Annotated in this window: 46 protein-coding genes, 1 tRNA gene, 1 other RNA gene and 2 pseudogenes (1 of these 50 running past the window's edge); 39 read left to right on the forward strand and 11 right to left on the reverse strand. The window is 38.4% G+C overall.

Features of this window, described 5'->3' with window-relative positions:
• Positions 1-376: 376 nt before the first annotated feature.
• A complete protein-coding gene (locus AB1444_06480) occupies positions 377-1,006 on the forward strand; it encodes a TetR/AcrR family transcriptional regulator (GenBank protein ID MEW6526299.1) in 630 nt (209 codons plus the stop codon).
• A gap of 188 nt (positions 1,007-1,194) precedes the next feature.
• Here the strand turns inward: AB1444_06480 and AB1444_06485 are convergent, their stop codons facing one another.
• Positions 1,195-1,848, reverse strand: coding sequence for a hypothetical protein (locus tag AB1444_06485; protein MEW6526300.1), 654 nt, complete (start codon positions 1,846-1,848; stop codon positions 1,195-1,197).
• A 145-nt stretch (positions 1,849-1,993) separates the two neighbouring features.
• Here AB1444_06485 and AB1444_06490 point away from each other — a divergent pair, with 145 nt between their 5' ends.
• The 5 genes from AB1444_06490 to AB1444_06510 are packed head-to-tail and all read left to right on the forward strand — an operon-like array spanning position 1,994 to position 7,915.
• Entirely contained in the window at positions 1,994-2,857 is an 864-nt protein-coding gene (locus AB1444_06490) for an RnfABCDGE type electron transport complex subunit B (GenBank protein MEW6526301.1), read from the forward strand.
• Complete coding sequence (gene fliG / locus AB1444_06495) at positions 2,844-3,860, forward strand: flagellar motor switch protein FliG (protein MEW6526302.1); 1,017 nt, start codon at positions 2,844-2,846, stop codon at positions 3,858-3,860. The genes AB1444_06490 and fliG overlap by 14 nt, the downstream gene beginning before the upstream one ends.
• Entirely contained in the window at positions 3,853-4,683 is an 831-nt protein-coding gene (gene rsmA, locus AB1444_06500; GenBank protein MEW6526303.1) for a 16S rRNA (adenine(1518)-N(6)/adenine(1519)-N(6))-dimethyltransferase RsmA, read from the forward strand. The genes fliG and rsmA overlap by 8 nt, the downstream gene beginning before the upstream one ends.
• Positions 4,673-7,129, forward strand: a complete 2,457-nt coding sequence (locus AB1444_06505) for a TIGR03960 family B12-binding radical SAM protein (GenBank protein MEW6526304.1) — start codon at positions 4,673-4,675, stop codon at positions 7,127-7,129. The genes rsmA and AB1444_06505 overlap by 11 nt, the downstream gene beginning before the upstream one ends.
• 21 nt (positions 7,130-7,150) lie before the next feature.
• On the forward strand, positions 7,151-7,915 hold the full coding sequence (locus tag AB1444_06510) for an SDR family oxidoreductase (GenBank protein ID MEW6526305.1): 765 nt from the start codon (positions 7,151-7,153) through the stop codon (positions 7,913-7,915).
• Here AB1444_06510 and AB1444_06515 read toward each other — a convergent pair whose 3' ends face one another.
• The 3 genes and pseudogenes from AB1444_06515 to AB1444_06525 all read right to left on the reverse strand — a co-directional run bounded on the left by AB1444_06515 (position 7,916) and on the right by AB1444_06525 (position 11,323).
• Positions 7,916-9,577, reverse strand: coding sequence for a DUF4080 domain-containing protein (locus AB1444_06515; GenBank protein MEW6526306.1), 1,662 nt, complete (start codon positions 9,575-9,577; stop codon positions 7,916-7,918). It lies immediately after the preceding gene.
• 57 nt (positions 9,578-9,634) lie between these two features.
• Positions 9,635-10,954, reverse strand: a complete 1,320-nt coding sequence (locus AB1444_06520; GenBank protein ID MEW6526307.1) for an inositol-3-phosphate synthase — start codon at positions 10,952-10,954, stop codon at positions 9,635-9,637.
• Between the two features lie 246 nt (positions 10,955-11,200).
• Positions 11,201-11,323 (reverse strand): annotated as a pseudogene (locus tag AB1444_06525) (hypothetical protein).
• 153 nt (positions 11,324-11,476) lie between these two features.
• Here AB1444_06525 and AB1444_06530 point away from each other — a divergent pair.
• The 6 genes from AB1444_06530 (at position 11,477) to dnaJ (ending at position 17,611) form a co-directional block, all read left to right on the forward strand.
• The gene (locus tag AB1444_06530) at positions 11,477-11,620 is read left to right on the forward strand and encodes a hypothetical protein (GenBank protein ID MEW6526308.1); all 144 of its coding nucleotides are present in this window, start codon (positions 11,477-11,479) and stop codon (positions 11,618-11,620) included.
• Positions 11,621-11,632: 12 nt separating this feature from the next.
• Complete coding sequence (locus AB1444_06535; GenBank protein ID MEW6526309.1) at positions 11,633-12,442, forward strand: hypothetical protein; 810 nt, start codon at positions 11,633-11,635, stop codon at positions 12,440-12,442.
• Between the two features lie 171 nt (positions 12,443-12,613).
• Positions 12,614-13,657, forward strand: a complete 1,044-nt coding sequence (gene hrcA / locus AB1444_06540; protein ID MEW6526310.1) for a heat-inducible transcriptional repressor HrcA — start codon at positions 12,614-12,616, stop codon at positions 13,655-13,657.
• Between the two features lie 43 nt (positions 13,658-13,700).
• The gene (gene grpE / locus AB1444_06545; GenBank protein MEW6526311.1) at positions 13,701-14,441 is read left to right on the forward strand and encodes a nucleotide exchange factor GrpE; all 741 of its coding nucleotides are present in this window, start codon (positions 13,701-13,703) and stop codon (positions 14,439-14,441) included.
• Positions 14,442-14,496: 55 nt separating this feature from the next.
• The gene (dnaK, locus tag AB1444_06550; GenBank protein ID MEW6526312.1) at positions 14,497-16,419 is read left to right on the forward strand and encodes a molecular chaperone DnaK; all 1,923 of its coding nucleotides are present in this window, start codon (positions 14,497-14,499) and stop codon (positions 16,417-16,419) included.
• Positions 16,420-16,498: 79 nt separating this feature from the next.
• The gene (dnaJ, locus tag AB1444_06555) at positions 16,499-17,611 is read left to right on the forward strand and encodes a molecular chaperone DnaJ (protein ID MEW6526313.1); all 1,113 of its coding nucleotides are present in this window, start codon (positions 16,499-16,501) and stop codon (positions 17,609-17,611) included.
• 16 nt (positions 17,612-17,627) lie between these two features.
• Here the strand turns inward: dnaJ and AB1444_06560 are convergent, their stop codons facing one another.
• Both AB1444_06560 and ssrS read right to left on the reverse strand, forming a co-directional pair.
• The gene (locus AB1444_06560; protein ID MEW6526314.1) at positions 17,628-18,668 is read right to left on the reverse strand and encodes a hypothetical protein; all 1,041 of its coding nucleotides are present in this window, start codon (positions 18,666-18,668) and stop codon (positions 17,628-17,630) included.
• An 18-nt stretch (positions 18,669-18,686) separates the two neighbouring features.
• A non-coding RNA gene (ssrS, locus tag AB1444_06565) (6S RNA) lies at positions 18,687-18,870 on the reverse strand.
• A gap of 253 nt (positions 18,871-19,123) precedes the next feature.
• Here ssrS and AB1444_06570 point away from each other — a divergent pair.
• The 18 genes and pseudogenes from AB1444_06570 (at position 19,124) to ybeY (ending at position 39,754) form a co-directional block, all read left to right on the forward strand.
• Entirely contained in the window at positions 19,124-21,988 is a 2,865-nt protein-coding gene (locus AB1444_06570) for a BamA/TamA family outer membrane protein (protein MEW6526315.1), read from the forward strand.
• An 18-nt stretch (positions 21,989-22,006) separates the two neighbouring features.
• Positions 22,007-22,591, forward strand: coding sequence for an imidazoleglycerol-phosphate dehydratase HisB (gene hisB, locus AB1444_06575; protein MEW6526316.1), 585 nt, complete (start codon positions 22,007-22,009; stop codon positions 22,589-22,591).
• The gene (hisH, locus tag AB1444_06580; protein MEW6526317.1) at positions 22,588-23,196 is read left to right on the forward strand and encodes an imidazole glycerol phosphate synthase subunit HisH; all 609 of its coding nucleotides are present in this window, start codon (positions 22,588-22,590) and stop codon (positions 23,194-23,196) included. Before hisB ends, hisH begins: the two co-directional genes overlap by 4 nt.
• Positions 23,187-23,906 (forward strand): 1-(5-phosphoribosyl)-5-[(5-phosphoribosylamino)methylideneamino]imidazole-4-carboxamide isomerase, encoded by a 720-nt coding sequence (gene hisA, locus AB1444_06585; GenBank protein ID MEW6526318.1) that lies wholly within the window; start codon positions 23,187-23,189, stop codon positions 23,904-23,906. Before hisH ends, hisA begins: the two co-directional genes overlap by 10 nt.
• A gap of 12 nt (positions 23,907-23,918) precedes the next feature.
• Positions 23,919-24,992 carry a diguanylate cyclase DgcA gene (dgcA, locus tag AB1444_06590; GenBank protein ID MEW6526319.1) on the forward strand — a complete coding sequence of 358 codons (1,074 nt, stop codon included), beginning with the start codon at positions 23,919-23,921 and terminating at the stop codon, positions 24,990-24,992.
• A gap of 233 nt (positions 24,993-25,225) precedes the next feature.
• Positions 25,226-25,768 (forward strand): hypothetical protein, encoded by a 543-nt coding sequence (locus AB1444_06595; protein MEW6526320.1) that lies wholly within the window; start codon positions 25,226-25,228, stop codon positions 25,766-25,768.
• A 492-nt stretch (positions 25,769-26,260) separates the two neighbouring features.
• A tRNA-Ile gene (locus AB1444_06600) sits at positions 26,261-26,334 on the forward strand.
• Between the two features lie 64 nt (positions 26,335-26,398).
• Positions 26,399-26,713, forward strand: a complete 315-nt coding sequence (gene rplU / locus AB1444_06605) for a 50S ribosomal protein L21 (protein ID MEW6526321.1) — start codon at positions 26,399-26,401, stop codon at positions 26,711-26,713.
• Complete coding sequence (locus AB1444_06610) at positions 26,713-27,066, forward strand: ribosomal-processing cysteine protease Prp (protein ID MEW6526322.1); 354 nt, start codon at positions 26,713-26,715, stop codon at positions 27,064-27,066. The genes rplU and AB1444_06610 overlap by 1 nt, the downstream gene beginning before the upstream one ends.
• A gap of 43 nt (positions 27,067-27,109) precedes the next feature.
• On the forward strand, positions 27,110-27,370 hold the full coding sequence (gene rpmA, locus AB1444_06615; GenBank protein MEW6526323.1) for a 50S ribosomal protein L27: 261 nt from the start codon (positions 27,110-27,112) through the stop codon (positions 27,368-27,370).
• A gap of 236 nt (positions 27,371-27,606) precedes the next feature.
• The gene (gene obgE, locus AB1444_06620) at positions 27,607-28,590 is read left to right on the forward strand and encodes a GTPase ObgE (protein MEW6526324.1); all 984 of its coding nucleotides are present in this window, start codon (positions 27,607-27,609) and stop codon (positions 28,588-28,590) included.
• Between the two features lie 4 nt (positions 28,591-28,594).
• Positions 28,595-29,701 (forward strand): glutamate 5-kinase, encoded by a 1,107-nt coding sequence (gene proB / locus AB1444_06625; protein ID MEW6526325.1) that lies wholly within the window; start codon positions 28,595-28,597, stop codon positions 29,699-29,701.
• A gap of 267 nt (positions 29,702-29,968) precedes the next feature.
• Positions 29,969-32,545 (forward strand): annotated as a pseudogene (gene secA, locus AB1444_06630) (preprotein translocase subunit SecA).
• 244 nt (positions 32,546-32,789) lie between these two features.
• Entirely contained in the window at positions 32,790-34,136 is a 1,347-nt protein-coding gene (gene glmM, locus AB1444_06635; protein MEW6526326.1) for a phosphoglucosamine mutase, read from the forward strand.
• 185 nt (positions 34,137-34,321) lie between these two features.
• Entirely contained in the window at positions 34,322-36,097 is a 1,776-nt protein-coding gene (aspS, locus tag AB1444_06640; GenBank protein ID MEW6526327.1) for an aspartate--tRNA ligase, read from the forward strand.
• Positions 36,097-37,056: a PhoH family protein gene (locus tag AB1444_06645; GenBank protein ID MEW6526328.1), complete on the forward strand. Its 960-nt coding sequence runs from the start codon at positions 36,097-36,099 to the stop codon at positions 37,054-37,056. Before aspS ends, AB1444_06645 begins: the two co-directional genes overlap by 1 nt.
• Before the next feature lie 18 nt (positions 37,057-37,074).
• Positions 37,075-39,327, forward strand: coding sequence for an HDIG domain-containing metalloprotein (locus tag AB1444_06650; GenBank protein ID MEW6526329.1), 2,253 nt, complete (start codon positions 37,075-37,077; stop codon positions 39,325-39,327).
• Positions 39,311-39,754, forward strand: a complete 444-nt coding sequence (ybeY, locus tag AB1444_06655; protein MEW6526330.1) for an rRNA maturation RNase YbeY — start codon at positions 39,311-39,313, stop codon at positions 39,752-39,754. Before AB1444_06650 ends, ybeY begins: the two co-directional genes overlap by 17 nt.
• Positions 39,755-39,893: 139 nt before the next feature.
• Here ybeY and AB1444_06660 read toward each other — a convergent pair whose 3' ends face one another.
• The gene (locus tag AB1444_06660) at positions 39,894-41,636 is read right to left on the reverse strand and encodes a phospho-sugar mutase (protein MEW6526331.1); all 1,743 of its coding nucleotides are present in this window, start codon (positions 41,634-41,636) and stop codon (positions 39,894-39,896) included.
• Between the two features lie 245 nt (positions 41,637-41,881).
• Here AB1444_06660 and AB1444_06665 point away from each other — a divergent pair, with 245 nt between their 5' ends.
• The 5 genes from AB1444_06665 (at position 41,882) to AB1444_06685 (ending at position 48,337) form a co-directional block, all read left to right on the forward strand.
• Positions 41,882-42,352, forward strand: coding sequence for a hypothetical protein (locus AB1444_06665; protein ID MEW6526332.1), 471 nt, complete (start codon positions 41,882-41,884; stop codon positions 42,350-42,352).
• 98 nt (positions 42,353-42,450) lie between these two features.
• Entirely contained in the window at positions 42,451-43,866 is a 1,416-nt protein-coding gene (gene tilS / locus AB1444_06670) for a tRNA lysidine(34) synthetase TilS (protein MEW6526333.1), read from the forward strand.
• Between the two features lie 154 nt (positions 43,867-44,020).
• On the forward strand, positions 44,021-45,943 hold the full coding sequence (gene ftsH / locus AB1444_06675) for an ATP-dependent zinc metalloprotease FtsH (GenBank protein MEW6526334.1): 1,923 nt from the start codon (positions 44,021-44,023) through the stop codon (positions 45,941-45,943).
• Between the two features lie 16 nt (positions 45,944-45,959).
• The gene (locus tag AB1444_06680; GenBank protein MEW6526335.1) at positions 45,960-47,621 is read left to right on the forward strand and encodes a hypothetical protein; all 1,662 of its coding nucleotides are present in this window, start codon (positions 45,960-45,962) and stop codon (positions 47,619-47,621) included.
• 14 nt (positions 47,622-47,635) lie between these two features.
• The gene (locus AB1444_06685; protein MEW6526336.1) at positions 47,636-48,337 is read left to right on the forward strand and encodes an SEC-C domain-containing protein; all 702 of its coding nucleotides are present in this window, start codon (positions 47,636-47,638) and stop codon (positions 48,335-48,337) included.
• 5 nt (positions 48,338-48,342) lie between these two features.
• Here AB1444_06685 and recG read toward each other — a convergent pair whose 3' ends face one another.
• Together recG and AB1444_06695 are read right to left on the reverse strand one after the other, a co-directional pair.
• Positions 48,343-50,427 carry an ATP-dependent DNA helicase RecG gene (recG, locus tag AB1444_06690; GenBank protein MEW6526337.1) on the reverse strand — a complete coding sequence of 695 codons (2,085 nt, stop codon included), beginning with the start codon at positions 50,425-50,427 and terminating at the stop codon, positions 48,343-48,345.
• 2 nt (positions 50,428-50,429) lie between these two features.
• Positions 50,430-50,744 (reverse strand): hypothetical protein, encoded by a 315-nt coding sequence (locus tag AB1444_06695; protein ID MEW6526338.1) that lies wholly within the window; start codon positions 50,742-50,744, stop codon positions 50,430-50,432.
• Positions 50,745-51,496: 752 nt separating this feature from the next.
• On the opposite strand from AB1444_06695, the gene AB1444_06700 reads away from it, so the two are divergent.
• From AB1444_06700 to AB1444_06715, 4 genes are all read left to right on the forward strand, one after another.
• Positions 51,497-53,044 (forward strand): hypothetical protein, encoded by a 1,548-nt coding sequence (locus tag AB1444_06700; GenBank protein ID MEW6526339.1) that lies wholly within the window; start codon positions 51,497-51,499, stop codon positions 53,042-53,044.
• Positions 53,041-53,511 carry a hypothetical protein gene (locus tag AB1444_06705; GenBank protein MEW6526340.1) on the forward strand — a complete coding sequence of 157 codons (471 nt, stop codon included), beginning with the start codon at positions 53,041-53,043 and terminating at the stop codon, positions 53,509-53,511. The genes AB1444_06700 and AB1444_06705 overlap by 4 nt, the downstream gene beginning before the upstream one ends.
• A 128-nt stretch (positions 53,512-53,639) precedes the next feature.
• Positions 53,640-54,113: a hypothetical protein gene (locus AB1444_06710; GenBank protein ID MEW6526341.1), complete on the forward strand. Its 474-nt coding sequence runs from the start codon at positions 53,640-53,642 to the stop codon at positions 54,111-54,113.
• Positions 54,114-54,152: 39 nt separating this feature from the next.
• Positions 54,153-55,457: a radical SAM protein gene (locus tag AB1444_06715; protein MEW6526342.1), complete on the forward strand. Its 1,305-nt coding sequence runs from the start codon at positions 54,153-54,155 to the stop codon at positions 55,455-55,457.
• 305 nt (positions 55,458-55,762) lie between these two features.
• Here the strand turns inward: AB1444_06715 and AB1444_06720 are convergent, their stop codons facing one another.
• Positions 55,763-56,422, reverse strand: coding sequence for a SurA N-terminal domain-containing protein (locus AB1444_06720; protein MEW6526343.1), 660 nt, complete (start codon positions 56,420-56,422; stop codon positions 55,763-55,765).
• Positions 56,423-56,525: 103 nt separating this feature from the next.
• A protein-coding gene (gene mfd / locus AB1444_06725; protein MEW6526344.1) for a transcription-repair coupling factor crosses the window boundary here: on the reverse strand, positions 56,526-57,671 show its 3' portion. The gene runs 2,247 nt beyond the window's last position; 1,146 of the gene's 3,393 nt are visible here — the last part of the coding sequence; its start codon lies beyond the right edge, outside the window — the gene reads right to left on this strand; it ends in the stop codon at positions 56,526-56,528.

The following is a 57,671-nucleotide window of genomic DNA, read 5'->3' on the forward strand; positions in this document are numbered from 1 at the left end:
CCTATTCATTGGGCAAAGAAAACCTTTTAGTGCAAAAGATACTTGAAGAAATGGTTAAGAAGGGTGTGGTTGAGTATTTTGATGATGCTCGTGGAAGATTTTATAAAAAAATATAATTTTTTCAATAATTATTTCTCAATGTGGAAATTTGAACAAAATACAATATAGTGTACACTCCCGCCACCGAAGGCGGCGGGGGTGTATATTATTTTCAGTATAAAATTTTTTAAAGAATTATTACTGGATTTTTTTTTAAATTCATGAAAAAAACTTTACAAATTAAAAAAAAATAGCCATAATTGTATAAACGCTAATTTTACAGTGTTGTGTATTATTTTGTGCCAGGATTGAATACATAGAGTACGAGGGAAACTACATGCCACGATTAAAACCGGAAGCACGTGCGGAAAAAGAGGAGCAAAGAAAAACGCAGATAATAAAAGCGGCGTATGAGGTTATTTCTGCAAAAGGGTATAATAACTTCACCCTGGATGATATTGCAAAAAATGCAGGCTTATCAAAAGGTGGTGTGCTGCACTATTTTAAATCCAAAGAAGATATACTCATCTATTTGCTGGAACAAATTTATATTATCATTAAAAAAAATATTAACAAGCGAGCAGCAAAATACCGCACGCCTGAGCGCCGTATGCGAGCTATAGTTATAGCATTTATTGTTACGGCAAAACGTCATCCTGCATTTTACACGGTGCTGGTTGATTTCTGGGCACAGATTCCTATAAATGAACGAGTGAAACATATAAATACTGATATCTACAAGCAGTTGTGTGATGAGATAGTTAAGGTTATTGAAGATGGTATAGGTCAGGGGGTTTTCAAATCAGTTGATGCCAGGTTAGCTTCGCATGCCATTGTGGCAATGGTGATGAATGTTGCTATACAGTGGACATTTAATCACGAGCTTTACAACATAGATCACCTGGCAAAAACCTGCATGAAAATGATAATGTCATATTTAGAAGCCAAACCCAAAGCGGGACAATAAACAATGCGCTTGTGTCAGGGGGTGTCCCAAAAGACACCTCTTTGCAATGACTTTTGCCTTCCTGTCATTGCGAGGAACGAAGTGACGAAGCAATCTTATCTTGTGCGGCATTGAGATTGCTTCACTTCGTTCGCAATGACATTGCGCTCACGCCATTGCATGCCCTACCGTTTCTTTTGAGACGGCCCCTACATTAAAGGTACAATAATACGGGCAATTGTTTTTGTTTTAAAATCAGTATATAACGTAAAATTAGTATACGGTATCCCAACGCTTTTTAACAAAACCACTACCATGGAAAGACCTAACCCCATACCCTCAGCAGTTGGGTCAGGATTTTCTAAAAAGAAATCTGCAATGCTATCATAGTGAGAGGAGCGTTCAATTCTTTCCCGCATACGTTCCAGTTCTTTTCTGGTTACTGGCAAATTATTTATTACTTCAATTGTGAGTCGTGTTGGTTGTGGTTTTATATATATCCTGGTGGATAATCCATATTGCTTTGCCTTTATGCCGTAAATAAGCAGCGATTCTTCGTTAAGAATATTTCTAACTTTAGTTACAACTTCCATGATGTCATCAGGGTTTTTAATTTCACCTTCTTCAATAAGAATATATTTGGCGTTGGCTTTTACCGCATTTGCTATCAGTTCCTTGATGGATGAATAAACAGGCGTGTAAAGGTCTGATTTGTTATGCTTTTCCAGTATTTTACTCAATGCATACTGTATATTTTTTTCTGTTTCATCTAAGATGGAATAGCTGACAAAAACCACTTCCTGGTTTTTATTGATTGCCGATAGTATCTCGTGTAAAATGTCCTGTGATGTTGTTGGCGCCATAGAGTAAATGGTTATTATTTCATTGATTTTACATATACTATCGGTATAATGCTATTATTGCAAGAATTTTTTAATTGCAACAGTATTGACTTTTTATATAGTGTACTACACAATGCTACTTTAAAATGAAATTCTGAGGTTAACTATGCTGGATATACTTTTTCCTTCGGTGCCATCTATCATTAGTATAACGATACTCAGCCTGGCATGTGGTATATTGCTGTCCCTTGCCAAGGTTTTACTAAAAGTGGAAAAGGATCCCCGCATTGAGAAGGTAATGGAAGCTCTTCCCGGTGCAAATTGTGGTGCATGCGGGTTTCCCGGTTGTGCCGGGTATGCAACCAATATTGTTGAACATGGTGCAGCCATTAATATGTGTCCTGTTGGTGGCCCGGAAAGTGTGAAGAAAATTTCAGAAATTATGGGAATAGAAGCCCAGGTTGGTGTTAAACGAATTGCCCGTGTTCACTGTCAGGGTGGCGTGAATGAAACCAAGATACGGTTCATGTATCAAGGCCCTCATAGTTGTACGGCTGCTCAGCTTGTTATGGGTGGCTTCAAGGTTTGTGAATATGGATGTTTAGGCCTTGGTGATTGCGTACGGGCATGTCCATTTGATGCTATTCATCTGGACGATAGGGGGCTGCCTTTTGTTGATGCTGAAAAATGCACAGGTTGTGGCAACTGTGTTGAAGCCTGTCCACGCAATATAATAAGCCTGCTGGATAACTCAGTGGACGTCTATGTGATGTGCCGCAATAAGCAGAAAGCACCGGTTATGAAGTTAGGTTGCAGTGTGGGTTGTACTGCATGCCGGCGATGTGAAAAAGTGTGCCGTGAGGAAGTATTTAAAGACAATCCTGAAGTTGATACAGCAATCAAGGTGGAAAACTTTTTAGCTACTATTGATTATGAATTATGTATTAATTGTGGAAGATGTGCTGAAGTTTGTCCGCAGAATGTTATTGACTTTAAAAAAGTTATGGTAATCAAACGTGAAACCAATTGACCAGATGAACGGTGCCGAAAAGGCAGCAGCGCTTTTAGTGGCACTGGGCCCTGAAGTTGCTTCAGAGATAATGAAATTTCTTGATGAAGAAAGTGTTAATAAATTAGCTGCAGAGATAGCAAAGATAGATGTACTGTCACCTGAAGAAAAAGAAGAACTTATAGGACAATTTTTGCTGGAACTTAAGAAAGCGCGTGGAGTGGCCTTTGGTGGTCACAATGTTGCCAAAGAAATACTGTATGCAGCTTTTGGAGAGGACAAAGCAAAGGACATTTTAAAACGACTAACCCATAAGGATTTAGAAAAAGGATTTGGATTTTTAAATGATATAGATGCCGAGCTAATTGTCACATTTTTGCAAAATGAGCATCCTCAGACTATTGCTGTAACATTGGCTTACATTCCTGCAGCCAAGGCAGCTGAGGTTGTTAAATTGCTTCCCAGGGATTTAGCAAAAGAAGTAACGCTGCGCATGGCAAAAATGGAACGCACTTCGCCTGATGCAGTGCTTGAAATTTCACGGGTGCTACGCAAAAAATATGATGAGTACCGCTATCAGGGGCAATCCAGTTCAAAAGCGGGAGGCCTCAATGCGCTTATTGATATCATGGCGCACTTAAGTGGCGATCAGGAAAAACAGCTTATTGATTATTTTGAAAGCACCATGCCGCAGATTGCTGATGAGATAAGGAGTCGTATCTTCACCTTTGAAAATGTTCTTACCCTCACCAATACTGAAATGCGCATATTGATTGATGTAATTAACAATGACTATATGATTGCAAAGGCGCTGAAAGGTGCTGGCGATGAAATTCGTTTCAAGTTTTTCCGCAATATGAGCAAAAACCGCGCAACCGATATCATGCAGGAAATGGAAGCCATGGGCCCCGTGCGCCTGTCCGAGATACAGGAAGCACGAGACAATATTGTCAGAGTAATGCGTCAATTGCATGACAATGGTGTCATTAGCCTCAGGAAAGAAAAAGAGAAGTATATTGAATAAAAAAGAAATCCTTGCATACCTTAAAGAAGCGGGTCTATCGCCCAACAAGGCTTATGGCCAGCATTTTTTAATTTCAGAAAAATATATTGAGGCCATAGTTACTGCAATAAGCCCGCAGCCTGACGACTGTATACTGGAAATAGGACCAGGGCCTGGAATTCTCACAGTACCGTTAAGCAGGCTTGCAAAAAAGCTTGTTTGTGTTGAGATAGACGCAGGATTTGCCCGAATACTGAAAGAACAATTTGCAGCAATGACACAGGTCACTATCGTACATGATGATTTTTTAAAAGTACCCCCTGTTGAAGGGTGCACGCGTATTGTTGGCAATCTTCCCTACAATGTGTCCTCGCAGATTATTTTCAGAGTGGCAAAACACTATAAAGCTTCACAATGTTTTTTTCTGATTCAGAAGGAGTTGGCGGGGCGACTGATTGCTTTGCCAGGAAGCGCTATGTATTCAGCATTCACGGTGGGTGTGCAGCTTTACTTTGATGTGCACAAACTTTTTGATATACCACCACATGCATTTTTTCCGGCGCCAAAGGTGCATTCAACATTTGTGCAGCTGATACGAAAAAAAGATTTACCCCTACAGGACAACGAAAAAGAAATATTTGAACAGCTTGTTGCAACAGCCTTCTGGGCACGCCGCAAGATGTTAAAAACAGCGTTGAAGCGTTCGCCGTATGGAACGTATGATGAATTATTGATTGGCAGGGCATTTGAGGCATTAGGTTTTAATCCCGGAGTGCGTGGTGAAGAGCTTTCATTACAGGATTTTATTGCACTGGCACAGTACTGTGCACACCATGAAAAATAAAGGTATCAGCATGGCAATTGACAAAGAAAAGATATTTGGTCTTGTGGCGCACGTTTCAAAACCTGCACGTTATGTGGGTGGCGAATGGAATGCTGTTGTAAAACCTGATGCAATAGTCAGGGTTGGGCTGTGTTTCCCCGACCTGTATGAGGTGGGAATGTCCAATAACGGCATTCAGATTTTGTACAGTGTGGTGAATGCACTAAAAGATGCTGCGTGTGAGCGCGTGTTTGCCGTGGAGCGCGATTTTGAAAAGGTTTTAAAAGAATCAAGGACGCCACTATACACCCTTGAGACATTTACACCGCTCCATATGCTTGATATGGTAGGCTTCAATGCAGCCTGCGAACTTTTATACACCAACATTTTGCAGGTTCTTGATTTAGGCAACATTCCATTTTTTGCAAAAGATAGGGGCGATAGTTACCCGTTAATAGTCATTGGTGGGGAGGCAGCCAGCAATCCAGCACCACTATTGCCATTTGCTGATGCAATCTTTGCTGGCGATGGTGAAGAAGCCATAGTGGAGATTGTAAACATCCTTATAGAAAAAAAGACAAAAGGTTTACCAAGAAATGAGGTGCTTGCACGATTAGCAAATATAGATGGAGTGTTATGCAGCCGTGATGTTGAGTTTAGCTATGAAGGTAATATGTTGACAGCAATCAAAGCGCCAGAGGTGTATAAAAGAGTTGCACACCATTTTCATAGATATGAAGCTACACGGCCAGTGGTACCATCTATACGCAGTGTGCAGGACAGGGTTTCCATTCAGTTAGACAGAGGCTGCAAAAACCTGTGCAAGTTTTGTCATGCAGGCTACTGGGAGCTTCCCTATAGAAAAGTAAATGCTACGGCACTTGCTGACACTATACTTGACACCGTGCAGCACACAGGGTTTGGCGATGTATCACTGCATTCGCTCAGTGTTGGGGATTATTCTGATATAGTGGAGCTTTTAAACCAAATTGTTCCACCACTGATAGAGCAGGGTGTTAGTATATCGCTTCCTTCGCTAAGAGTGGATTTGCAAACGCTTGATATTATTGAATCAATATCTGATTTAAAAAAAACATCGCTGACCTTTGCCATTGAGTCAGCTTCCGATATTCTGCGCTATAAGGCGTATAAGCGCCTTACCGTTGAAGAAATCATGAATATTATTACCGTGCTGTCCCAACGTGGGTGGCAGCGTATAAAACTATACTTTATGATTGGCCTGCCAGGGTGTGAAGAGGTAGATGAAGCAGCTGATATTGTTGCGTTCATGAAACAGGTATGTTCTATTAATAGAAAAATTCAGTACAATGTTACTATCTCACCGTTTGTACCAAAACCACACACGCCATTTCAGTATGAAAAGCAGTATGATGAAACCTATTGCCTTGAGGTAATACGCACGGTTAAACGCAGCGTGTCAAAATCGGTAACAATAAAAAATCATGATGTTTATGCTTCATTAATTGAAGGTGTATTTGCACGTGGCGATAGTTTACTGTCAAATGCCCTTGTTGCAGCATACCATAATGGAGCCCGTTTAGATTTATGGGGTGAGCATTTTGATTTTACTATCTGGGATAACGCATTGCAGACTACTATTGGTAACTGGCGCCGTTATTTAGAAAAAAGACAGTTACAGGAACTATCGCCCTGGCATATTATCAAAACACGCTACGATGCCCTGATATACAAAAAGATGCATTCAAGCTGGGATGGGAAAACATTCCCTGCTGGTTTTAAAAAATTAAAGCTTAATAAAGATGAATTTAAAAAAGCCGCTCAGTCATTTGAAAAACGGTATAAAGCTGTTGCTACTCTACGTGTGAAATATGCTAAAAAGGGGAAAGCCCGGTTTTTAGGTCACATAGATTGCATGGAAATTTTCAAGCGTGCATTGCGAATGGCTCAGGTTCCGGTAGCCTATACGCAAGGGTATAATAAACATGAGCGTCTGGTCACCGGGCAAGCGCTGCCGCTTGGTTATGAAAGCCTGTGTGAGTTTGTTGATGTTGAACTCTATGAGCAGTGCAGCAATACAGTAGTACGTAATCTGGGAAAATTATTTCCTGACGGTTTTGAAATTATATCGGCAAATCATCATACTGAAACAACGCTTCCCCTGCAATCCATTGCATATTCCAGGTATTGTATAACATTTTTTGATAATAGGCTGTATGATATATTTGCCAACAAATTAAAGAACAAAACAGATATAGTTAAGAAGACGAAAAAAGGATTGAAGAATTTACCATTTGATGATGCTATTGTACAGTTTTGGATACATGATGAAAGCATTGAGTTACTCATACCATCAGGTGAAGGATCAATACGACCTGACAGTCTTATTGCTGACTGGTGCCAGGTTGAACATCCACACTCATCGGCAACTATTATTAAAACTGCTGTGTATTATAGGGATAATGGAGCTTTAGTTGAGTTTATATAACTTTCAAAAAGGAGGCTTTGTATGGGTTTACTTTCATATAATTTAGATGGCAAGGTTGCTATTGTAACCGGTGGCACTCGTGGTATTGGGCTTGCTATTGCCCAGGAGTTATTGCGCCAGAATGCAAAGGTTGTAATCTGTGCACGCAAGCAGGATGGGCTGGATAAAGCAAAAGAAATCCTAAAAGGTGGCGATAACCTTTTAACCTGTGTAGCGCATATTGCTAAGGAAGAGGATGTCAGCGCTCTGGTGGATACAACAGTAAAAGTTTTTTCAAAAATTGATATATTAATTAATAACGTTGGGATGAACCTGCCAACGGGAAGCCTTGTTGATGTTGAACTGTCTGCATGGCAAAAGATTATTGATTCAAACCTTACCGGCACGTTTCTTGTGTCAAAGAAGGTTGGTGCAATCATGCGCCAGCAGAAAAGCGGAAAGATTGTCAGCATATCATCAATTGCAGGCAGGTTAGCTTCACCAGGTATGAATGTTTATGGCATTGCAAAAGCAGGCATTGAGATGATGACAAAAAATTTGGCACTGGAGCTTGCACCGTTTAATGTACAGGTAAATGCGGTTGCTCCCGGAATGGTACGAACTGATTTCAGCAAGCCATTCTGGTCAAATGATGCCATTCATGATATGATTGTCAAAAATATCCCCATGGGTAGAATTGCCGAAATTGACGAAGTTGTGCATCCTGTTCTTTTCCTGGCATCGGATGGAGCGCGGTATATTACCGGGCAAACAATCTTAATTGATGGCGGTGCTTCAATAGTGTGATCAATCTATCAGAAGTATCTGGCTATTAAGTTTTATTGCGTACCGGTGGTTGTCCATACGCCACTGCATAAAGTGATTGCTTTCGGCAATAAAGATCTGTGAGCGTTTCATTTCACGTATAGAAACTATTATTTTATTAAGCGATAGTTCCTGTTTAGATATCCTGTTTTGCTGAATGATCATTTCTTTTATAGTGTTTGGGTTGCTATTACTTCGTATAAAAGGTGGCACCCATTTGTTATGTGATTTAACAAACCAGTCCCACCGCAGGCAATCAGTGGCAAGCCTGGTATATTCAGGATAGTGCTGTTTGATGAATTCAAGCAAAACTGCAGCAATTGATTCAAAGCTTTTTGCATACAGTGTAAAGTTAACTTCTAAAAAGAAGTTAGCAATTTCGTTGTATATATCAAACAGATTATCTTTTGCAATAAAATTAGCAAGCATAAGTGATGTTGTTTTAAAATGATAATTATACAGACTATCGACAACGCGTTCAATGTGGTGAAGAAGTTGCATCTCTTCCTGCGAAAGCCATTTATTTTTTTTCACCATGTAGGGTGGATTGTCTTCATGTTCAATACCATACTCATGTTTTTTTGTATCAATATCTGTTCCTGGCAATATCTTTAAAAAACCCATCTGGAAGTAGTGAGGTTGCAGGCTTACTATTGCATTAAAACTTTCTTTAACTCCCTCCATGTCTTCGTAGGGAAGCCCACAGATCATATCAAGGTGGATATGGATGTTTTGTAAATCTAAAAGTTTGCGAATATTTTCTCTTGCTTTTTCCCAGTTCATCTTGCGCTGAATAGCATGTAATGTATTTTCATGTATTGATTGAATCCCAATTTCAAACTGGAAGTACTGTGGTGGCACCTGTTTCAATATTTCAAAATCCTCATCGTAAAGAAGGTCAGGATGTATTTCAAAATGAAACCGGGTATGGTCATTATTATGATCAAGCAAATATGTAAACAGTGCCCGTGAATGTGTAGGATTGCAGTTAAAGGTTCTATCAACAAATTTTACCATACGTACTTTATGTTGCAAAAGAACATCTAGTTCATCATATACTTTCTGGATGTCCTTAAATTGCAATTTCTGGTCATCACGTGATGATATACAGTAACTGCATGCGTAGGGGCATCCACGGCTTGATTCGTAGTAAATATAATGAGTGGCTAAACTTTCTAAATCTTCAGAAGTATACGGAAAAGGGATATTATTAAAATGATAATTTGGATAACGTAGTATTTTTTCATGTGTGATGAATTGATGGTTAACTAAATATTCAAAGGATTTTTCACCAGCTCCCTGTATGATACAGTCAATAAACGGAAACTGTTGTAGCCAGTCATTGCTGGTATAGCTTACCTCAGGACCACCCAATATGATTTTACATTGTGGAAGCTTGGCATGTAATAATGGTAAAAGACTTTTGATATACTGTGCATTCCATATATATACAGCTATACAACATATATCAGGCTTTATGGCCTGTACACAGTTTATAGTTTCATGCACCTGATTGTTAATGGTTGTTTCAAGGATAATAGCTTTATAATCATAGGGTGCAATAATTTGTTTTAAGTAGTAAAGAGATAGAGTGGAGTGGATGAATTTAGCATTGATGCCCAGTAACAGTACTGTTGGTTTCATATATTGAAGAATATAATAAAAGAGGGCTTTTATCAAGCCCCCTTTTTATTATTAATATCAGTCGTATGTTTCAGCTCCTAAGTAGGTTACCGGAGGAACATCCATCAACCATCGCAGCGTATTTTTCAACTTCATGAGCTGAACAAAAAGGTCATGGATTGGCTCTTCGCCGGGTTCAAACATTGGGCTCTTCCAGTAGAAAGAAAGCCATTCCTGAATACCATACATTGATGCACGTTGTGCTAAATCAAAGAAGAGTACCAGATCAAGAACAACAGGAGCTGCCAATATTGAGTCGCGACACAGGAAATTGACCTTAATCTGCATTGGATAATCTAACCAGCCACGTATATCAATGTTGTCCCAGCTTTCCTTATTGTCGCCACGAGGTGGATAATAGTTTATTCTGACAACATGGTGATAGCCGTCATACAGTGCAGGGTATTCATCAGGTTGGAAAATATTATCCAGAACTGAAAGTTTACTTACCTCTTTGGTTTTGAAAGATTCAGGGTCATCAAGAACTTCACCATCACGATTACCTAAAATGTTGGTTGAATACCAGCCATCAACACCAATCATTCGTGCTTTAAGACCGGGGGCAATAATAGTCTTCATCAATGTCTGGCCTGTCTTAAAATCTCTGCCACCCATAGGCACCTTGTTCTTTTCAGCTAATTGACGCAATGCTGGTATTTCATTACACAGGTTGGGAGCACCATTGGCAAATGGTATTCCTAAATCAAGGGCTGCATACGCATATATCATGCTGGGAGCAATATACTTGTTGCTTTCTTTAAGAGCTTTTTCAAAATTTTCAATAGTGTCATGCACTCCTGGCTTCATTTCCTGGTATATTTCGGTGCTGGCACACCATACCATTACCATACGGGAAATATTTTTTTCTTTTTTGAAATTAAGAATGTCTTCTTTAATCATCTGGGCTAAGTCCCAGTAGCTAGGAGCATTTTTTACCCATGTTCCATGAAGCTTTTTAACGTAATTATTAAAAAATACGGCTTTCCATGGCTTGACTGAAGATAATTCTTCCTTTATTGGTTCAAGGTCCTGCTTCTGTAACACACCCGATTTTATGGCTGCTTCATACGCATTATCCTCAAAAATGTCCCATCCGCCAAATTCCATATCTTTTAAATCAGCCAGTGGAACAAAATCTTTGATTGGCACATACTGTGCATCATCACCTTTACCAATTCTGAGCTTTCCCATCATTGCTACAGAGCCTTTAGGAAGCTTTAATCCTTTGCGAATAAGCATTACACCTGCGATAAAAGTGGTGCTAACAGCACCAAGCCCGGGGATAAGCACCCCTAATTTGCCTTCGGCTTTTTGAATTTCAGTATTTTTTAGTGTCAAGGTACGCCTCTCTTATTGTATAAAAAATTTATCTAAAAAATTAATAGGTTTTTACTGCTATTCCATATTCATAGCATCAATCTATTAATTTTTTTCTTACAATGAGATTCTCTAAATATAATAGTCAAGAAGATTATGAAAAAAAATGCAATTGATTATTGAAACCGCCTTTACAATAATCCCAGTTGGTTGGTTATCTTTTTTTTACCATTAGATAAATACAATAAAAAAAGTCAATAGAAAAATTTAAATAATATCTATGATGTTAGGTCTTCCCTCCTGAAGTTTCAGAACCATTATAGATGGTATGCCATGTTCATTGAGATACTGCGATGTGCCTTCTGTTGCAAAAATTGAAAAGCCTAACTTGTGGAAATTTTGTTATTTTCTTTTTCAATAATTTTTGTAAGTGATTCAACGGTTAAAAAATTAACTTTATTTTTTGCTTGATATTTTATATAAGTACAATAGGATTAAATAATTTGAGGTTAGCATATTTGAATTTTTTAAGGGAGGGATACTATGGAAATAATGCGTATTTCAGGTGCAGATGTTATTCCTGCAGGGTTTTCGGTGAATAAACAACAGGAAGAGCCAAAAGCGCAAACTGAGGTTAAAAAAGAACCTGAGAAAGCTAAAGAAACAACTATCGACACTTATGCATAGAGGGAACAATAAATGCCAATCACAAAAGCCGAGAAAGCAGCGTACAATGACTTTATTAAAGGGTATAAAGCAAAATTAGATGAGTTGACCAAACAGATAAAAGAAGCTGAGCAGAAAAAGAAAAAAATGTCCAATATTATGGGTTATGTTAATATTGAGCTTATTTTGCTGTATACAAAATACATATATACATTGCTCAATATGAACAAAGCATCGCTGGATATGCTCAAGATTAAAAACGAACGTTTTTTAAATGATGCACGCAAGGAATTTTACAGAATTTTACAATTATTTGAAGAGATAGTTGGCAAGGACATTGACCGTCCCTTAAAAGAAAATGAGGAATATTTACAGGCAATAGCAAAATTAAATCCAACACAGATTCTTAATCTAATAAAAGAACTCCATACATTATTGCAAAAGATTATGGAAGCTTTAGGCGAAAGTTCTAAATGGAAATGGTCCTTTGTTGAACTACAGGGCAGGGTGGCTGTAATTACCAAAAACCTGATCAATTTTAGTGATTTGCAGAAATACCGGGATCCCCGTAAAGAGTTTTATTATGATCGCCAGGAGATGCTGAAGCTTTGCAAACAGAGCCTTTCAGAGGCAGCAAAGCAGTATCGGAATAAATACGAAATATCAACGAAATCTTCAGAGGATATTCTGCGTTCCATAGAGCTTCTGACAGCTTTACGAAGGATTAACATACTGTTTGGTGAATCAGAAGAAGCAGAAAAGCTTAAAAACACCATTGAGGCACTCCGGTTGCGGCTTGAAGCTGATGAAAAAGAAGAAGAAGAGAAAAAAAAGAAAAAATAAACTAGTATCTTCAGACAAAGTCAATGCATGAAAAATTTAAGGGATTTACACTAAAAAATCCAAATATTTAAACATTTTTAAGCAAAATGACTTGACGAGTGCTAATTTTTTTAGTACATTATTAGCACTCATATAGATAGAGTGCTAATAATTGCAAATGAGGGTGAAGCAATGATACTGAAGCAATTAAATGAACGTGAAGCACAGGTTTTAAAAGCAATCGTATATGAGTATATTTCAACCGGTAAACCGGTAGGTTCCCGGTCATTTGTCCAAAAGTATTCGTTTTCACTTTCACCAGCAACTATGCGTAACATCATGTATGATCTGGAGCAGATGGGCTACCTATCGCAGCCGCATACATCGGCAGGGCGGATCCCTACCGATAAGGGGTACCGGTTTTATGTGGATTCCCTTCTGGATACCTATGAAACTGTAGCCAAAAACGGTGTGGAAGTGAGAGAGGAACTGTTGACCCGTGAGATTGAACTGGACAAGATATTCATGTCTATTGTCAGGATGCTATCGCTTATATCAAAATATACAGGCATTGCACTTATGCCAAAGCCCGATTTTACTGTTGTCAAGCACATTGAAATTATATCGCTTACAGCCAATGAGGTATTGTTTATTATTGTAACCAGGACAGGCATTGTTATCCATAAAAATGTAAGGCTTTCTTCACCTGTCAATCAGGATGAGTTGTATAAATACTCACGATTTCTTACTGCGGAGCTTTCAGGATATTCGTTAGTTGAAATCAAGCAAAGTTTAATTAATCAACTGCGTACTGTAACTGGTATTGAACCCCAGGTGCGCGATATAGCGCTGGATATAACTGAACTGGCACTGAAAGATGAGAAGGAACCGGAAATCTATATTGATGGTATTGAAAATCTTTTACACATACCTGACATGGTTGAAACCGAAAAATTGCGCGAGGTATTGCGGTTCATTGAACAGAAGGATACTCTACGTAAAATAATGGAAGAGTTGCGCCAGAAAGAAGGAGTATTTACGTTGATTGGAGAAGAAATAAAGGAGATAGCAATCCCATGTTGCAGCATTATTGCTTCATCATATAAAATAGGCAATAGCCCTGTTGGCGTTGTTGGCATTATTGGCCCAACGCGAATGGATTATGAAAAAGTTGTCCCGCTTGTGGATTATACGGGCAAAGTGGTTTCAAACTTTTTAACACAGATGACCAAATAATTCAAAACACATTGTTTGATTACCATTGAATGCAGGGGGATGTATGAGCGGTAAGGATAAAAAACATCACAATAATGAGCAACAACACGATGCAGCAAGTAAAGAAATACATGACAATAAAAAAGAATTACATGAACACATGAATGCACAGGAACCTGTGGGCGATAGTTCAACGAATCCATCTGATGGTGAAGAGCCACAAGCCAAGCAGGACCAATTACAACAGAAGGAGGATGCATTGCAGAAGTTACAGGAAGAATTGAATAAGAAGAATGAAGAATTGACTGCACTGAAAGATTTGCTGGTGCGTCGGCAGGCTGATTTTGAAAATTATAAAAAACGTGTCATCCGTATGCAGGAGGATGATAGGAAGTTAGCCATAAAGGATATGGCTCTTGATGTTATTACCATTAACGATGATTTAATCAGAGCAATTGAAGCTGCCAGTAATGTGCAGAATGTTGAAAATTTAGCTGAAGCACATACATCGTTTGTTGAAGGTGTAAAGATTATATCACGACAGATAGAGGATATGCTGAAGCGCTATGGTGTTGAAGAGATTGAAAGTTTCAACCAGCCGTTTGATCCGGAGTATAATGAAGCTATTGAAATTGATGAAAGTCCAGATGTTGAAAAAGATACTATCACCAAAGTATATCAAAAAGGCTTTAAGTTAGATAAATATGTGATCAGGGCTGCACGGGTTAAGGTGACGCGCCCGGCAAAAAAGCCTGATACTACCAATGAAAAAGCTGAAGAAAATACGACAGCGTCACCGCATTGATGTGCATGATACAATGATACAAACTATCATTAGAATATATTCATAAAAAAGGAGAATGACTATGAGTAAAATAATAGGAATTGACCTTGGAACCACAAACTCATGTGTTGCAGTTATGGTTGGTGGTGAACCAGTGGTTATACCCAATTCCGAAGGGCAACGGACAACACCATCGGTTGTTGCGTTTACCGATAAAGGTGAGCGTTTGGTTGGACAGGTTGCCAAAAACCAGATGATAACCAACCCTGAGAACACCATCCGATCAATCAAGCGGTTTATGGGGCGTGCATACAGTGAGGTTTCAAGTGAAATTAAAATGGTCCCCTATACTGTTGTGGATGATGGGAAAAATGGCGTAAAGGTTAAAACCATTGCTGGGGATTTTACTCCTCAGGAGATATCGGCACGAATTTTACAGAAGATGAAACAGAGTGCTGAAGATTACTTAGGCGAAAAGGTTACCCGCGCTGTTATTACAGTACCAGCGTACTTTAATGATGCCCAAAGGCAGGCAACAAAGGATGCTGGCCGTATTGCAGGATTGACAGTTGAGCGAATAATAAATGAGCCAACTGCTGCAGCGCTGGCATATGGCCTTGATAAGAAGGAGCGTAATCACAAAATAGCAGTATATGATCTGGGTGGTGGTACGTTTGACATTTCCATACTGGAATTAGGCGATGGGGTGTTTGAAGTTAAATCAACCAATGGTAATACCCATTTGGGTGGTGACGACTTTGATCAGCGTATTATGGAATGGTTGATTGCTGAGTTCAAGAAGCAGACAGGCATTGATTTAAGTACTGACAAGATGGCCTTGCAGCGATTAAAAGAAGCAGCTGAAAAGGCAAAGATTGAGCTTTCCAATAAATTGCAGACTGAGATCAATATACCTTTTATTACTGCAGATCAGAGTGGCCCAAAACACCTGATTATGACATTGACCCGGTCAAAATTTGAAGGGTTGGTGGAAGACCTGATTGAATCAACCAAAGAGCCCTGTATTAAAGCATTAGAAGATGCAGGACTTACACCTGGTGATATAGATGAAGTAATTTTAGTTGGTGGCTCAACACGAATTCCCGCTGTTCAGGAACTTGTACGCAGGGTGTTTGGCAAGGAGCCTCATAAAGGTGTAAACCCTGATGAAGTGGTTGCAGTTGGTGCTGCTATTCAGGGTGGTGTGTTGGCTGGTGAAGTTCATGACGTGTTGCTGCTTGATGTTATACCATTGTCACTTGGTATTGAAACATTGGGTGGTGTAATGACAAAGCTTATTGAACGCAACACAACCATACCAACACGAAAAAGCCAGATATTCTCAACTGCAGCAGATAACCAGACAGCAGTGTCAATACATGTGTTACAGGGTGAGCGTGAACTGGCATCACAAAACAGAACCATTGGCAGGTTTGATTTAATTGGCATACCACCTGCACCTCGTGGCGTGCCACAGATTGAGGTAACATTTGATATTGATGCTAATGGTATATTGCATGTATCGGCAAAGGATCTGGGTACTGGCAAAGAACAGAAGATCCGAATAGAAGCTTCAAGTGGCTTGAGCGAAGAAGAAATCAAGAAGATGGTGAAGGATGCAGAATTGCATGCAGAAGAAGACCGTAAAGCACGCCAGCTTGTTGAAGCACGCAATGAAGCCGATGCGCTCATCTATTCACTTGAAAAACTTATTCGTGAAAATGAAGGCAAGATAGAAGCCAGTGAAAAAGCATCCATTGAAGCAGAAATTGAAAATCTGCGGAAAGCAATGGAATCAACGGATATCAATGTTATCCGTGATGCAAAGGCAAAATTGGAACGCGCATCGCATTCCTTTGCTGAACGCTTATACAAGCAGGGTGCTGAGCAGTATGCCAAATCACAACAGTCTGAAGCAGGTGAGCAACAGACAGCTCAGAGTGGCGAAAAAGTATATGATGCCGATTATGAAGTAGTGGATGATGATAAGAAAAAATAATAAATTATGAACAATTATACGACAATGCTTGCCATTGTCGTATAATTTTTGTAATCTTTTTAAATAAGGGGTGATGACCTTGGCTACGACAAAGAGAGATTATTATGAAGTGTTGGGTGTTCCTCGGAATGCATCTGAAGATGAAATAAAGCAAGCTTACCGAAAGCTTGCTTTAAAATATCACCCTGACCGCAATAAAGGAAGCAAAGAAGCAGAAGAAAAATTCAAAGAAGCAACTGAGGCATATGAAGTATTGCGTGATCCCAAAAGGCGTGCGCAGTATGATAAATTTGGCCATGAAGGTGTTGCTGGATTTGAAGGTTTTGGCAGAGGGGCTTATACAGATTTTTCGGATATCTTTGGAGATTTTGATTTAGGTGATATATTTGAAAGTTTTTTTGGTGCTGGTTTTGGCACCCGGACCCGTTCAACACGTGTCAGACGTGGCAGGGATATTCAATATGACCTTTCAATTACGCTGGAAGATGCAGCGTTAGGCAAAGAAGTTCAAATTGAAATTCCACGTCATGAAATATGCAGTGCATGTGGAGGGACAGGCTCAGCGTCGGGAACAAAACCAACGGTATGTCCTGTATGTAATGGCACAGGACAGATCCGTCAGACTCAGGGGTTTTTCTCAATTACTCAAACCTGTTATAAATGCAGGGGAGAAGGTAAGATTATAACTTCGCCATGCAGAGTATGTAAAGGAACAGGCCTTGAGGAAAAACATCGCAAGATTACAGTAAAAATACCTGCTGGTGTTGAATCAGGTTCTCGACTCAAGATTGCCGGTGAAGGTGAGCAGGGACCGGGAGGAGGGCCTGCAGGAGATTTATATGTTGTGGTTCATATTCAGAAACACCCAATGTTTGAACGACATGGCAATGACCTGATAAGCATTGTAGATGTTTCTTTTGCTGTTGCCTGTTTAGGCGGTGAGATTGAAGTGCCAACAATCTATGGGAAAAAAGCCAAGATGAAAATACCCGCAGGCACCGAAAATGGCCAGATTTTTAGACTTAAAGGTAATGGTATGCCCTATTTAGGTTCATATGGCAAAGGAGATCAGCTGGTAAAGATTAATATTAAAGTACCCAAGAAACTTAGCCCGCGACAGAAGGAGCTATTAAAGGAGTTTGCTCGTATTGAGGGTGAAACTGTTGATTCAGACCGGGAGTTTTATACTTAATAAAAGAGCGGCTTTTTCACAGCCGCTCTTTTACATATTTTGCAATAACATTTTGTGCAGCTTCAGACATTTCAATAAATTTAAATGTATAATAGATGATCTTTTCTTTTGTAATAGTCCGTGAAGCCAAAATTTTGCTAACTATCTCAATTTTAAAATTTTCCAGAGTAAAAAACAGGGTATATTCATGTTGATACTGTAATGTTTTTTCAACCCGTACAACTGCTTCAAATTCATTAAGCCGTTCAATTGTGCCATTTACTATCTCATTATCATCATGTTGTATGATTGCTTCTTCCTCTTCTTTATCTTCTTTTTTCCTCTGGATACTGCAGGGTATGAGCGTCTGTATAAATGGATGATGGACTTCTTTTCCCCGTTTTATAGCTTCAGGTTTTTTTAATATTATTGTGTTTTCCTGTATTGCTGTAATTTCAGATTCAAAGGAATATTCAGCATCACCACTTCTAAAAAAGAATATTGATACAGGTTCAGTTATTATTTCATCGGGAAGTTGTCCTGGCTTTCTGAAATATCTGCAATGGATTGCATCTTCTGCAATCAGCATAATTTTTGCTATAAATGCTCTACCGGTCTGGCTATATCCACAAACCAGTGTATCTGTAGATATATCCTCAATTGAATCAAGTGGTTGCTGATATTCTACAGGGTTATAAATTCGTTCATATGTAATAACTATATCCTTGAAGATATCCTTTAAATCTTCAGGGGGTTCTTTGAGTTTGGCCATATATTGCAAAAATTTAACTAAACCTGTTTCAAATAAAGCTTTATTGATGAATATAATTTCAGGTGAACTGAGTTTGGATAGTGCAACAATATGCTGCAGTATACGAACCTGGTAACCGGTAAGTCCCCGCTGTCGGGCTTTGTATATAAAAATTTGCTCTAAGCTGGATTTTTTTAGTTTGAGATATTGATTATATTTCAGCAATGCAAAGAATGCTATTACTAAAAGGATTACAAATACTGTTAATCCCACCTCCCATAAGGGAGCAACACGCCAGCGAACACCAAAAACGGTAATTATTTCCATATTTTTGCCAATATATTATAATAACCCGCGTGTGCCGTAGTGGTATGAATATTTGAGCTCCCTTTGTAAAGGTGGATTCCCGCATGCAGGTATCTATCTACTTCATAATGAAGCGTGATATCAACCTGCAGATTTGAGATTCCATGCTCAGTAGTGTTGGAACTACAATATGACATACCATACACGAACACCGCAGGCTTATTATCTAATATACTCAAATAATATTTGTTGGCAACAAAAATTTTACTTGCTAATGTATAAGCGTTCACTGCTACATATTCAAAAATATTACAAAATACATCAGTGTATCCTTGACTATGGATGAACAATACTTTATTACTATGACGTAGATTTTCTTGTCATGACACATGTAACTCATAATACTTGATTATTTGGCTGTTACTAGCAAAAAGTAAAGGTATTGAATTTTTATGTAAGGATTGTAAATCGCATTCATGATTAAGAAATATACATATACGCTCATTGCAATAATGGTTTGTATAGCTCTTCCATTATTAACATATCCTTTTGGCAAAAATAAGGTAACTATCGAACCATTCAAATGGCACATATTAAAGACAATCCATTGTAATGTGTATTATCCCTATGGGATGGAGCAGCTTGCTACAAAAACCGCTGTTATAGCTGAAAAGGCTTATGTCCATATAGCTGACGCATTGCAACACGAACTCAATGACCCGGTGCCAATCATTGTGTATCCATCACATATTGATTTTCAGGAAAATAACATTCTTCTGCAAATTATTGGGGAAGGAACTGGTGGTTTTACCGAAGCGTTTAAAAATAGAGTGGTTGTGCCTTTTAATGGTTCGTATGATGAATTTCAGCATGTGCTGGTACATGAGCTGGTGCACGCATTTCAATATAATATTTTAATGCGCGATAGTTCCGGAAAAATGCAGTCACTCATGAGTATGGGTGGCGTACCCTTATGGTTTACTGAAGGCATGGCCGAGTATTTGTCGATTGGCTTTGATGAAACTGCAGATATGACCATGCGCGATTTCTTTCTGAACGATCAGTATGTCAGTTTGATTGATTTTACCACATATCGTGTTGGGAACATGTATTACTACTATAAGGTTGGTCAGGCTTTTTTTTATTATTTTGAAACAACGTATGGAAAAGGTAAAATTGGGGAATTTTTGCGAGATATACGGGATCTGGATAACTTTGAAGAAGCATTGAAGGTACACACAAAGAAAAACCTTGAAGAAATTGATACTGAATTTAAACATTTTTATAAAAAGCGCTTTTATCCCATCATAGCAGGAAGAAATTTTGATGAAGAAGAAGGACAGCGAATAACCAACCATCAAAAGACGCGTTCACTATTTAATACCTGCCCTGCCATCTCACCCGATGGGAAAAAAATTGCCTATATTGACAACAGGGATATCTATTCCTCCATTTCAATACTAACTATTGGCCAGGAGCAAGCTGAAGAAAAAGCGCGTGTCATACTTACAGGCAATGAAACATCTGAATTTGAAGGGATGCATTTGCTTGATAACTATCTGTCATGGACACCTGATGGTAAAGGCATTGTGTTTGTATCGCAGTCTAGAAACAGGGATGTTATATTTATTATTGATGCCAGTAATGGAAAAATTTTGAATGAAATTGTATTGCCATTCAGATCACTAAAGGATCCTGCGCTATCACCTGATGGAAAATTTATATGTTTCATTGGGCAAACAAATATACAAAGTGATGTTTATATCTATTCATTGAACGATAAATCATTGAAACAGGTAACACACGATGTATACAGTGAGCGCTATCCAAAACTTAATGCTGATAATACCATTATCTTTTATTCATCTAATTACCCTGCAGGAGATTATACCAGCCAGCAGTATGCCATCATTAAACATACACTTTTAACAAATGCACGCGAAATTATTGTACAACCGCAGTCAAAAAATTTACAGGTTGATATTGCTAAGGATGGGAATAGCATTGTGTATATCTCAAACAGGGAAGGAATATACAATATTTATCAATATGATATATCCAAATCATCTGAAACAAAGATAACCAATGCATCAACCGGTATATTTTATCCACGCGTATTTCCTGATGCAAGCAAAATTGCATTTGTATCATATCAAAATGGTGGATATGATATTTTCATCAAAAAAGACATTAAACCAGTAACTATCGCTCCCCCTTATAATACTGAGCATATACCCGTTATGTTGCCTCAAAGCTATTTCCCGTTGTCACAGGCTATATGGGACAATTACACAACGACAGTATCGCCCGACTGGGTGTTTTTTGGACTTGGTGGCACGGTGGGATATGGTTTTGCTGGTTTTGCGCAGATGAGTTTCAGCGATTATTTAGGTGACAACCGCATTGTGGTAACTACGGATTATCTTCGCTATGGCAGCAGTGCTAATTATTTGAACTGGGATGTGCAGTACCTTTACCTGCGTTACCGGTGGGATTATTCATTGGGATTTTTCAGGCAAAAAAATCCTTTTGGCATATTTACCCTGGCAAGTATAAATGATCTTATTCACAATGCCTACTGGTCCACTCTGTCTATGGATCATTATGGTGTATATGCCATTGCAAGCTACCCATTTACCAGGTTTTCCCGGTTCAGCACCCGTGTTTCGTCAAGTCGCTATGAGCGTGATTACAGTTACCTGGATCAGCGTCCAGATGTTTATGCCAATTTAAATTCAGTATCGGTATCATACAATTACGATAATGTATTGTGGGGTTTTCTGGTTCCCTTACGGGGTACACGTGGTCAGATAATGTTTACCCAGGTTGTTAATTTGACAGGCCAGGATTATTCTTTTAGTAGTATTGATATTGATATACGACAGTATTTCTTTCTGGACAAACAGTATGTGCTTGCATTCAGAGGAATTGGTGGGAAAATAATTGGTGAAAAGAAAGAATATTTCAAGTACTATATTGGTGGATTCAATACCCTGCGCGGGCATCCGTTTATAGAATATGGTGGTACCAATGTTTTCCTGTTCAACGCTGAATTCAGGTTTACGTTCATTGAATCAATACAGATGGGATGGCCATTGTTTTTAAAAATTGGTAATATTGGTGGAGTTTTATTTGTTGATGCTGGTTCGGCGTGGGATAATAACTATACTTTTATGAATAAGAATACAGGAGAATTTCAGGACTTCAAAATGGATATGGGTTTTGGATTTCGCCTTACATTGTATCCCATCGTTATTTTAAAGCTTGACTATGCCTGGCCGTATTATTATGGAAGGTTTGGTAATAAAGAAATTGTTTTCAGTTTAGGATATGAGTTTTAAACACAGGAGAATATACCAATGGAACGGTCTGCACATATTGAGCGCAAAACCAAAGAAACTGATATAACCTTAAAACTGTTTCTTGATAGCATGCAGCCATGCACCATACAAACCGGCATTGGTTTTTTTAACCATATGTTAACACTTTTTGCAACCCACGGAAGGATGAGTATTCAGCTAAATGCAAAAGGTGATTTAGATGTTGATGCCCACCATACAATTGAAGATACAGGAATTTGCTTAGGGAAGGCATTTCAGAAAGCTCTGGGGGATAAACAGGGAATTGTTAGGTTTGGTCAGGCGATAGTACCTATGGATGAAGCATGCAGCAGTGTCATTGTCGACATATCAGGACGAGGGTATTTTGTATACAGGGGTGATAAGCTAAACGGTTTGATACAAACATACAGTGAGGAGTTAACACTGGAGTTTTTCAAAGCATTTGCACACAATGCACAGGTTACCCTGCATATTCAACAATTATATGGCGACAACAGGCACCATATTCATGAGTCAATATTCAAAGCTGCAGGCATAGCACTTTACCGAGCATATACAATAGGTGATAGCACTGCCATTCCATCCACAAAAGGAGTCTTATGATTACCGTTATTGATTATGGCATGGGAAATCTGCGTTCAGTTGTTAAGGCAGTTGAAAAATATACCAGCGCTGTCCGTATAAGCTCTGACCCTGGCAGTATTGCTTCATCTAAAGCGCTGATAATGCCTGGTGATGGTGCATTTGGGCATGCAATGGAAAATTTAACTACATTAGGTTGGGTTGAGCCTCTTGTTGATTTTATACGGCGTGGAGGATATTTTTTTGGAATATGCTTGGGCTATCAGCTTTTATTCACAAGCAGTGAAGAATTTGGCAACCATAAGGGACTTGACATAATACCGGGTAATGTGGTACGATTTACCACTGATTTAAAAGTACCGCATATGGGATGGAATCAGGTTGTTTTCAGACAGCATCACCCTGTTGTTGACGGAATTCCTCAACATAGCTACTTTTATTTTATTCACACCTATTATCCTGTAGTGCTTGATAACTCATGGATAATAGGCCAAACACAGTATTCAGTTGAATTTGCCAGTATTGTTGGAAAAGGTAATTGCATAGCAACACAATTTCATCCCGAAAAGAGCCATACGTATGGATTGCGCATGATAGAAAATTTTGTGAGGTTGGCATGCTCGTAATACCAGCTATTGATTTAAAAGAAGGGCGTTGTGTCCGACTGGTACAGGGGGACCCTTTGCAGGAAACAGTCTATTCATATGATCCCAAAGGTATTGCACAGCAGTTTGAAGAAGCAGGCGCAAAATTAATTCATGTAGTTGATCTGGATGGTGCTTTTGAGGGACAGCCTGTCAATATGCATATAGTCAAAAGAATAGCAAAAGCAGTTTCAATCCCCATTGAAATTGGAGGTGGAATTAGAACCGAAACTGCAATAAAGATGTATCTGGATGAAGGAATTGAAAGGATAATTATTGGGACAGTGTTAATGGAGGATACCTTCAGGGAGATAGCTGAGCGATTTAAGGAATATATTATTGCTGGTGTTGATGCTAAAGATTTAAAAATTGCCACTCATGGCTGGAAAAAAATAATTGACATGGATGCAATCAAATGTATAAAGGAGCTTCAAAGCATTGGCATCTCTGAGATCATTTATACAGATATAGCAACTGACGGGATGCTGCAGGGGCCAAATTATACGTCCATAGAGAAAATTTTATCTGAAATTCCTGGTATAGCTCTTATTGCTTCTGGTGGTGTTTCAGCTATTGAAGATTTGGAAAAATTAAAAAAATATGAAAATCGCGGATTAAAGGGTTGTATTGTTGGCAAGGCCATATATGATGGAAGGATAAATTTGCGCAATGCTATAACATTGTGTGACTAAATGGTGAAACACATGAATGATGACATGTCATTATATGATGAAGATATAAAATTCCCTGTTGAAATTGAACAATATGAGCGCAAAATCTACGATTTAAAGCAGTTGATTGAAATAAGCAAGGGGTTAAATTCAACATTAGATTATAATGTTCTTATTGATTCAATTCTATTAACCTGTATGGGTCAGATGCAGCTTTTAAAGGCTGGCATTTTTACACACCGAAGTATTGATCGGCAGGAATTTGTATTACACCGTAACTACAAAGGCTTTGAAATAGACCATAAAAATGAATACCTAATTCCCACAAATTCCAAGCTCATACAGTTTCTGGATGCTAATTTCCGCTGCTATACCTTAGATGAATTAAAAGAGCTCCTGCCTGATGAGCCATCATTGGAAAATCTCATCAGATTGGATCCATCATTGATTGTACCGTTAAAGGGTAAGGGTACTCTTAATGGAATAATTGTTCTGGCTGACCGTATAAACCAGAAAGGCTTTAGTGAATCTGATAAGGAGTATATGTTAAACATAGCTTCCTTAGCTGGTATTGCTATTCAAAATGCTTACCTGTATGAGTTAGCAACAACCGATATGATGACAAAGCTTAAAATTCATCATTATTTTCAGACAGCACTAATGGAAGAACGTGAAAAATCGTTAAAAAGCAGTTTGCCTCTATCACTCATAATGATGGATATTGACCATTTTAAAAATTTCAATGATACATATGGGCACAGCTGTGGTGATATGGTATTGAAAAATGTTGCTTCTGTTATTTCCAGTTCCGTACGGCAAAGTGACATTGCAGCACGCTATGGTGGTGAGGAATTTGCTGTTATACTCCCTCATACTGATATCAATGAGGCGTTCAAAGTAGCTGAACGTGTTCGTATATCAGTTCAAAAGTCATATATTCTTTATAAAAGAAAAAAGTTAGGGGTGACTGTTTCACTGGGCATAACACAATTCAATCCCGCTATCGACATATCTACAAAGAATATTATTGAACGTGCTGATAAAGCATTGTATGTTTCCAAGCAGCAGGGCCGAAACAGGACAACGGTTCTGCTTTCTGATAAATAAGGTAACTTATAAAAACTGTTTTTTTGGATGTTCCCTTGTGGTCACAATGTATAGGATAAAACCGCTTTCTCTATGTATATATAAATGATTTTGGAAGAAAGTAGTTTTAAAGATGTCCATAATAAATAACAAGAATAATAGTTGACTTTTTTATTATATGCACATATAGTAAAGCATCTTTTAGGACTATCTCAATATATGTAATTGTATATTAATAATAAGGGATATTGGTTATGGTATATAAGAAGGACAACGGAATTATACATTGTTTTAAGTACATTGCAGCACTTTTAGTTATTACATTTTCTGTAAATTTTATTGGTTACCCGTTAATAGCGCAAACAATAGAATCTGATGCTGGTAAAAAATATAAAGATGTTCCCTATCAGGACGAATTTTCCAAAAAAGCACAGGAGCGCCGTGAAGAATCGCCTAACATGCAACGGGATCCACGGCTGGCATGTCTTTTGTCATTAATAATTCCTGGAGGTGGGCATGTTTATCTGCGCAATGACCTCAAAGCAGCAGGTTTTTGCCTGTTAACAGCTACAGCATATTCAGTTTCGGCATATTATCTTTATGTTGCATTGATGAAAACAGACTCATCAACCGAAAGAAAATCACGACTTATCCTATCAGGGTTATTATTTGTTGTTGGAGCACTTATTCATGTAGTTGGTATTGTTGAGGCATATAATGACGCAATTGAAATTAATGAAAAGCAGTTTTACTTTGGAACTGAAAAATCTGTAAGTCCCTATGTTGCAAAGAATTAAAAAAAGGTAGCCTTCTTTAAAACCAACGTATTTTTGTCACGGCTTCAAAACCTTATACAACAAAATTTTAGAAAAAATTGATTGGTTATATTATATTGTATTAAACAATAATTATAATTAGTGAATATTATTATTAAATTATATTATTCCTGAATATGGAATATGGAAGTTTGAACAAAATATAATATAGTATAGGGGGTGTCCCAAAACAATCCGTGGAGTTCTCAATGACGCGGGTGCAAAGTCATTGCGAGCGTAGCGAAGCAATCTAAATACCACAGAAGACAAGATTGCTTCGTCACTTCGTTCCTCGCAATGACAGTATGGCAAAAGTCATTGCAGAAGATGTCTTTTGAGACAACCCTGTACACTATATTCATTATGAAATTTTTTAAGGAATTATTACTGGAATATTATTAAAAAAATATAGTAGTGTATGGTTTAATTTTATTGACATAATAATGCGGTTATTATTATTTTGTCATTTCACAGGGGCCCATAGCTCAGCAGGTTAGAGCGGCTGACTCATAATCAGTAGGTCCGGGGTTCGAATCCCTGTGGGCCCAATACAGGGAGGATGTCCTCCCATTGTTATTATGTAATGCAATTTCAAAAATCCGGGAGAAGGGTATGTACGCAATAGTTGAAATAGCTGGAAAGCAATATAAAGTGGAAAAGGATAAAACTATAGCTGTTGACCTGCTTGAAGCAAAGGATGATGAAACAATAGCTATCGATAAAGTAATGATGTTTGTTGATGGTGACAGGGTTTTAGTTGGTCAGCCGTATTTGCCAAATGTAGAAGTTAAAGCCAAAGTTGGCGGAGTGGTTCGTGGCAAAAAAGTTCGTGGTATAAAATTCAGGAAACGTAAAAATTACACCAGAACGTTAGGGCACAAACAGCCGTATACCAGTATTACTATTGTTGATATGTCAGTTAAATAGTGATCAATATCACATTACAGGGTATAGTCGTTAAAAACAACCAATTTAGCCTGTCGGGCTCTGTTTTTGCTGTCAGTATATCAGGGCATTCAGGGCAGGCGTCAAAAGGTAATGATATAGTATGTGCCGGTGTTTCGGCATTATCGCAATCAGTTGTTTTAGCTTTAGAATATTATGAGATAGTTCATAGTATCAGTCAACAGGAGGGATTACTGGAATTTTCTGTCAATCTTGATAGCCTTACTGATGACAGGAAGATTCGTTGTGAAAGTTTAGTAAGCGTTTTTGTCCTTGGTATAAATGAGATAAGAAAACAATATCCTGAATTTGTGCATGTGAGCATAAAAGGGTAAATACAATATATTACGACAATTACTGAAATAATGAGGTGAATATATGGCACATAAAAAAGGTGGCGGTTCATCACGAAATGGACGAGATTCCCGGTCCCAGCGCCTGGGAGTCAAGGTTTTTGGTGGGCAGTTTGTGAAAAGTGGCTCAATAATAGTACGTCAGAGAGGAACCAAACTGCATCCTGGCACTAATGTAAAACGTGGTAGCGATGATACTCTCTTTGCTATCACTGACGGGATAGTGAAATTTGAACGCCTTGATAAGGATAGAAAAAAGGTATCGGTGTATCCTGTTCAGGCGTAAGGTACAGTATATTAGCATATTTTAAAACTATACTAATAAAAGCTTGTATTGTTGTTGTAACAATATAAGCTTTTTTTATTTGTAAAATAATGTTCTGTAGCCATAAATGTGGTTTTTCATTGTGATAGGGATAGTGATATTATAAATCCATAGTAATCTATTTTCATGCTGGATTCATACCATGAGCTATCCTGTACTATATGTTTATCAATGTTTTACAGTAAACAGGTAATGATGTGGCAAAATTTAAAGATAACATAGTAATCAAAGTGCGTGCTGGCAAAGGTGGTGCCGGTTCTGTTTCGTTCAGAAGGGAAAAGTATATTCCCAAGGGTGGTCCTGATGGTGGTGATGGAGGTAAAGGCGGTGATGTTATTATACAGGCAACCCAGGGATATTATAACTTAGGTCATCTTTTTAAAGATAGGATATATAAAGCCCAGAATGGTGGTTTTGGGATGGGCCAGAACCGCCATGGTAAAGATGGGCAGGATTTGGTTATACATGTGCCGGCTGGTACACAGGTGCTGGATGCAGAAACTGGGGAACTTTTAGCTGATCTTGTGCATGAAGGTGATACAGTATGTGTGGCCAGGGGAGGTATGGGGGGAAAGGGCAATGCGTTTTTTAAAACAGCAACACATCAGGCACCACGGTTTGCACAGCCTGGTATGCCTGGTGAAGAACGTTCAATTTTACTGAACCTTAAATTGATTGCTGATGTGGGTTTGGTGGGGCTTCCCAATGTGGGTAAGTCAACCTTGCTGAAAGCTATCACTAATGCCCAGCCAAAGATTGCTGACTATCCATTTACGACGCTTATACCCAATTTAGGAGTTATTGAGCGGGGTGAGACAGTAATTAAAATAGCAGATATACCAGGAATCATTGAAGGAGCACATAAGGGGTTGGGCTTGGGATTATCGTTTTTGCAGCATATTGAGCGTGTGCGGATTATCCTGTTCTGTATTGAGGCAATTGATGCTGATCCACTGTACACACTTTCACTGTTAAAAGCTGAACTGTCCACATATAATAAGGATTTACCTCAAAGAACATCCATGATTCTATTAACAAAAAGCGATTGTGTAAATGAATCAGTTGTACGTAAACGTATTTCATTGCTTGAAAAAGAAAAATATACAGTGCTTCCCATATCATCATTGACAGGATACAATATAGATATATTAATAGAAAAACTTTTTTTGTTAATGGAATAATTACATGCCACGTTCTGCATACTTGAAACATGTCAAAACAATTGTTGTTAAAGTTGGGTCATCGCTCATTACTGATGAATCAGGCATATCAAAAAAACAGGTGACCCGGCTGGTTGATGATGTTGTCTTTTTATTAAAGAAAAAGTACCGGATTGTTATTGTAAGTTCCGGAGCTATCAGTGCCGGTTCAGCGGTTATGAAGAAAAAGCGCAATCTGTGCACCATACCTGAAAAGCAAGCTCTGGCGGCCATAGGTCAATCCATACTTATGGATGTGTACCGTGAATGCTTCAACAAATATGGTTATGAAGTTGGCCAGATATTACTTACCGAGGATGATGTGAAACACCGGCGCAGGTTTTTAAATGCCCGCCATACCCTGAACGCACTTTTAGAAATGGGTGTAGTACCGATAGTTAATGAAAATGACTCGGTTGTGATTAAAGAGATTAAATTTGGCGATAATGATACACTGTCTGCCCATGTTGCCAATATTGTACAGGCAAATCTTTTGGTGCTGCTATCGGATGTTGATGGCTTTTACTGGGATGAAGGTGATACTGAACCAGTGTCTGAAATTCATGAAATTAATGATGAGGTGCGCGCACGCTGCAGAGGTGCTGGCAGTGAACATGGTACTGGTGGTATGTTTACAAAAATAAAAGCGGGAGAGATGGTCATTCAATCTGGTGAGATGATGATTATTGCAAATGGCAGGACGGAACATATCTTAAAACGAATTATGCAGGGTGAGAAGGTTGGCACGCTGTTTATAGGCAAAACACAATTGAAAAGTAAAAAGCGCTGGATAGCATTCAATGTAAAACCCAAAGGGAAGCTCATTATTGATGATGGGGCGGTTAAGGCACTGAAGGAAAATAAAAAATCATTACTGGCCATAGGCATAACACAGGTAGAGGGAAATTTTGATTTAGGTGATGCAGTAGAAATTACTGATAAAAGAGGAACACTGATAGCAAAAGGTATTGTCAATTATACCAGTGGAGAGCTTGAAAAAATAAAAGGTAAAAACACTCAGGAGATAAAAAAAATATTTGGTTCAGAATACTATGAAGAGGTTATTAACAGGGATGATTTGATTGTATTTTAATGGTTGGGAGTATTTCTACCACGTTTGTTCCCAGAAAAGTATTGTATTTCCAGGGATGATGTAATTGTGGCTTGAAAAGAAGAGAATACTCTACAGCCTATGATACTTGAGGAAGAAGTATAGTAAATGCTTTTATGTAACAATAGATATACAATTGTTTCTATGTAAAGATATTAAATACAATGAATCTAACTCATGTAAAAAAATACTTGTGTACAGAGTTGTTTAACGGATAGTAAATTATAATTTTATAAGCAGGTAAATGATATGATAGATAAAATTTTGAGTTTATTTTTTGGTACAAAGCACGAACGTGATATTAAAAAGCTACAACCCATTGTAGCTCAAATAAATGCACTGGAAGATGAAGTTAAAAGATTAACACAGGACCAGATGCTTTCAAAAACTGCTGAATTCAGAGGGCGCATAGAACAGGGACAGCCAATAGATGAACTGTTACCATATGCGTTTGCCATGGTAAGAGAGGCTGCGTGGCGAACCATTGGTATGCGTCATTTTGATGTGCAGCTTATGGGGGCAATTGTACTGCATCAGGGCAAGATAGCTGAAATGAAGACAGGTGAAGGAAAAACGCTTGTGGCAACCATGCCAGTATATCTCAATGCACTGGCAGGGAAAGGTGTCCATGTTGTTACGGTTAACGATTATTTAGCACGCCGTGACTCTGAGTGGATGGGCCCAATCTATAAATATTTAGGGCTTTCGGTTGGTGTTATTCAGCATAATATGGATTATTATGCACGCCAGAAAGCGTACCGCTGTGATGTGACCTACGGAACCAATAACGAATTTGGTTTTGATTACCTCAGGGATAATATGGTAGAACATAAATCCCTCAGAGTACAGCGCGATCTTTACTATGCAATTGTAGACGAGGTTGATTCAATACTCATTGATGAAGCACGTACACCGCTTATCATTTCAGGTTCCACTGATGAATCCACTAAAAAATACTATCTGATTAATAAAATTATTCCAAGCCTTAAGGAAGGCGTTGATTATGAAGTAAACGAAAAAGATCGCAATGCCCTTTTGACGGAAGAAGGTGTGAAACATGTTGAAAAGCTCTTAAAGATAGATAATTTGTACGATAGTCGCAATATAGAACTGGTGCATCATGTTAATCAGGCATTGAAAGCTCATACCTTATTCAAACGTGATATTGATTACATTGTAAAAGATGGGCAGGTCATTATTGTTGATGAATTTACTGGAAGGCTTATGCCTGGAAGGCGCTATTCTGATGGATTGCATCAGGCACTGGAAGCAAAGGAAAATGTGCCCATAGCGCGTGAAAGCCAGACATTTGCACAGATTACATTCCAGAATTATTTCAGGATGTACAAAAAGCTTGCTGGTATGACAGGTACCGCTGATACAGAAGCCATCGAATTTAAAAAGATATATAATTTAGATGTTGTTGTCATTCCCACAAATGAACCTGTACGAAGAACCGATTATCCTGACAGGATCTATCGTACTGAAAAAGAAAAGTTCAACGCTATTGTACAGGAAATTCAGCAATTGCGCCAGGAGGGCAGGCCAGTACTGGTGGGTACAATCTCTATTGAAAAATCTGAAAAATTGTCGGACATGCTGAGAAGAGTGGGTATTCCGCATAATGTGTTAAATGCAAAGTATCATGAAAAAGAAGCTCAGATTATTGCCGAAGCAGGGCGTCCTGGTACAGTAACTATCGCCACTAATATGGCCGGGCGTGGTACGGACATTGTGCTTGGTGGAAGAAAGACGTATATTGATGAACTGGAAAATTGGAAGCCCATTCATGATGCTGCACTCTGGGAGCGATTCAGAGAAGCAATTTTAAAGAGCGATTTTGACTATGCAGCAAGTCTTGCCAATACCATGATAGGACAGGATCAGCACAAAGCACTGGATATTGTGCGTAAAGGTAAGGAATGGCTGGATAACCATAATAAAGTGGTACAGGCGGGTGGGCTGCATATTCTGGGTACTGAACGTCATGAAGCACGAAGAATTGACAATCAGTTGCGGGGGCGTTCAGGAAGGCAGGGCGATCCAGGTTCATCACGGTTTTATCTTTCACTGGAAGATGACCTGATGCGTATTTTTGGCTCGGATAGGATTTCCGGTGTTATGCAGCGTTTGGGTATGGAGGAAGGACAGGAAATTGAAAGCAGGATGGTGTCACGCGCCATTGAAAATGCACAGAAAAGAGTGGAAGCAAGAAACTTTGAAATACGAAAGCACCTGCTGGAATATGATGATGTTATGAACAGCCAGCGTGAATATATTTATAAGGAACGCAATGCTATCCTTGATGGTGAAGATGTTTCGCCTAAGATTCGTGAGTATATTGATGATGTAGTGGAAAGCTGGATTCCCTATTTTACTGAGGGGAAGCGGCATGCCGAAGATTGGGATATTGAGGGCTTAAATGGTTTCCTGAGATCAAAGTTTGGATTTGATATTGGATCGTTAGGGATAGATAGCGAAAGTTTATCGCATGATGAACTTATTAATTGTGTAAAAGAAGAATTGCTGAAATTGTACAAAGCAAAAGAAGAGGAAGTTGGCAGTGACCATATGCGTACGCTTGAACGGCTGGTATCACTTCAGGTGATTGATACCAAGTGGCGTGATCATCTGCTGGTAATGGATGACTTGCGTGACGGTATATGGACAGCAGGCTACAGCGAGCGCAATCCGCTGGTTGAGTATAAGCTTAGGGGTTTTGAGCTTTTCAACGAGATGCTTGATAATCTAAAATTAGATATTATTGAGATGCTTCTGAAAGTGCGTTTACAGAAGGTTGAGGAAATTGAAATCAAGCCTGAAGAGCTTCCTGTACCGTTTGGACAGGAAATCAAACCTGAGGTTGAACAATTTGGCGCTGGTGGAATTCCTGTTGCTGCTGTACCACGGCCATCGGTACGCAGCCAGGAAGATAAAAACCGGGAAATAATAGGCGGTGTGAAGCGCAAAAAAACAAGAAGAAGCAGGCGAGGCTAACTAAACAGGTGCAAATATGTGTTATATTAATGATGCAGGTATGTAGTGTATAAAGAGGTTTATGATGAGCTTAATGAAAAGTATTTCGGGCATCCGCGGTGTGGTTGGAGAATCTTTTACGCCTGATTTGATTACCAGAGTTGCAATGGCATTTGCCAGTCACATACGTTGTGGTAAAGTTATAGTTGGCCGTGACTCGCGCATTACCGGGAAAGAGATTGCACAGTGTTTTGAGAGTGTGCTGTCATTATGTGGCTGTCAGGTCATTGATATTGGTGTGGTGCCAACGCCCACGGTGCAAATTATGGTTGAGCACACTAAAGCAAAAGGTGGTGTGGTTATTTCTGCATCACATAATCCCATACAGTGGAATGCTTTCAAGCTCATCAATGCAACGGGCAGCTTCTTTGGTCCTGAAGAGATGAATACGTTTCTGTCACTGGTTGATACCATTGTGCCTTTTGGTGCCAAATGGAATGCCATAAAGCCTGTTATGTGCGATAGTTCTGCGGCAGACATCCATATTGAAAAAGTACTTGCTGCCATAGACGTTGCCGCTATCAAAAAAAGAAAATTCACGGTGGTACTTGATTCAGTTAATGGTGCCGGTTCACTCATTACTCAAAAACTGTTGAAGCAATTGGGATGCAGGGTAATTCCCATTCATTGTGATATGACTACCGGTACATTTCCCCGGGGGGCAGAACCTGTTGCAAAAAATTTAAAAGCGTTATCTAGTGCTGTACAAAAGCATACGGCTGATATTGGCTTTGCGCAGGATCCGGATGCGGACAGGTTGGCGATAGTTAATGAAAAAGGGAATCCCATTGGCGAGGAGCTTACCGTAACGCTGGCTGCCATGCGATGTCTTGCAAGGAAGAAAGGGCCGGTAGTGGTAAATATGTCCACAACGAAAGCAATTGAGGATGTTGCATCCCGTTTTGGCGCACCGGTGTATCGTTCAAAGGTTGGCGAGATACATGTGGTTGAAGCAATGAAAAAATACAGGGCAGTGATTGGTGGCGAAGGGAACGGTGGTGTTATTTCACCTGAGGTCCATTACGGTAGGGATAGCCTGGTGGGTATTGGGTATTGCCTGGAGCTAATGGCACACAGAAAAGAGCCAATATCACAGATTGTAGCAAAGCTGCCTGCGTATTACATGCACAAGGATACCATGACTATTGACAGTGGATTTGATACCGGAACTATCGCCCAAAAAATTAAAGAACAATATGCAGATGAAGTTATTAACACTCTTGATGGCATACGCATAGATTTTGTGCACCATGATGTGTTTCACGGTGGCTGGGTACATTTGCGTCCTTCCAATACGGAGCCAATATTCAGAATCATCGCTGAAGGGAAGTCAAAAAAACAGTGTGAAGCCATTGTCAATACGTTTAAAACAATGAAATAACATACATGCATATAATTACTTGACAAAAATAAGCCTGCCTTCGTAATACTATCGAAATCAAATTATTGGTTACAGTGCCCGGCGTGAGGTAATGTGCTTTGTGCCGGGAGCAAAATTGCATATTTTTTTGAATTTTTATATTGATTCTGGTATGTTGCTATATTATTTTCTATTGGGTTAGGGTAATGTTTGAACAACGAAGCTATTGTGGTGAATTGACACGTAATGATGTAGGGAAAGTGGTAAACCTTTCAGGCTGGGTTGATACCAAGCGTGATTTAGGTGGCATTATATTTATCGAGATGAGGGACGTGACAGGAATTGTACAGGTTGTATTTGATGCATCAAAGAATAGTACCGCGTATGAAAAAGCTGATAAAGTGAAAAATGAGTACTGTATTTTTGTAACCGGTGAGGTTGCAAAGCGTTCTGAGGAAACAGTCAATCCCAATCTAAAAACTGGTATGATAGAGGTTATTGGAAAGGATATTGCCATTTTATCAGAATCGGAAGTGACACCATTCCCCATTGATACTTATACTAACCTGAACGAAGAGGTACGGTTAAAGTACCGTTATTTAGATCTTCGCAGGGCTGATATGCAGGAAGCTATTATAGTACGCCATAAGGTTATGCAGACAATACGGCATTATCTTACTGATAACCGGTTTATTGAAGTTGAAACGCCAATACTGAATAAGTCCACACCTGAAGGTGCACGTGATTTTCTTGTTCCAAGCCGCATAAATCGTGGAATGTTTTATGCACTGCCGCAATCGCCACAGTTGTTCAAACAGATTTTGATGATTTCAGGTTTTGACCGCTATTTTCAGATTGCCAAATGTTTCCGTGATGAGGATTTACGCAATGACCGTCAGCCTGAATTTACTCAGGTGGACTTAGAAATGTCATTTGTCAATCCTCACATGATTATGAATATTATTGAAGGGCTTTTGAAAGAGATCGTTAGAGATGTACTGGGTAAAGAAATTGAAACTCCATTTCCGGTATTCACGTATGATGAAGTAATGCAGCGCTATGGCAAGGATGCCCCTGACACACGTTTTGGCTTAGAACTGGCGGATGTAAGTGATATCTTTACCGATTCGTCATTTAATGTTTTTAAAGCGGCACTGGGAAATGGTGGCATCATTAAGGCAATAGTTATTAACGATGAAGGCAAAATTTCACGTGCAATGATTGAAGAATACATTAATTATGTGCGCACGTTTAAAGCCATGGGACTGCCAAGTGTGCGTTATACAGGGAGTGCTTTTGAAACAGGGATAGCAAAATTTTTAAGCGATAGTGAAAAGCAAAAGCTTGTTGACAGGTTAAAACTCAATTCCAATTCACTCATTATTTTTTCCTGTGATAAGCCAAAGATAGTTAATGATGCACTGGGCAATCTGCGTATCAAGATTGCACAGCAGCTTAATCTCATTGACGAAAATAAACTCAACTTTCTGTGGGTGGTTGATTTCCCACTTCTTGAGTATGATGTTGAGGAAGGCCGTTACTATGCAATGCATCATCCGTTTACAGCGCCAAAACCTGAGTGCGAGCCAATGCTTGATGCTATTACTCCACAAACAACACAAGCAATCAAGGCTCAGGCTTATGATGTTGTGCTCAATGGTGTTGAAATTGGTGGCGGTTCTATCCGAATTAACCGTATGCCATTACAGAAAAAGATGTTTGGCATCCTTGGTATTTCTGAGGAAGAGGCAAAAATAAAGTTTTCATTTTTACTGGATGCATTAAAATATGGTGCGCCACCTCATGGTGGTATTGCATTAGGGTTGGACAGGATTCTGATGCTGCTATTAAAGCGCAATTCTATACGGGATGTGATAGCATTCCCCAAAACGCAGAAAGGACAATGCCTCATGAGTGAAGCTCCTTCGCCTGTGAGTGCACAGCAGTTAAAAGAGCTATCTATCAAGGTGGTTGAATTATAATGGTAGATACAAAATTTGAAATTGACGATATATCCATTTATAAACGTATATGTGGGTATAAAGATAAGAATATCAAAGCAATTGAAAAGCTTCTTGATGTTAAAATAATCCCCCGTGGCAATACCCTGATAGTTGAAGCTTCCGGTGATAATGCCGCTAAGGCATTACAGCTTTTGCACCTGATGGGTGATTATTTATATATGCGTGATTCTCTCTATGAGTTTGATGATTTTGATATACGCTACCTGGCACTTTCCATTAATCAGGGGATTAAAGTAGATGCTGATGAAATCAACAGATTGAAGATTGTTATCCCTGAAACAGGAAAAACCATTGTACCCAAAACTATCAATCAGGCAAATTACATGTCGGCAATCCATAAAAGCCCCATCACTATCTCCATTGGGCCAGCCGGGACAGGGAAAACATATTTAGCGGTAGCTGTAGGTGTAAAGTTTTTGTTAACGGGCAGAGTGGAGCGCATCATTTTAACACGGCCTGCTGTTGAAGCAGGTGAAAGCTTGGGGTACCTGCCTGGTGATTTTATTCAGAAGATTAATCCCTATTTAAGACCGCTGTATGATGCCCTGTTTGATATTCTTCCGTATGAAAGAATTTCCAAATATATGGAAAAAGGGATAATTGAGATTGCACCATTAGCCTATATGCGCGGACGTACACTCAATAAAGCTTTCATTATACTTGATGAAGCACAGAACACCACGTCATCACAGATGAAGATGTTTTTAACACGTCTGGGTAACAATTCAAAGATGGTTATATCCGGTGATATTACTCAGATAGATCTGGAAAAACCACGACAATCCGGTTTACTTGCTGCACAAAAAATTCTTCATGGTATTGAAGAGATTACCTTCATTGAATTCTTAAAAGAGGACATTTGCCGGCATCCAATAGTTGAAAAAATTATTGCAGCGTATGAACAACATGCTGAATAATACAATCCGGTTACCTATATGTTAAATTCATTTATGGTTTTTAAAAGAGGCATACAGTTTGCTTTCAAGAAAAAAAGCCTGAAAGCCTCTTTTATTTATACATTGATAGTTATACTATCCGCTACTGCACTTCTCACATTAAACAGAATAGGTGCCACATATAGTTATCAGGCTGGGGATATTGCACGTGAGGATATTCGTGCACCTATGACCATAGAATATCCTGTATCAATAGAAACTGAAATTGAAAAAAACCGTATTGCCGAAGCAATGCCTGCCATCTTTGACCTCAATGAATCCATTGTTGAAGATAAGCTTAAAATTAGCAATATGCTGTGTGAGGCAGTTATTAAAGTTAAAGAGCAAATGTCTGACACCAGTCCTTCAAAGCAGGTGTTGTTACTGAGGACAATGCTGCCTGATTATCTGCAGTATTCAGATAAGGTGTTAATGGGATTGTTGCAATATGATGAACAGCTTCTGCATCGGGACATGAATAAGATTCTATTACAAGTATATAATAATGGTATTCTGGAGAAGCCATATACCAATCCATTAAAATTACAGTCAAACCATGTTATTGTGAGGGTAGTAGGGAATGCTGCAGAATTAAAAGAAAAACAGATCAATGTTGATGCACTCATGGACATGAAAAAAATACAATCGTTAGTGCCGGTCATAAGCAGGGAGGTTCTTAACAAACCATCCAATGACGCGTTATATGCAGTAAATTCTGTTATTATCAGTTTATTACAGCCAAATCTTTTTTATAATGAGGAAGAAACTAAAAGAAGAATAGCTGAAGCTGTTCAATCTGTAAAACCTGTTACCCGTGTGATAAAGAAAGGCCAGTCCATAGCCCGTGAAGGTGATACCATAACAGAGGATATGTTGCAAAAGATAAATATTATAAACAAGAATGCCCACTTTTCTGGTTCAAGTTTTATTATAGGGCTGCTTCTTATCCAGTTGGGATTTTTAGTCATATTTGGCTATTTCCTCATCACCTATTACAGCAACCTGGTTGTTGATAATAAAATGCCCTTGATAGTGTTTACGCTAGTGATGGCTTTTATTGTTATTGCCTTTTTTGTTGCCCGGTGGCAGGGAAGGGCATTTGAGGGTTTATTCTTCCCGCTTCTTTTACCTATTCCCCTGGTTACCATGGTACTTGCAATCATGTATAACATGCACATTGCCATGTTGATTGGTGTGTATATTGTGTTCTTTGTTACGGTAAGTATGAAGGGTGATTTTACGACATTATTATTGGCTTTTAGTTCTGCATTATCGGGTGTTTTCGTTGTTGGTGATGTTGAACGTCGTTCTGACTTTCTGAGGGGTGGTGTTACCTTAGGGCTTATTAATCTGGTGATAGTTATTGCAGTTGGTTTGATGCAGGAAATGCAATTTGGTATCATTGCAAATAATGTTGGATTGGCTTTTATAGCAGGTATCATTAATGCAATAATTGTGTTTGGTGTGTTTCCGGTATATGAAAACATGTTTGGTGTCACAACAAAGTTTAAGTTGCTGGAGCTATCGGACCTCAATGCACCAATATTTAAAGAGATGCTTATCAAGGCACCTGGTACGTATAATCATTCACTGATGGTGGCAACACTTGCTGAATCTGCATGTAAGGAGGTTGGTGCCAACGCCTTGCTGGCACGCGTTGGCGGGTATTACCATGATATAGGAAAAATTCAGGACGCAAATTTTTATATTGAAAATAAGGTTACCGACCCACGTGCCAAAGATATGTCAGCCCTTGAATATTGCAGGTTAATTATTTCACATGTTGAAAAGGGCGTTGAGCTGGCACGGAAGAATAATCTACCGGAAATGGTTATTGATTTTATCCGTGAGCATCACGGACAGACAGTGATGACATATTTTTACCATCAGGCACTTGAAGAAGGCAGTACTAACGGTAACAACATAAAGAAAAGCGATTTCCAGTACCCTGGCCCAAAACCACATACTCGTGAAACAGCCATTGTCATGCTGGCGGATGCAATTGAGGCTGCATCACGTTCAATACAGGAGCCAACACTGGAAAAATTAGAAACACTGGTAAAACGAATAATCTATAATCGGCTGAATGAAGGTGACTTAGAAAGGGCCGATATTAACCTGAATGAATTAAACAAAATTCAGAATGCATTTGTACAGGTATTACAGGGCATATTCCATTCACGCATTGAATATCCCACAAAGGAAGCAATAAATCGATTGGAGAAAAAATCATCCAATGGCAATCAAGGTTAATGTTGAACGTGAGCACGTCACAATGCCCCGGGACTTTCCTGCATTTTGTAAAAAAATTATAGCTGCTGTTGTAAAGAGTCAGGAAGTTGATAATGTCGTTGTTACACTCATTATCACTAATGATGAGGCGATAGCTCATATTAATAAAACCTACCGTAAAAAGAAAGGCCCTACTGATGTCATATCCTTTGCCTACCGTGAAGCACCCATGCCACATGTAACCACAAAAGAACATTTAGGCGACATTTTCATTTCGCTGGAGACTGCCCAAAGGCAGGCTATAGAATATGGAGTGCCCCTGAAAGAAGAATTAAAGAGATTACTGATACATGGAGTGCTGCATCTATTGGGATATGACCATGAAAAGTCATCATACAAAAAAAGAAAAATGCAAAAAAAGGAAAAAGAGATTATGCAAACTATCTAAAGAAGAATCATACCTGGTTCATAATACCCCTTACCCATTACAAGAAAAACCAGGCAATCTCTTTTGTGAAGTTGAGATTACTACACTTTGACACAGTGCAGTGACCTTTCCAATGCACGGCTTGCATAATGCTTTGTTGCTATTTAATAATAGATTCAATTGTACTCAATAATTCACTTGCTAACGTTTCATTATACCGGATTACTTCTTCTTCCAGTTGTTTGATGTCTTTTCCCTTTTTATGTGAGCTAAAATAAAACTTGATTTTGGGTTCGGTACCTGAAGGGCGCATGGTTACCTTTGAGCCATTGTCTAATGTGAACTGCAATACGTCTGATGCAGGCAAATCCACTGTTGTTGTGGTGCCGCTCGTTACATCAGTAAGCGTTCTCTGTTTGACGTCAAGAATTGCAGTAACAGCGGTTCCAGCCAATTGTTTTGGTGGATTGCTTCGGAAATGTTTCATGATGGATTCTATCTTTTGAATGCCTTCAACTCCTTTAAGTGTAAGCGAGACAAGCTTTTCGTTGTAATAGCCAAACTGAGCGTATATTTCATATAAAAAGTCTTTCAGCGTTTTATTGTGTGAATGAAGCCAGTGCGCCATTTCGGCAAAGAAGTAGCAGGAACTCACCGCATCCTTGTCCCGCACAAAATCAAGAGGTAGATACCCATAGCTTTCTTCGCCACCAAAAATAAAAATATGTGAGCCTTCATAATCCTTCATCTTTTTTGCAATCCATTTAAATCCAGTGAGGACATTTTCAATAGTAACATTGAAATGGTCAGCTATCTCCTGTTGAAGGTCAGTGGTAACTATTGTTTTTACAACAAATCCATTTTTTGGTAGCTTGTTTAGCTGTTGCAACCGTAACAGCATATAATATAAAAGCATGCTACCTATCTGATTTCCATTAATGAGCATGTACTGCCCGTTGTCATCTTTGAAAGCTACACCCATGCGATCAGCATCGGGGTCAGTTGCCAGCACTATATCCGCATTTATTTTTTGTGCAAGTTCTATGGCCTGTGTTAGCGCCTCAGGTTCTTCAGGATTGGGTGATTGGACAGTGGGGAAATTGCCATCAGGGATTGCCTGTTTTTCAACATTATGAACATTAGGGAAACCGGATATTTTCAGTATATGCGGCACAATACGGTAACCAGTTCCATGTAGTGGCGTGTAAACAATATGTATGGGCGATAGTTCATCGGATTTGAATCGTACCTGCGAAAGTTTCTGGGCATAGATTTCAATGATTTCATCTCCAACTAAGGTTATAATGCCATTAACTATCGCTTTATCAAAATTCATTTTCTTAATTTGTGCGATATCCTGTATTTTTGAAACTTCATTGATTATTTCTTTGTCCTGTGGTGGGACAACCTGACCGCCGTCCTCCCAGTATACTTTGTATCCATTATATTCGGGTGGGTTGTGGCTGGCTGTGATAACAATACCTGCTGTAGCATTGTAATGGCGTATTGCAAATGAACAGATTGGTGTGGGCATGATATCCTTGAAAAGATATACTTTAATACCATTGCCCGCTAATATTGAAGCTGCTTCCTTTGAGAATACATCTGACATCCTGCGTGAATCATACGCTATAACAACGCCTTTTTGAGCATTCCCTTTGTGGACAATGTAGTTTGCCAGGCCCTGCGTTGCCATACCAACAGTGTAAATGTTCATTCGGTTGGTGCCTGCACCAATAATCCCACGAAGTCCGCCTGTACCAAACTCAAGTGTGGTGTAAAAGCGTTCGTACAGTTCTTTTTCATTATTTTGTGCAACAAGTTGTTTGATCTCATGTATAGTGTTGGTGTCAAATGGTGGATTTTGCCATTGTTCTATTCGTTTTTGAATGGTGATGTCCATAGTAACTATCTCCCAATCTTATGTGGTATTTTTTAACAAATTATAAACTATTATACCTGCAAATGCAACACCGTAATAATTGATTAATAAAGAGGTTATACATTCTTTATAGTACAATAGTGTTGTTTAAATGTATAATGACAATCATTATTTTATGCTTGCAATTCTTTTATTACTTTTTACAATGATGAAAGCGTATTTTTGATGTGCCCATAAATAAAATAATTACTTTGAGAGGAAAACGTATGGACATTGAAACTACTACCTGTATTTCACTATACCACCTTGGTGTAGTACGTCACTATGCAGAAGAACATGGCATGTCAATGCGTACATTTCTTTCAGCACTGGTGAGTTTTGCTGCACAATGCAAAAATATTGACGTAGGTTATTTTAAACAGGTAAAATACAGGCCTAAGGGTAGTGAATGGAAGAGATTGCATTTAGTACTGTATAATGATGAATATGAGTTTTTCCTTGATGTAAAAAAGCTCTGGAAGATGTCGCTGGCTTTGGTTATTGCGTATTGTTTGGATAATGTATTATATGATTTTTTACAATTTTTAACAAAAGCAGAAGAAGACGAAGATTACTATGCCGATAACTATCGTTATAGAGGCTATGCATTTGAAATTGGTGAGGAAGAAAATATATTTTATTATAAATTATATTGGGGACCACACCCCGAAATAGTAAAAGAAGCACTGAAAGCATGACATATAAAATATATTGAAAGAATCCACACATCATGTATAATGGGTAAATCATCGGTTATCTAAAAATACCTTTATTTTATTATTATAACTCCTGCGGCATGAATAACATTATACAAAAAGTTTATACATTTATACAGAATAATAACCTTATTGTGCATGGTGATAGAGTACTGGTATCAGTTTCTGCTGGCAAGGATTCAATGGCACTATTACATATACTCTACGTGATACGTGAGCAACTTGGGTGCACCATTGCTATCTATCATCTTGATCATAAGATGCGGGGTGAGGAATCATTTGGCGATCTTCTTTTTGTTATGAATCAGGCTTCACGGTATGGAATCCCTGCTTTTATTGAACGGTTTGATTTTGTGCAACATAAAGAACCTGGAAAAAGTTTTGAGCAGCAAGCACGAGAACACCGCTATACACGATTACACTTTATAGCACAACACTACGGTTATACTAAAATTGCAACTGCGCATACAAAAAATGATCAGGTTGAAACCCTGATTATGCGCATGGTACAGGGGACTGGATTGCAGGGTTTAGGAGCAATAGCGCTGGCATATGGAACCATCATACGTCCTTTGCTGGTGTTGTCACAGGATGAAGTGTATTCATATCTACAATATAATGACCTGTCTTATCGGCATGACAATACCAATGATGATACTACATATCTAAGAAATTATATACGCCACAGTGTAATCCCGGTCATTCAAAAACGGTTTCCACAATTTGATGAAGCACTGCTTACTCTTCAGAAACAAGCACAAGATGCAATCAGGAGCATCATTGACCTGATGCATTCGCTTTATCCAGGATTTATTCAAGAGCAGCCCGGATTAATACAGGTGCAGGAAAATGCCATTGCACACAGTGAATATATATATAAATTTTACTGTGCATATATTATCAGTAACTATCTCAAAAAATATGTTAATTCAGATATTCTTGATGCGCTGTATTGTGCGCATTACTCAAAGAAAAAGAATGTTACCCTTTTTGAAGGAAAAGGAATCTACATATACAGGCGCTATCGCAATGGCACCTCGTTTCTGCTTTTTTCTTCAAAGTCTTTATGTATGGGCGATAGTAACTATGAATATAAACTTCCGGTGGGCAAAACGGTTACTGTTACACAAGCTGGTATTACCGTTGGATGCGCTGTTGCTGAATCAATTGATGTGCAACCACCTGAAAGCAGCACGCTGGTATTGCGCTATACTGGATGTGACCATATTGTTATCAGAAACAAACGAACAGGCGATGTCATTGCCCGTAAAACGGGAAGACGGACACTGAAACGCTTATATATTGATTATAAGCTTACTCCGGAACAAAAAAATATGGTACCACTGATTGTTATTAATAATCAGATAGCAGCTGTATTGTTTGATGTTGCAGGTGCTTTAAAAGCTGAAATTTCACCTCCTTTTTTGCCGGAAAAAGGTCAAAAAATGCTTGTTATTCGTTACTGGCATAGCAATACTGTGTCAAATACAGCGTGATTAAAATAAAATGACTTTTATCCGGCTCATTTATTAAAATTGGATAGGGTACAATAAATTTATTTGAGTATTTCTGTATTTGTAGTATCTTGTAAGTAAAGACTATACTATATGTATGACTTCTTGATCAAAACAGCTAACCACGGGAGATTCTATGAATAAAGCTGCTAAACAGGTTGCTCTGCTTTTGCTTATAGCGCTTCTTGCTATAGCCATATTCAGAATGAATGATATTAATACTCAGAAAGTTGAGCAGCTGCAATATAGTGATTTCATAAAGAAAGTTTATGAAAATAAAGTTAAATCAGTTACGATAGTTAATGGCAAAAAAATTGAAGGTACCTTTACCAAAGGTGATAAAGTCTATCTTTTTGAAACAGTTATACCGTATCAGGATCCGGATTTAATAAAAACACTTATTAATAATCGGGTTGAAATTAAAGGTGAAGAAGTTGATGATAATCTTTTCTGGAAAGGTGTACTCAATTTTCTGCCATGGCTTCTTTTCTTTGGGTTTATCTGGTTTTTTATGATACGCCAGATACAGTCCACCGGAAACAAGGCAATGAGTTTTGGCAAAGTGCGAGCAAAACTACAGCCGGAAACAAAAAATAAAGTAACATTTGCTGATGTGGCAGGTGTTGATGAAGCTAAAGTGGAACTTCAGGAAATCATTGAATTTTTAAAAGACCCAAAGAAATTCATTACCATTGGAGCAAAGATACCTAAAGGTGTTCTTCTGGTAGGGCCTCCTGGTACAGGTAAAACATTACTTGCACGAGCTGTTGCTGGTGAAGCTGGTGTACCATTTTTTTCTATCAGCGGTTCTGATTTTGTTGAAATGTTTGTTGGGGTAGGTGCATCGCGAGTACGTGACCTGTTTGATCAGGGAAAACGTAATGCTCCCTGTATCATATTTATTGATGAAATAGATGCTGTGGGAAGGCTTCGCGGTGCTGGACTTGGTGGCGGGCATGATGAACGTGAACAAACGTTGAATCAGCTTCTTGTTGAGATGGATGGATTTGAAACCAATGAAGGTGTTATTATTGTTGCTGCTACCAACAGGCCTGATGTACTGGACCCTGCGTTGCTCAGGCCCGGTCGTTTTGACCGCCAGGTTGTTGTTGACATACCTGATATCAAGGGAAGAGAAAAGATATTAGCCGTTCATACCCGTAAAATTCCTTTGGCAAAAGATGTGGATTTAAAGGTAATTGCTCGTGGAACTCCCGGATTTACCGGTGCAGATCTGGCAAACCTTGTTAATGAGGCTGCACTCCTGGCTGCACGGCGTAATAAAAAGCGCGTGAGCATGCTTGAGATGGAAGACGCCAAGGACAAAGTATTGATGGGTCCTGAAAGAAAGTCGGTCCTCATTTCTGCCGAAGAAAAGAAGGTTATTGCCTATCATGAGGCAGGTCATGCATTGCTGGGTATACTTACCGGAGCTGACCCTGTGCACAAAGTAACGGTGATTCCTCGTGGAAGGGCGTTAGGCTTAACCATGCATTTGCCCAAAGAAGAACGCCATTTGCATAACAGGGAATACTGGCTCAATCAGATCACTATTTTATTTGGTGGCCATGTTGCTGAAAAGATAAAGTTTGGACAGGTTACCACGGGTTCAAGTAATGATATTGAACGTGCTACTGATATTGCTCGTCGTATGGTGTGTGAATGGGGAATGAGTGAAATATTGGGCCCGTTAGCATTTGGTAAAAAAACCGAACAGATATTTCTGGCACGCGAAATAGCTCAACACAGAGATTACAGTGAAGAAACAGCACAGCTTATTGATAAAGAAGTTCATGATATCGTCACCAGCTGCAGGGACAGGGCTATAAAGCTTATAGAAGAAAACAGCGACAAATTTGAGTTGATTGCTACAAACCTCATAGAACGTGAAACACTGAATGCTCAGGAAATTGAGCTTTTGATGAAAGGTGAACCATTGCCGCCTATTCATAATGGTGAAAATCCACAACAGCCTGACGAAGAACCCAAGTTAGAAAAAATAAAAAAGAAAGCATCACAAAAACCTTTGCTGGATGATAAAGAAGTGATTCCAACATAAAGAGTTTGGGGTTTGTATGATAGATGATGAACTGGACAGGTTATTACAGGATATCGATAGTGAAAAGGATCATACAGTTCAGAAAGCACATATAAAGCAATTTACGGAACACATACTTGATAGTGAACTCTATGAAACATCACATGATATACCATTGCCTGATAAAAAAAATATATCAGAAGTGGTTAAGTTTTTTAAGCGTGGACTTTCAAACGGAATACACAGGCACATTGAACTGGCAAAGCTTTTACGATCACGGTTGGATATAACTGAGGTTCCTGAACAGGTTGTTCCTGTAATAAAGAAATCTTCGTACTCAATATTTAAAATTGTTGAAGATGTTGAAATTCTTACAGATAAATTTTTAAATGAAATAAATGAAGCAAATTTAAGAAGAAAAGCAACCAAAGATTTCCCCCTTTATTTCCCTGATGATTATCCTGACGACAACCGACTTGACTTTATTGTACTTAAAGAAATGTACCTGTTATTGCGTTCATTTAATAGTATTGTTAAAAAGGATTGGACAGAGCTTGAAAAACAATCAGCAGTGTTTAACTTTGCTGATGGTGGTAAACAGCTGTCATCAGTACTTAATGATATTATTGTTGAAGGAAACAGCCTGTGTAAAGCAACAGATATGTTACTGGAATTAATTGCTAATCATTTAGGATTGCTTTCCCATCATTATAATTTGTCTGATGTAGATATACGTTCCAAATTGCAATTTAATGAATATAAATCGTATACGGTGCAAGGTCTGATAAATGAACTGGATACCTCAGAATCTGCAACACATCAATCAGAAGCTTTTAAGCAGGATGTACACCAATCTTCACCGTTAACTTCCTCTACTGGTTTGGAAGAAGCTTTAGATTCCAATCAATACAATAACCATGAACAATATGGAAGACCTATAAATAAATCCCAAACCCAGGACATTACCCAACACAGTACAATTCCATTTACGGTTAAAGGTACAAAGCCATGGAATACTCGTGAACCATATATGCTACCAGTTGATGAAAATGTAATGAACATTGAAAAGGAAGATCTGGAATATATGGTCTATTATACAAAATCACAGCTGACCGATGACCAGATTAAGTCAGAATTACGGAGGGCTTTATTAAAGTTATCTATCGATAAAGAAAAATATGATATTGTTGAAGATTTTATTGAGTTTATCAAAAAAAAAATTGTATCTATATTGCATGAAAGTGTTGAATATTTTGATATTCCTGAAAATGACCAATGGCTGTTTTATTATCATTTAGGGCCACACACTATATTCCGTTTGCTTTTAGCTGATATTCAATTGACAGGCGAGGGGTACTGTTTCAGTTCACGGGATGGCAAAAAAATCAAGAAGCTAGTTCCCTATGAATTTTTAAAGGCAATTGTTTTAGAATGGTTTGAGAATAATGTCAATAACCGTGATTTACCATTTGACAGCGTTAATGCTCTTGATTTGATTCGCAGGCAGGTTTCAAAAAAATATTTTTCTGAGATAGATGAGTTTGTTGCAAAGATTGATGCATATCTTGGAACATTGAATCCAGAAACATTAAAAAAGTTAGATCGCAAATCATTCATAAAACAAAAAGCCTTACAGGTTTATAATCAGAAACAAGTATTAATTTTCAATCGCTTTGTTGATAGAACAATATTTAAGTAGGATAAAGGATTACTATGTTCACAGTTAAACAGTATAAAGGTGATGAAAATCTTAAAAAGATTCTGGATAAGAATAATATGCCTGTAGACATATATAATCTCAAAGCTGCTATTCTGGGAGTTCAGGCTTCAGCAGGAAGTATTACGTTGCGGTCACTTATAAAAGATTTTTTTAATGAAGAAGTGCTGGAAAATAAAGATGTTGCAGATCAGATTGAGTCGTTGTGGTTTTACCTGTTACGCTTACAGCGCTTTGACGATAGTGAACTTGAGCAACCAGATTTTGACAATAAAACCCGTGAATCATATACAGCGTATGTGAATGCTTCCATCATGCGTGCTGAAACGTTTTTAAAATATTTATCCACAGGCCAATTAGATGAAATGCTGAAAAACGAGAAAGTGAATAAGATATATTCAATATTTATTGGCAATGTTAATCTGTTGAAAGCGTTGATTATAAGCATGGAAGAAAAGTGGTCGCAGGAAGATTTTACCAGTGATACAACTTTCCTGAAAAAATTAACGGGCTTTGTGCGGGTTATGTGGGATACACAAATTGCATTGAAAGAACATGCAAAAATATTTAACTTGCAAAAAATGAATAATAAGAATATCATTGAGGCAATTCAGCAGCAAACCGGGACTGAGATAGGCCGTAATGATCCATGCCCATGTGGCAGTGGCAAAAAATATAAAAATTGTTGTGGGAAATAAGCTTTTTACGATAGCAATGCCAGTATATGTTTTTTTCTTAAACCTTCCAGTATATTCATAGCCTGTGTTCGTTTAATATTTTCAAAAAGTGCAGGAATATCTTGTAATCTTTCCACCTGCTTTTGAGCTTCTTGGCGTGCTATACTGATAAGTTCAAAATCGTTAACGGGATCTGCAAATTCAAACGCTATCCCCTGACCATGCTGACGGGTGCCAATGAATTCACCAGCCCCGCGCATTTTCAAATCTTCTTCAGCTATAACAAAGCCATCATCGGTTGATGTTAAAATTTGTATGCGCTGCATGCTTTCCTGAGGGATGTCATCAGGATAAATCAAAACACAGAAAGATTTATATTCACCACGCCCAACACGGCCTCGTAACTGATGCAGTTGTGAAAGCCCAAACCGTTCAGCATGTTCAATAACAATGATAGATGCATTAGCAACATCAATCCCAACTTCAATAACTGTTGTGCTGACAAGAAGGTCAATGGCGTGATTATTAAATTGCTGCATAATTTTTTCTTTTTCTTCATTCGGTAGCTTTCCATGTAATAGAGCAATCGTTTTTGTTGGGAATCGCTTCACAAGCTGTTTGTAGGTTGCTGTTGCGGATTTTAAATCCAATTTTTCTGAATCTTCTATTAATGGCAATACATAATATATCTGTCTGCCCTCATTCATATATTTTTCCAGTGAACGATACACAGCTTCCAGTTTTGATGATGGAAACGCAAGAGTTGTAACAGGGATTCTGTTTGCAGGCTTTTGTTTGATTATTGATATATCCAGATCCCCATACAGTGTAAGCGATAGTGACCGGGGAATAGGCGTTGCTGTCATGACTAATAGATCTGGCATATAGCCTTTGGTTCTGAGACTTGCGCGCTGATTAACACCAAAGCGATGTTGCTCATCAATAATAATGAATCCTAAGTTTGCAAATTGTACTGTTTTCTGAATCAGTGCATGGGTGCCAATGATGATATTAAGAGATCCGTCTTTTAAGGCGGCAAGAGTTTCTTTGCGTTGGGTAGCAGATGTTGAACCGGTAAGAAGCTGTACAGTAACGGATTCTGGTAAAAACTTTTTAAACGTAGCATAATGCTGTTGTGCCAGTATTTCCGTTGGTGCCATAAAGGCAACTTGCTGTCCACGGCTTACCACAGCAAGGCTTGCAATCATAGAAACTACTGTTTTGCCAGATCCAACGTCACCCTGCAGCAAACGGTTCATGGGAAAATCTACATGTAAATCATTGATGATTTCCTGCACAGCATTTATCTGATCATCAGTAAGTTTGAATGGCAGGGTTTTGATAAAATCATTATACAGTGAATCATTCATTGCTGGTTTTGTATGTTTCTGTGTTTCTCTGATATAGTGGCGGGAGAGGTGTAAATAATATTGTAGAAAAAAAAGTTCATTAAAAGCCAGTCGCAAACGTGCTTGATGTGCTTCATCCATTGTGACGGGAAAGTGAATCTGCTGGATAGCCAGTGAAAGCGGCATAAGTTTCAGCCTTTCAACCATCTCACTGTCAAAGGGTTCCTGTATATGTTGCTGTGCCAATTCAAGAGCATTATAAATAATCTTTCTGAAAACCCGTGAGTTAAATCCATGTGATTTGAGTGTTTCTGTTGAGGGGTATATTGGCACTATTCTGCCTGTGTGTAATGTATCAGAACTATCGCCTATAAAATCATACTCCGGATGGACTATCTGCTTGGTACTGTAATAATCCACTTTGCCTGAAAACAGTACTGTGTCGCCTACTTCAAAAAGTTTAAGGAAATACTGAATGCCGCCAAAAAAAACGCCTGATAATGTATCACTGCCATCGTCAATAACAACTTCAAGGAATTTGCGACGGTGGCCTGAAATTTTTACCTGCTTAACAATTCCGGTAACGGTCACAACATCATTAACAAAACAGTCTTTGATTAATTTAGTGTTGGAACGGTCAATATATTTCCTTGGTAAAAAGTAAAGAAGATCCTCAACGGTTTCAATACCCAGTTCCTGCTTTAAGAGCTCAGCACGTTTGGGACCAATCCCTTTTATGTATTGAATGCTCTGGTCAAGCACGGTTACTCCTCTTCGGCAATATACCACACACTTGCAGGTATCTGCACATATTTTCCATCACGGGTGTAGAAGAATGAATAGTTGCGGCCGTCTTTAGGTGTGGTGACCTTTTGAACGCCATACCAGCGCTTTATTATTCTGCCATCATACCCAAATACGGTAATAGTAAGATTTTGACCGGTTATTGTTTCAATTTTTCGCTGTACGATATTCTTTTGTTCGTACGTGAAAAAATATTTAAAGTACAGATAAACGCCTGTCAATAAAAGAATTGCTAATAGTGTACCAAACACATATAGTTTTGCTTTTGTTGTCATTGTGATACTCTCCTTTATAAATAATATGTAATTGTTCCCACGTTAGAGGGGTAGAATAAGATTTCTCCTCACTTCGTTCGTCGAAATGACAAAGTGAGTTTGGTTCGTCGAAATGACAAAGTGAGTTTGGTTCGTTGAAATGACAAAGTGAGTTTGGTTCGTTGAAATGACAGAGTGTACTTTGGCCGTCGGAATGACAGGGTGAGTTTTGCATGTAGAAAAGGCTGAGTGATGTTGTCATTTCGAGCGCAGCGAGAAATCTTTGCTTTTTATGGTAAGATTTCTCCTCACTTCGTTCGTCGAAATGACAAAGTGGACTTTGGCCGTCGGAATGACAGGATGAGTTTTGCTTGTTGAAATGACATGAGCCTGGCTTTTTAAAATAGCCGAATAAATGGCTTGTTGAAATGACATTATTTTTTTTCATCTTTTTTAGCAACCGTGTATTGGGTGATGATGGCTTACATAACCGGTAAAAAAAGTACCAGCTTTATACGTACAAAGCCAGAGTTTTCCAGTAGCTATCGCCAAAATTATACAATAATATAAAGATAATAAACATAAAAATGTCAAATCTAAATAGAAATTTGTAGTCAATAAAAAATGATACTTGACTTCAAACGTATTTGCAGCAACACTTATTTCATATGTATCTACAATAGTTGCAGGTAGTTGTAACTATTTTTGTATTCTCATAACATATTTCGTTGTGTGATGTATTGGAGCAAAAACAATCTTTAATTGGATGGCATATGAAAAAATATGTATTTCTTGTTCTTGTGTGTATGATAGCAGCAAGTAGCTGTAAAAAAGAAACAATATTTGAAATTGAACCTAATGACACCTACACGCAGGCAAACCTTATAAATGTTGGCAAGCCAGTAAGTGGTTTTATTAATACTGAAAGTGATTTTGATTTTTATATGATAGATGTTACCGAACCGGTGCTCTTTGACATCAGCATTTCCGCCATTAAGGGTGTGAATATTGCTTTTACTGTGTGGAAAGCAGATGATGGTATTGTGCCATTGAAATATGTTGATGATATGCGTAAATCAGCACCCGAGCGCTTGCGTGGATTTAAAGTTGAACCGGGAAGATACTATGTTTCCATTTCACAGGGGGATAAGGATCAGCGAATTAAAAATACTGAAAATGCATATACACTGTTAATCAATCAGGAGGATGCCGAGGGCTTTGAGTCAGAGCCCAATGATACAATCTTATCAGCAAACCCGTTACCAATAGGTGTTCCAGTACGTGGGTACTATTCGCCTGCATTTAACAAAGCAAATACCAATGCGGCAAATCCCAATCGTGAAGAGGATTGGTTTACGTTTTCCGTTGATGAAGCTCCGGTTGTGTGTGATGTTGAGGTAACAGGAGTTATCGGCATTGAAGCAGAGCTTGATATTGTTGATGCACAGGGTACAGTGTTGTTTTCTTCAAATCTGCAGGGGCAGGGGGTAAGCCAGATAGCAAAGGGTATTGGCTTATCAGCTGCAGGGAACTATTATATTATGGTTGCTTCAAAAAATTATGCTGCAAACAATGAAGTGCCGTATAGCCTTATAATTACCATACGTAGTTATGATAATACAACCGAGATAGAACCAAATAATATAATGCAGTCGGCAACACCAGTAGTGACTGATACCATCATGGGAAGGATATATCCTGATAGTGATGTGGATTTCTATAACTATAGTGGCGATAGTTCCGAAAACAAATGGTACCGTGTTGAAGTAACACCACCCATGACTCTGGATATACTGTTTGCAATATACAACACAAAAGGCGAGGAACTCTACTCAGTTAATAATGAAGGTACCGGCCAGAAAGAATTATATCCTAATATTTTTATTGGCACACCATTTTATGTCAAGGTGTGGGCAAAACGTGGCCAGCTTGATCTTGATAATCATTATACATTAGCGATAGTTCCTGTGAATATATCTGACATGATTGATATTGAACCCAATGATACAAAAGAACTGGCAAATACCGTACCGGGTAATGCAATAAACAGTTATGTATCAAAGAAAGCAGATACCGATTATTTTATACTGCACTATAAAGGAAGGCAAAAAAAGTATTTTGTTGTTACAGCACCTGAAAAAATACCTGTGTCATTCTCTGTTACGGATTCATTGGGATATATTTTACAAACAGTAAAAGTTAAAGAGGGGAAGTCTGCAACCTTACATGAAATAATTGATGGGAAAGGGTATTGTATAGTGAAGCCATTAAATGATGCCTATGATGGTATATATCATATAGAAATCAGGGATAAGCCATGAGAAAAGTTAAAAAATATATCATTGTAGTTTTGGCCGCAGCAATCAGTTGTATATCCTGTACATCAGTTCCCAAATATGAGGCACCGGTTGAACCGGTTATTGCGCCTGTTGAGGTTAATGTTAATTTCAGGTTTATTGCAAGTGATATTAGTATTGCCAATCCTGATGATGATAAACGCTGCTATTATAAAGTGTTTATTGATAAAATAGATGCAGGAAGAACAACTATAGGCCTGGAATCACAGAAAAAATATTTTGAGGCAAAGCTATCGCCCAACACACACCTTATCGTTATAGAAAAGTGGGTGCTTGATGAGCGAGAAGGTGAATATAAAAAAGTAAATAATATATTGCAGCCAAAACCAAACTACTTTTACTTTGAAACAAAAACAAATGCAGTAACCGAAGTAATAATGGTTAATGACAAAAAAACAAATACAGCCCAGTATTCGGTTAATATTCAATAATAGCCAAATGTCTTATAAAAATATCTTATAGTGTGTTTGTTAAGGGATAGCATTAAACCAGTAAACGATGCATATAATAACCAAAAATAAAGTGAATATGAAAATAATACATACTTAGAGAGGATGGTATGAATATTGAAACAACTACCTGTATATCGCTAGAACATTTTGAGTTATGTAAATTATACGCCAGACAATATAATATGTCAATGCGTACATTTATCTCGGCACTGATAAGCTTTTCAGTTCAATGGGAAAAAGTTGATATAAAATCTTTTAAACAGCTTTCATATAGGAAAAAAGGGACTAAATGGAGACGCTTGCATTTAGTGTTGTATGAAGATGAATACGAGTTTTTTATGGATGTAAAAAAAGTTTGGAAGATGTCGTTAGCAAAAATAATTGCATTTTGTTTGGATAATGTATTAGGTGAATTTTTAAAAATACTTGATGAAATGGGTGATGATGATTATACCGATAACTATCGTTATTCAGGCTATACATTTAGCGTTTATAGAGAAGGTGAAATTATTTGCTGTCAATTTTATTGGGGACCACACCCGGAAATAATAAAAAAAGCAAAACTATTGGGACATATATAATTTAATATTAGAAAATATTAGAAAGAAAATCGTGGAAATATGTTTTCTTTTTCAAAAATAGATGCATTAGACTTACAGCCTTTTGAAATATGCTCAATACGCCCACCAACGGAAAATTACAGCCTCACATTCAGACTTACCCGTAACTGCTACTGGAACAAATGCGCGTTTTGTCCTGTGTATAAATGTGGTGCTAAATTTTCGCGTAGAAAGATTGATGAAGTAGTTGAAGATATAAACCGAGCAAAACAAATTGATGATTTTCTGTTTGAACAGGGGATTGGTTATCCTGTCTATTCAGAGGCTGACTTCTATAAGCTGCAGAATATACTGCAAAAGGTTCAGCAGCAACGCTGGGAAGCAGGAATTATTGATGATAATGATACTGTTAGTGCTGTTGCTGGAGCACAAAGTATTGATGATGAACGTTTGCAATGGTTTATGCAGTGGTTTGTTGATAAGCCAACATTGGCTCAGTGTTTTGAGCATGTTGTGCAGTGGCGCATTGGTGGTGGTAAAACCTGCTTTTTAGGCGATGCCGATGGTATGATAGTAGCGGCAAAAGACTATGAAAAGATACTATCGCACATAAAACAAAGTTTCCCCACATTACAACGCTTTACTATTTATGGCCGTACCAAGACCGCTTGCAAAAAAGATTTTAAGGAGCTTGTGCAATTACACAAAGCGGGGCTGTATCGTGTGCACTTTGGGCTTGAAAGTGGTAGCGATGAGGTTTTAAAGCTTATGAATAAGGGTGAAAATTCCCGTGACCATATTGAGGGTTGCCTCAAAGCCAGGGAAGCGGGGCTTTCGGTTTCAGTGTATAGTATGCCTGGACTGGGAGGTAAAAAGTTAAGCCATCCCCATGCACTTGAAACAGCACGCGTTATCAATGCAACGGCACCTGATTTTGTACGTTTGCGTACTCTTTCAGTTTTTCCATATACACCGCTTTGGGATATGGTAAAAGCAGGGGAGTTTGAGCCGTGTAGTGATGATGAAGTTGTGGATGAAATTGAAACACTGATAACAGCCATTGATGTTCCTGTTATGCTGTATAGCGATAGCGCAACGAATCTATTGCCGCTAAATGGAAAACTACCCCAGGATAAAAGTGCACTGCTTTCAGCAATACGTGAATATAAGTCTAAGGATTGCATTGAGCGATTGCAGTATCGCTTGCGTTCGCGACTGGAATCATTTGTGGGGCAGTATGGCAGATTGACTGATGACATTGAGAAGCTTATGCAACCTCTTGTTAGGGGCAATCAGATAGTTGTTGATAATATTGAGTATACAGAAAAAGTTATACACGCAATATGTAATAAGCTTATGCCATAATTAACACTTGACTATGTGTTGAAAATCCACTTTTGATTCCCAATTAAGGTGAAGTAGGTTTTTTAATATATCACGTGGAACATAAATTGTAAACGCTTCCAATTATATGGGATGATAATGTGAATAGCAAAATTTTGATTATTGAGTCTAACTTATGCTATGATGAAAGTTCAAGAATAAAGATTAGCAGTAGATAGAATTTTTAATTATTTTTTAAAATTCAAGTACTTGAATATAAAAAGGGGCCGTCTCATGGTTTGCTTTGAGACGGCCTCTTTTTTAATAAAAATAATAATCCCATTAAATTATTTTGCAGGTTGTTGGGTTTGTGGTGCTTGTTGCTGAGGAGCCTGAGTTTGCATATTTAATTCTTTGCGTAGCAATTCTGTATTTTTCTCAATCTTCTTTTCATCGCGCAGGGTATCTACAAGCTCTTTTATTTTCATGTTGAGTTTCTGCTGGAATAGCTGCTGTTTGATATACATCTCAGCCTGATCAACAGGGATACCTTTGAAACGAGCACGCTGCTGATTGTAAATTTGCTCAACTTCCTGAGGTGCAATAGTAATGTCGTTTTTAAACTTTTCACGAATATAGTACTGTACTACAAGGCCTTCTTTAGAAATATCTAAAAGAGTATTGAGCTCCTCATTTTTTAAAATACCATCATCTATAGCTTTTTTATAAACAAGGCGCTGTTGAATCATTTGCTCAAGGAAATTGTTTTTGTTTAACAGGGGGTTTCGTTCCAATTGTGCTGGATCCTGAGCTAATTTATCAATTTCTTCTTTGGGCAGGTTATAAATACTTTTCATTTGTGCATAGTAATATGCATTGAGTTCGTTATCAGTGATTTCATCGCTATCAATCTTTGCAATCCATTTTCCGCCATATTTATTGCCACAGGAGATTGCAAGTGCAAAAATCATAACTGCAATTAGTGAATAGAAAATCTTTGTTTTCATAGTATCCATCCTTTTGATAGTAAAAATTAAAAAATATGCCTCCAGGGGAGGGAATTATCATTGACTCTTTATAAAAATTTAAAGTTTTACGATTGATACTAGATTATAGTAATTGTTGCAACAATTTTTTTATCTCATCTAATTTTTTTTCTGGAGGTATAGCGCCAGTAACAAAGTTTACTATCTCTCTGTCATAGCGGTCAATGGATAGCCGTTTATCTTTTTGAATGAGTGCAACTAATTTCTTGGTGTCAAGTTTTGCTTCTTTAGTAATGCGCATTTTGACTAATTTTGTATCTTCAATAATTTCATCAATGTAGAGTTGGGATGCTAATGTGCGCACTTCTTCTATAGCTATCAGGGATTTTACCTCTTCAGGTGGTGGGCCAAAACGGTCAATCATCTCTTTGGTAAGGTCAGTTAATTCATCCAATGATTCACAGGCTTCATACCGCTTGTAAAATTCTATCTTCTGTTTTTCATCAGCTATATAATTATCCGGGATAAATATATTGGTTTTGATATATACGGGAGTCCTGAAAACATGGACAGGCTTTTCGCCTTTGAGCTTTCGCACTGCATCCTCAAGCATCTGGCAGTATAGATCAAAACCTACATCCATAATATTGCCTGACTGCTCTTTACCTAAAATGTTGCCCGAACCTCTAATTTCCATATCCTTCATGGCAATCTTAAAGCCGCCACCAATTTCAGTATATTCTGCAATAACCTGTAAGCGCTTCTGTGCATCTTCGGTTATTTTTGCATCTTTAGGATAAAAGAGGTATGCATAAGCTTGTTTATCGGATCTACCAACTCGCCCCTTTAATTGATATAGCTGTGATAGCCCAAACGTATCAGCCCTATTTACAATAATGGTATTGACATTGGGCATATCAAGCCCTGACTCAATAATAGAGGTTGAAACCAGCACATCATATTTCCCGTTAATAAAGTCAATCATGACCTCTTCAAGCTCGTGCTCATGCATTCTTCCGTGTGCCACACAAAACGTTGCTTCTGGCACAAGCTTTTCTAAGTACTGGGCCTGCTCATAGATGGTGTTGATGCGGTTGTGCACGTAAAACACCTGCCCCTTTCGTTCTATCTCTTTCAGTATGGCCATGCGGACAATGTCAGGATTATCTTCAATAACCAGTGTTTCAATGGACTGACGGTTTTCCGGTGGAGTTGCAATAATTGACAGGTCACGGATGCCTGCAAGTGCCATGTGCAGGGTTCGGGGTAT

The sequence above is a fragment of the Spirochaetota bacterium genome (assembly GCA_040756435.1).
In the GTDB taxonomy this organism is placed as follows: Bacteria; Spirochaetota; UBA4802; order UBA4802; family UB4802; genus UBA4802.

Coding starts and splice junctions, on each gene's coding strand:
- AB1444_06480 (MEW6526299.1), top strand. CDS start 377: ATGCCACGATTAAAACCGGAAGCACGTGCGGAAAAAGAGGAGCAAAGA.
- AB1444_06485 (MEW6526300.1), bottom strand. CDS start 1,848: ATGGCGCCAACAACATCACAGGACATTTTACACGAGATACTATCGGCA.
- AB1444_06490 (MEW6526301.1), top strand. CDS start 1,994: ATGCTGGATATACTTTTTCCTTCGGTGCCATCTATCATTAGTATAACG.
- AB1444_06505 (MEW6526304.1), top strand. CDS start 4,673: ATGAAAAATAAAGGTATCAGCATGGCAATTGACAAAGAAAAGATATTT.
- AB1444_06510 (MEW6526305.1), top strand. CDS start 7,151: ATGGGTTTACTTTCATATAATTTAGATGGCAAGGTTGCTATTGTAACC.
- AB1444_06515 (MEW6526306.1), bottom strand. CDS start 9,577: ATGAAACCAACAGTACTGTTACTGGGCATCAATGCTAAATTCATCCAC.
- AB1444_06530 (MEW6526308.1), top strand. CDS start 11,477: ATGGAAATAATGCGTATTTCAGGTGCAGATGTTATTCCTGCAGGGTTT.
- AB1444_06535 (MEW6526309.1), top strand. CDS start 11,633: ATGCCAATCACAAAAGCCGAGAAAGCAGCGTACAATGACTTTATTAAA.
- hrcA (MEW6526310.1), top strand. CDS start 12,614: ATGATACTGAAGCAATTAAATGAACGTGAAGCACAGGTTTTAAAAGCA.
- grpE (MEW6526311.1), top strand. CDS start 13,701: ATGAGCGGTAAGGATAAAAAACATCACAATAATGAGCAACAACACGAT.
- dnaK (MEW6526312.1), top strand. CDS start 14,497: ATGACTATGAGTAAAATAATAGGAATTGACCTTGGAACCACAAACTCA.
- AB1444_06560 (MEW6526314.1), bottom strand. CDS start 18,668: ATGGAAATAATTACCGTTTTTGGTGTTCGCTGGCGTGTTGCTCCCTTA.
- AB1444_06570 (MEW6526315.1), top strand. CDS start 19,124: ATGATTAAGAAATATACATATACGCTCATTGCAATAATGGTTTGTATA.
- hisB (MEW6526316.1), top strand. CDS start 22,007: ATGGAACGGTCTGCACATATTGAGCGCAAAACCAAAGAAACTGATATA.
- hisH (MEW6526317.1), top strand. CDS start 22,588: ATGATTACCGTTATTGATTATGGCATGGGAAATCTGCGTTCAGTTGTT.
- hisA (MEW6526318.1), top strand. CDS start 23,187: ATGCTCGTAATACCAGCTATTGATTTAAAAGAAGGGCGTTGTGTCCGA.
- dgcA (MEW6526319.1), top strand. CDS start 23,919: ATGAATGATGACATGTCATTATATGATGAAGATATAAAATTCCCTGTT.
- AB1444_06595 (MEW6526320.1), top strand. CDS start 25,226: ATGGTATATAAGAAGGACAACGGAATTATACATTGTTTTAAGTACATT.
- rplU (MEW6526321.1), top strand. CDS start 26,399: ATGTACGCAATAGTTGAAATAGCTGGAAAGCAATATAAAGTGGAAAAG.
- rpmA (MEW6526323.1), top strand. CDS start 27,110: ATGGCACATAAAAAAGGTGGCGGTTCATCACGAAATGGACGAGATTCC.
- proB (MEW6526325.1), top strand. CDS start 28,595: ATGCCACGTTCTGCATACTTGAAACATGTCAAAACAATTGTTGTTAAA.
- glmM (MEW6526326.1), top strand. CDS start 32,790: ATGAAAAGTATTTCGGGCATCCGCGGTGTGGTTGGAGAATCTTTTACG.
- aspS (MEW6526327.1), top strand. CDS start 34,322: ATGTTTGAACAACGAAGCTATTGTGGTGAATTGACACGTAATGATGTA.
- AB1444_06645 (MEW6526328.1), top strand. CDS start 36,097: ATGGTAGATACAAAATTTGAAATTGACGATATATCCATTTATAAACGT.
- AB1444_06650 (MEW6526329.1), top strand. CDS start 37,075: ATGTTAAATTCATTTATGGTTTTTAAAAGAGGCATACAGTTTGCTTTC.
- ybeY (MEW6526330.1), top strand. CDS start 39,311: ATGGCAATCAAGGTTAATGTTGAACGTGAGCACGTCACAATGCCCCGG.
- AB1444_06660 (MEW6526331.1), bottom strand. CDS start 41,636: ATGGACATCACCATTCAAAAACGAATAGAACAATGGCAAAATCCACCA.
- AB1444_06665 (MEW6526332.1), top strand. CDS start 41,882: ATGGACATTGAAACTACTACCTGTATTTCACTATACCACCTTGGTGTA.
- tilS (MEW6526333.1), top strand. CDS start 42,451: ATGAATAACATTATACAAAAAGTTTATACATTTATACAGAATAATAAC.
- ftsH (MEW6526334.1), top strand. CDS start 44,021: ATGAATAAAGCTGCTAAACAGGTTGCTCTGCTTTTGCTTATAGCGCTT.
- AB1444_06680 (MEW6526335.1), top strand. CDS start 45,960: ATGATAGATGATGAACTGGACAGGTTATTACAGGATATCGATAGTGAA.
- AB1444_06685 (MEW6526336.1), top strand. CDS start 47,636: ATGTTCACAGTTAAACAGTATAAAGGTGATGAAAATCTTAAAAAGATT.
- AB1444_06695 (MEW6526338.1), bottom strand. CDS start 50,744: ATGACAACAAAAGCAAAACTATATGTGTTTGGTACACTATTAGCAATT.
- AB1444_06700 (MEW6526339.1), top strand. CDS start 51,497: ATGAAAAAATATGTATTTCTTGTTCTTGTGTGTATGATAGCAGCAAGT.
- AB1444_06705 (MEW6526340.1), top strand. CDS start 53,041: ATGAGAAAAGTTAAAAAATATATCATTGTAGTTTTGGCCGCAGCAATC.
- AB1444_06710 (MEW6526341.1), top strand. CDS start 53,640: ATGAATATTGAAACAACTACCTGTATATCGCTAGAACATTTTGAGTTA.
- AB1444_06715 (MEW6526342.1), top strand. CDS start 54,153: ATGTTTTCTTTTTCAAAAATAGATGCATTAGACTTACAGCCTTTTGAA.
- AB1444_06720 (MEW6526343.1), bottom strand. CDS start 56,422: ATGAAAACAAAGATTTTCTATTCACTAATTGCAGTTATGATTTTTGCA.